Genomic DNA, 53,750 nt, shown 5'->3' with positions numbered 1-53,750 from the left:
ACGGGAGCCACCGGCGCGACGGGAGCAACTGGCGCCACGGGAGCAACTGGTGCGACGGGAGCAACGGGAGCCACGGGTGCGACCGGAGCCACGGGCGCGACGGGAGCCACGGGCGCGACGGGCGACACGGGTGCAACCGGTGCAACTGGCGCCACGGGTGCAACTGGCGCAACGGGAGCCACGGGTGCGACCGGAGCCACGGGCGCGACGGGAGCCACGGGTGCAACTGGCGCGACGGGAGCAACGGGGGCCACGGGTGCGACCGGAGCCACCGGCGCCACCGGAGCCACCGGCGCGACGGGAGCAACTGGCGCCACGGGTGCAACTGGCGCGACGGGAGCCACTGGTGCGACCGGAGCCACCGGCGCGACGGGAGCCACGGGTGCGACCGGAGCCACCGGCGCCACCGGAGCCACCGGCGCGACGGGAGCAACTGGAGCCACGGGCGCAACCGGAGCCACGGGCGCAACCGGAGCCACCGGCGCGACGGGAGCCACTGGAGCGACCGGTGCGACGGGAGCCACAGGTGCGACCGGCGGCTCAACTGGAGCAACCGGTGCCACTGGCGGGCGACACAGCAACAATGGTCTTGGCAATGGCCCGGACGGGGGCGAAACCGGAGCACCTGGCACCGATCCGAGCAACCCCGGCCACGACAAGTCAGCCAAGGTGGGCATCACCAAGGCCGACGTCGCCACCGGAGCCAGTGGGCAGATGACCTTTATCAGCGGCACACCGGGCGATATTGCCCAGGAGCCAAAGGTGAAGCCGATTCTCGCCGCCCTTGGCGGGTCTCACGGTCTGCAACCGAGTGACTTCTCGTCGGCTGGCGCGACAGCAACTGGTCCTACGGGCGCAGCCAGTCAAACGCCCGATCTACAGTCGAAGGCCAAAGGCGGACTGTCTCTCGACGATCCGCATGGGCAAAAGACGGTGGAGAGCGTGTTCAAGCCGCACGGCTAGTCGACACGCGTCACATGGGAGGAGTGCGACCGACGCGGTTCCACTCCTCCGCTGATTAGATCGCGCAGGCGAGGCGGGGGGCTGCCGGGTCAAGGTGAGCTCGTCCGGCTCCTGCTGCCGTTTCCGCTTTGCTCGATCGGAGAACGCCCTGCGCAAAGCGTTCGCAGGGCATGTCCAAGCAGGGATAATGTCCGTGCTTAAGCAAACGTGCAGGTCCAGAAGCTTCATTCGCAACTGCTCGGTTAAGAGGCAGCAAGCAGTCCAACGCGGGAAGTTGCCGCTGGCGGTCACGCAGTGGCGGCAGCAGAACCCGGAGTTTTACCAAGCATTGTGTTGCGGAGCGCCTGAGGGCGCTTAGCCAAGGCCGAGGAGGGTTCGCAGGCGAAGCGGTAGGTCGGTCGCAACGCGTAATTCCCGGCAGCTCGCCTGCCAGGCATAGAGATAATTCTCCAATGGGATGGTGCTGCGCCCTGGCCATCTGTTCAGAGCCCCAAGTGCTTCCATGGCGCTCGGAGCGCGTTCGTATTCAGTGAGTATCGAAAGAGAGGCTACTTGAGCGAAGGAACTGAGCCCCCGCCGAGCTTCTAGCGTGGCGCGATGCTGCCTGAACCACACGCTGAAATCCTTCATATTGCCCTGTTCGACGGCTAGCTTGCCGTAGCTCTCGACAATATTCTGCCGATAAAGGGCGACTGCCGCACCGAAGCCGCTGTCATCCTGAAACGGCGGGTCGCGTGACCAACTATCGGCCAGCAAGCTGAGGCCCCGCAGGGAAAACGCCTCGACCATCGCTTCCTCGAGCCACTGGCAAGGCCCACCCGGCTTAGCATTCGCTCGCCAGGAGTTCGCGGTGACGTGACCGAGCTCATGACCAAACTGATAGGCAAGTCTCGACCAATCGCGCTCGCCGATGTCGACAATGATCCAGGCGAGATCGGCTTCGTTGGAATGCAGCCAAATCGCAGGTGGGCCGCCGGACGGATGTTCGTCGACCCGCAGGCGCGCGGGTTGATCGTCCGATACAAGGCGCACGGCGTCAAAACAGGCTTCCCGCATGCGTTCAAGGACATGCAGCGCCGCGGCGGGAACCATATTGCCCCAGTCACCGGCAAGCTCAAGTGGAACCGAACGGAGGATTGGCCGGTGATCTGCGGTCGGCCGAAGCCTGCGTGCTGCCAAGTTCAACCGGGAGCCGTGCTTCGAAATGCCCATACAACGCCCACCAACGATACTGGCAGCGCCAAGTTATCATTGAAACATAACGAACTACGTCTCATTTCGATCCTGGGAGACTTGCTCTTCCTTGGCCCGAATGGGAGCCCTATTTGGTGACAGTCGGCGCAGGCGCCTTATAAGTCATCCAACGCGAACCCACGAAAGCCAGCGCTGCTAGCCGCGAGACCGAAACCGATTTCCGTGGACGGTGTCCTAACAACGTCACAGACACGACGTCCAGCGCCGTGGTTCCGGAAAGAATTTAATTGACCGAGAGGTGCATCGTGCTCTCAGTCAACCTTTACCTAACCGGACGAGTGTTGATCCAACGCGCTCAACAATGGGGTATTGCCGAACGGCCCATGAATACCACGGTTGTCTTGGATACCAGTCATGTAGCAAGATAGTCGGATTAGGCTTTCGGGATCGGTAGAGAACGTTCAAGGCACAGACGCCCCTCGCCACACCGTCGATCAAAAAGATGTCAGCATCAAAGATCGTATCGTCGGGAGCAAAATAATCGTCGAGCCCGATCGGATTTTCTTCGCGAGTTTCACCATAGCCGTGCTGCCAATATGAGCTAGGCTGGCACAGGTAATATTGCAGGCGTTCAGACAGTTGCGACGAAGCCTCCGCGATCGGCTTCACAATGGCGTGCCAGTCCAGGTTGTGCTCGATTGAAACCAAGCTTTGAGAACCACTCATTTCTTCAAGCCACCTGATGGTCGAGGCTCCCGACCCCCACTCAATCATTAGTGCATTCGCTGGAGCTGTTCGGATAGCGGATACAATGTATTCGACCTCGTCTTGCTCCATTTGAATCGTGTGCTGCCGACGAAATTCGTCTATCGCTGAGATGCTCACTGCTATTCCCCATATTGGCAATGCGCCGGCGTCAATGGTTGCAGGATGAAAAAAATGCAAAAGGCTCTCGCGTCGCGAGCATAATTACCCAATATCTGCATCGTTTAGCCTTGAAATCATGTACTTCCATTCGCTTTCGCGAATCTCCCAATCAAACGTCGCTTGACAGAAGTCTTGCTGCGCAACCGCCAAATCCGGGCGGCCCTGCCAAGGGTTGGCAATCTCATCCCGTAAGGCTCGGACAAATTCATGAACGTGGACGGATGAGTTGTCACTCCACGGATAGAGCCGCGCAAATCCCGCTGTGGTCTCCGGAAGTGCTCCGAGGTTGGGAATAATTACGCGGCATCCCGCCGCCATCGCGTCGATAACCGAAAGGCAAGACGTCTCTTCGAAAATCGATGGGTACGCCAAAAAATGGATGCCTCTAAGCGCGCGCTTGAGGTCCTCATTTGGCAGAAGCCCGTGATACGCGACGCCGGGCGTATTGAAAGCTCGTGATATCAAATCGCTGTAATCATGGTCCTCCATTGCATACAGTTTCATTGAAGACCAAACGTGCAACTCGACATCAGGCGCATTCAGTTCGTCCCACGCGTCAAGTAAGATCGACAGGCCCCGAAAGGGGGTGCTTGTAAATGCGAACTTCAATGGTAAAGCGCGTTTCCATGCTCTGCGCTGCGGATCAATTAACGTTGCATTCCTCAAAACGACGCACTTGTGCGGCGGGATATCGAAGGCGATTTTGTATCTTTCCAGCTGCCACTGCGAAACGAACACAAACGTCGCCACTCGGGAAACCAGTTCGGGATCTGAGCACCACTGAACTGCTTGTTGATCCGCATTGTGGTGCATCCAAAGGACGACGGGCCTTCCTGTCAGGCTTCCGATATCGAAGCTGTTTATTCTGAGGTCAACTTTTTCGGTCACGGGCCCGAGGCGACGCTGAAGCGCCTCGACCATGAGTTCTGTCCCGCCCAGAGGCCGGCTTGGTCTGAAGCTGGCGGCCGAATCTGCCATCACGTCCCTGCGTGGTTGCGCCGGCGTCAGTATTGCCCGATGTTTGCTGATATACTCGCGTCCCAACGAGCCGAGTTGATTTCGGTAAAAGCCCAGATTTTTTACGAGCCGCGGATCGTTGGGCTTCGCGTTCAAAGCTGCTTCGCCATGCTTGATGGCCTTTTCGGGCAAGCCAAGATGGTGGTACGCCAAGGCTATAAGATCATCAATGCGAAAGCCCCACGCGTCGGGGTCATCCAAATAGGATCCGGTCTTTCGGCAAACGTGCAAAGCCTGGCTGCAACTCCAAAGCAGATTGGTCCACTCGGACTTCGAGTGGTAAAGCTCGCTCAGGTCGAGCCATAGTTCTCGCCTGTGTCGTGCGATTGCGAGTCCCTGCTGAAGCCAAGTTTCGGCCTTGTCCTTCTCGAGTTTCGCAAGGAAGCGCATCGCCTCGGACCGCTCTTCCTGCCAATGCCAGGGAAGCGACAAATAGCGGTCAAAAAACTCGGCCGCTTCCGAGTGTTTTCCCACGTACATCAGTTCGCGCGCAAGCCAGAAACACAGCTGAGCGTCAGCGGGATCTTCCTTGTGCGCGAGCTCCATGAGTGGCAGGTACTGGGCGCGGCTCTTCGTTTCATCCTGCTGTTGTACAATTAGAATGTCGTGCGTTTCCGCCACCTTCTCGTCGGTGCCATTATATTGAAGATCCTCGTGTACGGCGCGCCGCCAGCGGTAACCTGTTCGGCTGTGAATTTTGCTCTTTCGAAAGATCTTTTGCTGTCCCTGCGCGGTGGTGCCCCTTGAGAAATTGTATGCAAGACGTGTGGTGTCGTCGTTCCACGTCTCCAATAGCTTTTGACGCCAGCCGCTGACGGGTGTTTCGTCCATATCCAGTGCTATGCAGATATCGACGTTTTCGGGAATAAGAGCCAGGCAGGCATTTCGCGCATCGTCAAATCGCCACGGCTTCACGGTGATCTGATGCACGATTGCGCCGGCGTCTTGGAGCAGCGCGACCGTGTCGTCCGTACTGCCAGTATCCGCGACGACGAGTAGATCTGCTTCGGCCACGGATTTGCACCAGCGCTCGACGTGCGCTCCTTCGTTCAATGCAATCGCGTAGACCGCAATTTTCTTGCGGGCGCGCGCAGCCAGCTTCTCTCTCGCGAACTGTTCGTTCTCTTCGACCCTAGCGCGGTCAGCCGCCGGCAGATGCGGGCCGGACAGAAGCTGCCGGCAGGCGGCCATGCTTTCCTTGTAGTGGCCGGACCAATATGCATTGACCGCCAGTTCGTCGAGCAATCCGTACCGGTAGATCCAGTTCTCGACAAACAGACCTGAAGCGGGAAGCGGGATGTCGATCCCACGTTGAGCAAGCCGATAACCTTCCTCGAAGCGGCCGGCCAAGCGGCAGAATCTACTTGCGCCATGTAACGCCTCGGCGCGGTTGGGCAGAAAATCGGCGGCGCGCTGGTAGGATTCGATGATTTCTTGCGCGGGAAATCCGAGTGCCTGCTTCAAGCTCGCGGCTTTATAGAGCGAGTAAAAGGCTTCCTCGATCCAAAAGCCGAGCTCGGCTCGCTCCAGATAACGCGAAAGAGCCTTCTGCTGTTCTCCGCAGTCTCGCCAGCTTTGCGCGAGGTAGAAAGTGTATCGAGAGCGCATGAAGGGGTCGGCTTCGGTCTGGAGCGCGGCCTCCAATATCGCGGCATCTCTCCGGTACGTGTTCGGGTCGCGGCGGCGAGCCCCATCGTGGTTGCGGCGCACGAAGATGGGGAGGTGACCCGAGGAATTCGCCGCATCGCAGGCCAGGAACTCATGCAGCACGCCGCGATAGCACCAGGGAAGGGCGTTGCGTACGAGCTGCGTGCGTTGATACTGAATTGAAGTGTCTTTGATATCAACGGAGTATGAATCGGCGGTCAGGTTCGGGAGCGCATTGTCAACCGGAGCCTCAATCGCGTCATCTGCGTCTATGATGAGCGAATAGTCCGCTTTGTTGCGCGCGAGCCAGAGTGCTTCGCTGCGATTGTGCGCGAAATCCTTCCAGGGCCGCTCATGCAACTCACCGGGCTTGCCGTGGATTGCGAAGAAGCTGCGGACGATGTCCTGCGTTCCGTCGGTCGAGCCGGTGTCGCAGATCACCCAATGGTCGATAAAGGGAAGCACCGATCGAAGACAGCGCTCGATGACCGGCGCTTCGTTCTTGACGATCATGCTCAGACAAATGGTCTGTTTGGCCATTCGGTGCCAACGAATTAGGGAGTTGCAACAGAATTAGGACCGCACTGCAAATTCGCCGTCTCGTTGTCGACGATCATGTTGGAAAAAAAACCGCCTCGCATCTGACACTGCGCGAACTCTATGATTTGTGTTATTCCCTCCGGCCGGACCGCTGAAATATGCCAATCCGATCGAGACGGACGAGCAAAAATTATCCGCCTGCCCTCGATATTCTTTAGAGTAATCCAAATTTGCCAAATAAGGAGAGCAGAGTTCCTTTTACGGTGAATCGTGCAGGTTGGCGAAGCCGCTGTGTGCCCGTTTTGGAACTCGGTCACGCGGACATAAGCCACAAATCTCGTGAAGGAGCTTAATCCGCTTGTGCAAGCTCTGGAAGCCTCGGCTTCCGCAGGCGCGCTACGAGCCACAGGCGGTAGCCATGATACTTGCCTCATGGAACTATTCGGGTCCCGACGGGACCGGTATTGCCAATCATGGGCAGGCAGAACTCGAATTAGGGCGTACCCGGCAGATGAGTTCTAGAAGCTGGTTTTGCGAACCGAGCTGACAAGCCAGGGTTGGGCTGCGCGGCAGCGGCCCAGCACTGGCTTCCACCGGCCCAGGAGTGCTGGCACCGTTTCGTATTGGGCTAAGGGTCATTGCCCGCCTGAAGCACCCGGACGAAAGTCCCGCTCTCATGGTACTCGAGCCAGCCCTTGACCGATGGCGGCTGCAAGCCAGCCTAATATTTGGCTGGCGTCGCCTTGCGCAGCCACCGGTAGAGAAAAAGTCCGTGGACGCCCGCATAATCGAAGTAGTGGGGAGCGGGCTCTCCATGGCGCCGGCGCTGCGGACGGCGGCAGCATTTATCCGTGGCGGGGAATTGATTTCTTAACTCAAACCTTGGATGCGGTGATCGAGAAGCTTGAGAACTTCCGAAGCGATCCCTTGCCGGAAATTGGGCTTCATCCGCGATAGGTCGGGCCATGGGCTTTGCCGGTCATCATGTCCCGCTGAAACGTAATCCCGCGCCCATTATGCCAGGAGTGCCGCTGCCTCTTAAGAGTGGTTGCTGACAAGAGACGGCAAGGCACCTCTGCGCACGGATATCCCAGCCTCGTTGTCCGCATCCGCAACCCCTTGAACCTGCAGCAAAGACGAATGCCCTCGGAGGGCGCACCATAAACCCACGTATTGTTCGGGAAACGCGACAACGAGAGGTCTGGCGCGATCTGGTAGGTCAAGTTGAGAAATTGGCCGGAGGTGGTCGGAAGGAAGCAGACGAGGGGCACCACGCGCCTACGGCACGATGCCGGCACCGAATACGGGCTTTCGATATTCCGCGACAGAGGTCGATTTCGCCTGACCTACAGGCGAAGGTCTTTCAACGTTCCGCTTTGTTGGGATAAATCTGTGCTCGCCACACGGGCTCATGAACTGCCCTATGCGAAGGATTGGATGATGTATCGTAGGTTTGGTTGGTGTGGGGAAAGGCGGTAACGCTCCCCTGACTCGAACCCCCGACGCCGAGCGGCTCGACCCCGACCAATTAGTAGCTTAGCGCTTGCACTGAACGTTAACGCATCGAGGCCAACCACCGATTGACCACCGAAACGCCGTGAACAAACGGCGATAAGGGTGGTCAATTGCGAACAGACTTCATTGTTTTCGTTGATGTTTTCGTTTGCTACTTACGTTCGGGACGCAGGGGTCGCAGGTTCGAATCCTGCCACTCCGACCATTCTTTCAAGCACTTATAGTTTCTGTGTTTTTCGTGCGCAACGACATGCGCATCGATTTGAAGCGCGGCTGCCATGTCGGTCGATTTCGGGACGCCGGTCCCTCCTATCGGCGATTCGGGACCATTGGAGCGCGCGAGGGTAACGGCCCCTGACGTGATGTTGCGTAGCACGTCACCAATCACCACACGGTCTCCCTTCGGACCTCTCGACTGATCCTGTCCGGCATCAAAGCACGAATAGCCCGCCGCGAGTAGTGCTCAGCTTGCCGGCGCAAATACCTGTCAGGGGTTGCCGACTTCAAAGGCCAGCAGAACATTGCCGGGCAGCCCGCTCCATTGCGCGTAGCCGGAATTGACGTACAGCATGCCGTCGACGACGACAGGGCCGGGTCCGTCCATTGCGCCGCCATGGGCCGCAACGCCGTTGACCGTGGTGTAGTCGCGGGCGGTGTCGATTTCCCAGAGCAGCCGTGCGTCATCGGTCGCGTAGGCGCGCAGGAAGCCGCTCACGCCGCCCGAGAACACGACGCCGGGAATGGCGGTGACCGCCGCGGAGAGCGCGGGGCTACACTGGGGGCGGTCGCCACAGGCCACCGGCGCCACCTGCATCGCGATCCTTCCGGTCGCAAGATCGAGCCCGAACAGGCCGCCACCTTCGCTTGAATTCAGACGTCGCGTGCCGTCCCTTAGAAATCGTACGTCCGAATTGGCGACATAGATTCGGTCCTGGTCGGCGGCGGAGCCCCACTCGGTCCCGCCCAACGCGCCCCCCTTGCCGATCCGCGTCTGCCACAGGATCTTGCCCTCATGATCGGGATCGAGCGCGTGGACCACGCCGGATTTCTGGCCGATCACCAGCACGCGCTGTCCATCACGCAGGCTCACCAGGATCGGCGATTGACCGAAGTCATGGTCGGGGCCGCGGTCTTCCGGACAATTGCTCTGATCGGTGCCGAAACACGCAACGACGAAACTGTCCTTCGGCGTGGCTTGCTGATGCCACAGCATTCGGCCGGTCGTGAGATCGAACGCGAGGATGGCATCGCTGGTGTCGGTTGCCGGATCGGCATAGCTGTTCGAGGTCGCGACATAGAGCGCCTGGCGCTGCACATCGATCGTCGGCGCGGACCAGACCGACGCGCCGGCCGGACCGAACAGCTGGGTCCCGATCGCGTTCGCCCGTGTCGGATGTGGTGCCTCAGGGATCGTGTAGGCCTTCCAGATCTGTGCGCCGGTCTCGGCCTTCAGCGCAACGACGCTGCCGCGAAACGTACAGCACTGGTAGATGGGACGAGACCCGATGGCCTCCTCGATCGATGAAACGCCGACATAAACGACGCCGGAATAGAACACCGGCGCACCGGTAATCCGGGCGGCCACATGATCGTCGACCTTGCTCTTCCAGATCAGCTTGCCGGTCGCGGCATTCAGGGCGTAGATGTTGGCACGCACATCGCCAAAGAAGATGGCAGGCTGGCCGTTGTCCAGCGGGGCAAAGCTGATGGCCGTCCGCACCGGCGCCTCGGTCGGAAACGCCCAGCGCGTGCAGCCGCTTTTGGCGTCGAGGGCGTGGAGCTTGCGGTCGCCGCCACCGACGAACAGCAAGCCGCCGACGACAGCCGGCTGCGCGTTGGCGTTGGACGTCTCGGGAAACCCGAACGCCCATTTCAGACGCAGTCGCGGGATCTGGTCTTGCGCGAGGCCGGCCATGGCCGTCGGCTGAAACCGGCTGTTGTTGATATCCGCGCCCCAACCGTTCCACCGCGGCCCGTCGATCGGCTGCGGAAAGCCGGTCTCGTTCTGCGTGCATTGGCCTGCATTCTCGGCCGCCGCATGCGAAGCGGCCTTTCCGGTGATGAGTGAGGCGATCGCGGCGCGCTCGTCGCTGCTCAGTCCCTGCGCGAAGGACGCCATCGGGCCCGTGGTGATCGCACCAAGCACCTCGTCGAACGATCTGGATTGCAGCGCGGCGCGGCTCGGCGCGCGAACACCCGTATTGCTGCTGTCGTGACATTGCGCGCAGCGTTGCGCGTAGAGGTCGGCACCGCCTTGCTGCGCTGTTGCAGGCAGGCAAGAGGAGATCAGGGCGACGGCAATCGCAGCACTCAGTTTCATCGTGGTTCACCGGCGTTGGCTTTGATGAAGAGAGTGATTGCAGCGTAACACAACCTTCCGGCTCCATCGTGCCTGGCGGAGGCCGGCAGCACGTATGGCGGTGCAGGATCCGATCGCCGCCGCCTCCAATTCGAGCGCCCGCCGGCGCGATCTCCCATTGACAGGTCGGCCGATGTGATAGAATTATAACACAATAAGTTGCAAAAATAACAACATGTCACCATCGTACCAGCGCCTCGCGCGGGCGACGGGAGGAAAATTTGGAATTGTCCGGTTCGATCGCAGCCGAGCCTCGGCCGTCGACGGCGCTGTTGATGGTCGGTGGCATCAACAAGCGCTTCGGCGGCGTGCGGGCGTTGCGCGACGTCAACCTCGAGGTCCGAGCCGGCGAGGTGCACGCGCTGCTCGGCGAGAACGGGGCCGGCAAGTCCACGCTGATCAAGATCCTCAGTGGCGTCCATGCGGCCGACAGCGGCGCGATCGAGATCGCCGGCAAACCAGCGACGTTCGACAGTCCGGCTAGATCGCGGGAGGCGGGCATCGCCGTCGTCTATCAGGACCTCAGTCTCGTCGAGTCGCTGAGCGTCGCCGACAACCTGTTGCTCGGCCGCGAGCCGCGTACGCGGTTCGGCTTTGTCCGCAAGCGCGAACTGATGGCGAGGGCCGAGGCGTTCCTGAGCGAGCTCGGCATTCCCCTCGATACCAAGGCGACGGTCGGCTCGCTGCCGTTCGCCTACCGCCAGATGACCGAGATCGCCAAGGCACTGATGGGCGAGGTGCGCCTGTTGATCCTCGATGAACCGACGTCGTCCCTGACTTCGGATGAAGTTCGTATCCTGTTCGACGCGATCGGCAAGGCGACGCGCCGCGGCGTCGGCGTGATCTATGTGACGCATCGGCTCAACGAGGTGTTCGAGATCTCGCAGCATGTCACGGTGCTCCGCGACGGCGCCAATGCCGGCACGTTCGTCACCGCCGAGACCGACATGAAGCGGCTGGTGAACGCCATCATCGGCTCCGATCGATTGGCGCCCGCGGTGTCGCGCGCCGAGCCTGCGGCCGCGCGTTCATTCGATCCGTCGCCGGTTCTGTCGCTGTCGGGCGTGTCCAACGACCGCCTGTCGGCCGTCGAATTGTCCGTGATGAAGGGTGAGATCCACGGCCTTGCCGGATTGATCGGCAGCGGGCGCACCGAGGTCCTGGAGACCATCTTCGGCCTTCGGCCGGTCGAGGGCGGCACACTGGCGATCGAGGGCCGGCCGTGGCTGCCGAACGGCGCGGCCGATGCGATCGACCATGGCGTTGCGCTGGTGCCGGAAGACCGGCACATGCAGGGCCTGGTGCTGGATCATTCGATCGAGCGCAACATCACCTTGCCGCGGATTCCGCATTTCTCGCGCTGGGGCTTCGTGCAGCAGCGCGCCGCCGCCCGGCGTGCCGACGCTGCGGTGGCGAGGCTGTCGGTGAAGGCGCAAGGCGCCTCAAGCCTGGTCAGGACATTGTCCGGCGGCAACCAGCAGAAGGTCGTGTTCGGAAAATGGAATGATCCGCGGCCGCGCCTGCTGCTGCTGGACGAGCCGACGGTCGGCGTCGACGTCGGCGCGCGCGAGGAGATCTACGGCGTGATCCGCAATGCCGCCCGCGACGGCACCGGCGTCCTGGTGGTCTCGTCGGACCTCGTCGAACTGATCGAACTCTGCGACCGCATCTCCGTGATCGTCGATGGACGCGTGGCGCGAACGCTGGTGCGCGGGGAGATCGATGATGCCGAAGAGGTCCATCATCTGCTGCAGATCTACCAGGCTTCCGAACAAGGCGTATTGCAAGCATGACCGAACTGACCGCGCCCAACGTCGTCGCCTCGTCGACCCGATCCGATCGTCGCCGCAAGCTGCTGCAGAACCTGCTGCGGGGCGAGCGGCCCTACATGCTGTACATCGCCTTCCTGGTGCTGCTGGTCGTGTTCAGCCTGTCCTCGCCCTGGTTCCTGTCGGTCGACAATTTCCTGAACATCGGACGCCAGACCACGCTGGTCTCGATCATCGCGGTCGGCATGACCTTTGTGATCATCGCGCGCCAGATCGATCTGTCGGTCGCATCGACATTGGCGCTGTCGGGCATGGCCGCGGCGCTCGCCATGAGCCAGCTCAACAACAGCTGGATGGTCGGCGCTGCCGCCGGGCTCGGCACCGGCGCGCTGGTCGGGCTGCTCAACGGCATCCTGACCACGCAGCTCTCGATCCCGTCGTTCCTGGTGACGCTCGGCTCACTGAGCATGGCGCGGGGTTTGGCGATGATGGTGACCAATACCAAGCCGGTGATCATCACCAACGAGACCTATTTCGCGATCTTTGGCGAAGGCTCGTTCCTGGGCATACCCGTTCCGATCGCCTGGACGCTGGTGGCGATGATCGTCGGCATCCTGCTGCTGCACTACAACGTGTTCGGCCGCCGCATCTATGCGGTCGGCGGCAATCCGACCGCGGCGCTGTATTCCGGCATCAACACCAAGTGGGTGACGACCGCGGCCTTCGTGCTGACCGGCGCGCTCGCCGGGCTCGCGGCGCTGGTGCTGTCCGCGCGCTCGCACGCCGCGCGGCCCGACGTCGTGCAGGGCATGGAGCTCGACGTCATCGCCGCCGTGATCCTCGGTGGTTGCAGCCTGTTCGGCGGGCGCGGCTACATCCTGGGGACGCTGTTCGGCAGTCTCATCATCGGCACACTCAACAACGGCCTCGTGCTGCTCGGCGTCAGCTCGCCGCTGCAGCTCGTCATCAAGGGAGCGATCATCGTGGCCGCGGTCGCCTTCACGAAGCGCTAGAGCACGATGGCGCAGCGCATGGCCGCACGGTCAGGCGTTGCAAGGGTAGGGGCAAGGTTGCCGGCCTCCGGTCAATCGGCGACCAAAACGGGAGGAAACAATGAAGCCAATCTTGCGACAAACCCTGCCACTGACCGCGCTGATTGCGGCGACGGCCATTTCGATCGCCCCTTCGGCCCGCGCCGAAGTGCCTGCAACCTGCGTCAAGAGCGTCGATCTCGCGACGCTTGGACCGAAATCGATCGTCGGTCAGGGACCGCATGGCGAGAAGGCCGCCTCGCCCGAGGTGCTGGCGCTGTCGGACGCCGATGCCGCCAAGATCAAGGAGAAGCATTTCAAGGTCGGCATCTCCATGCAGACCGTCAATCTCGACTGGGCGCAACTGCAGATCCAGGGCATCACCGATACGCTGAAGAAGTATGGTGTGACCGTCACCGGCGTCGCGTCCGCCGAATATCAGGTCGACAAGCAGATCGCCGATATCGAGAACACGATCCAGCAGCATCCGGACGGCATCATCTCGATCCCGGTCGATTTCACCGCGACCGCGCCGACCTACAAGAAGATCGCCAAGGCCGGCATCAAGCTCGTGCTGATGGACAGCATCCCGACCGGACTGAAGCATCCCGAGGAATATGCGTCCATGATTTCCGCGGATAGCCAGGGCAACGGCCAGATAGCGGCCCAGATCCTGGCGTCGTGCGTCGCGCAGGGCGGCACCATCGGTCTGGTCAATTTCGGCGTCGACTATTTCAGCACCAACGAGCGCACCAAGGGTGTCCGCGAGTGGATGCAGAAGAACCGTCCCGACATCAAGATGAAGCAGGTCGACTTCACCGACCCGCCGAAGGTGTCGCAGATCGCGGGCGACTTCCTCACCGGCAATCCGGATATCAAGGGCCTGTTCGCGGTCTGGGACCAGCCGGCGCTCGATACGCTGAGCTCGATGCGCGCGCAGGGCATCGACATTCCGGTCACCACCGTCGATCTCGGCCTGCAATCGGCGATCGAGATCGCCAAGGGTGGTCCCTTGAAGGCGACCGGGTCGCAGCGCCCCTATGACCAGGGTGTCGCCGAAGCGATGGCCATGATGAATGCGTTGCTCGGCAAGGAAACGCCCGGCTGGATCGGCGTGCAGTCGCTGCCGGTGACGCAGTCCAATGTGCTGGAATCCTACAAGACGGTGTTCAAGAAGGAGCCGCCACCGGAGCTGACCGACGCCTGCAACAAGGCGAAGCCTGCCTGCAACTAAGCAGGCGGGAGTTCGATGCGTGGTCCCGCGAGCCCGCGTATCGTGAGCAGCCTGATCCGGGCGTGCCAGCCCCCGCTCGGATCAGGTTGCGCTGGTCACATATTCGACGGGGAGGCTGCGGAAGTGCTTGCGCATGTCCGCTGACGCCGTGCCGCCGACGATGATCCGCGAGAATGCGCCGATATCGGAGAAGAATGCCGATTTGAGACTGCCGAGCTTGCTCGCGTCGATCACCAGGATGCTCTCCATCGCGGTCTCGATGACGGCCTGCTTGACGGCGACCTCGTGAAAATTCGAGCAGCTCGCGCCGCGGGTCCAGTGCACGCCGCCCGCGGAGATGAAGGCCTTATTGATGCCGAGCCGCCGCAGATAGGACAGGCCGTCGTCCGACGCAAAGGACTGCGACGACGGATGGTAGAGGCCGCCCATCAGCATCACCTGCGTGGCCGGCCGTCGCGTCACGATCGACGCCACGTTCATCGAATAGCAGATCACCGAAAGTGGCAGGTCCTCTGGCAGGCAGTCAGCCAGCGACTGCATCGTCGTGCCGCAATCGATGAAGATCGTATCGCCTTCCTTGATCGAGGCCGCGGCAGACCGGCAGGCGAGGCGCTTGTCCTGGGTGTGCTGATCGATCTCCTGCTCGAACGCGTACTTGATCCCGGTCGGCGACGCCGCATTGACGACGTAGCCGCCGAGCAGCGCCAGCGCGGCGTCCGGCCCGGCGAGATCGCGCCGAACCGTCATTTCGGAAACCTTGAGGAGCTCGGCGGCGTCCTTCAGATGCAGCGTGCCGCTCGATTCGACGGCGCGGCGCAGCCTCTGCAGGCGCTGCACGCGCGTCTCGCTTGGTCGTGCGTTCGATGTTTCAGCCATTTTAATCGCCGGGCTTGCTTATCCGATTGACAATGATCTTACAATGTTGTGAGTTTATCAACGTCGATTTGTTACAATAATAACATCCAGTCTGGCGGGCTGATCGAAGGTCGGGGGACGATGTCGTCCTCGGGCGGTCGGTAAACCCCGCGGCAAGGTCAGGGAGGATCACATGTTGCGATCGACACATTCAGTCTATCTGGCGATCTCGTCGATTCGCTAGGACCGCACGGCGCCTCCATGACACAGAGCGTCTTCATACAGAATTCGTCCCCATTGGCCGCGCAGCCGCCTTCCCCGGGCGGCGGGCATCAGCTCCCGCGCAACAATGGTCGCGCGCTCGAGATGGATTGGGTCGACGGGATCAGGATCAATCTGTCGGCCGCCGAACGCCGCGTTGCGAGCCTGCCGGGCCGGCGCACGGTCAAGAAGGACGCGCAGGCGGCGTGGCTTCTCAAGGCGATCACCTGCATCGACCTGACGACGCTCAATGGCGACGATACGACCGAACGGGTGAAGCGGCTCTGCGCCAAGGCCAAAGCGCCGGTGCGCGGCGACCTTCTCGAGCGGCTCGGCTTTGCCGGCCGCGAGCTGTATACCGGCGCGGTCTGTGTCTACCATCGGTTCGTGGCGACGGCCGTCGAAGCGCTCGACGGATCGGGCATCCCGGTCGCTGCGGTCTCGACCGGATTTCCCGCAGGTCTCGTGCCGCACGATCTGAAGCTGAAGGAGATCGAGGCGTCGGTCCGCGACGGCGCGGAGGAGATCGACATCGTCATCACGCGCGAGCACGTGCTGACCGGCGATTGGCAGGCGCTCTACGCCGAGGTGCGGGATTTCCGCGCCGCCTGCGGCGACGCGCATCTGAAGACGATCCTGGCCACCGGCGATCTCAAGACGCTGCGCAACGTCGCCAAGGCGTCGATGGTCTGCATGATGGCCGGCGCCGACTTCATCAAGACCTCCACCGGCAAGGAAGGCGTCAACGCGACGCTGCCGGTGACGCTCGCGATGCTGCGGATGATCCGCGTCTATCAGGAGCGCACCGGCTACCAGATCGGCTTCAAGCCGGCCGGCGGAATCTCGACGGCAAAGGATGTGCTCAACTACCAGTTCCTGATGAAGGAGGAACTGGGACGCGACTGGCTCGAGCCGGACCTGTTCCGCATCGGCGCCTCCAGCCTGCTCGCCGATATTGAGCGGCAGCTCGAGCATCACGTGACCGGCCACTATTCGGCCTTCAATCGCCACCCCGTGGGATGAGACTCCAGCGATGAGCGTCGCAAACTATTTCGAGACCATGGAGTACGGCCCCGCGCCCGAGGCGGACGGCGAGGCACGCGCCTGGCTGGCGCGGCATGGCGCCATGTTCGGGCATTTCATCGCCGGCAGGTTCACGGCGCCGCATGCCGGCAAACACCTCAACACGACCGAGCCGGCCACGGGCAAGACACTGGCGCGCATCGCGCAGGGCGCCGCCGTTGATGTCGAGGCGGCGGTCAACGCCGCGCGCACCGCGCAGACAGCGTGGGCCAAGCTCGGCGGTCACGGCCGCGCGCGTCATCTCTATGCGTTGGCGCGCATGCTGCAGCGGCACGCCCGGCTGTTCGCGGTGCTGGAGGCGATCGACAACGGCAAGCCGATCCGGGAAACCCGCGATCTCGACGTGCCGCTCGCTGCGCGCCATTTCCTCTATCACGCCGGCTGGGCGCAGCTGCAGGAGCGCGAATTCGCCGATCAGGTGCCGGTTGGCGTGATCGGGCAGATCATTCCGTGGAATTTTCCGCTGCTGATGCTGGCGTGGAAGATCGCGCCGGCGCTCGCCGCGGGCAATACGGTGGTACTGAAGCCGGCGGAGTTCACCTCGCTCACGGCGCTGCTGTTCGCCGAGCTTTCGGCCGAGGCCGGCCTGCCGCCGGGCGTGTTGAACGTCGTGACCGGCGACGGTGCCACCGGCGCGCTGCTGGTCGAATGTCCCGGCGTCGACAAGATCGCGTTCACCGGGTCGACCGAGGTCGGGCGGCTGATCCGCCAGTCGACCGCAGGCACCGGCACGTCCCTCACGCTGGAACTCGGCGGCAAGTCGCCGTTCATCGTGTTCGACGATGCCGATATCGACGGCGCGGTGGAAGGCGTAGTCGATGCGATCTGGTTCAACCAGGGTCAGGTCTGCTGCGCCGGCTCGCGACTGCTGCTGCAGGAGGGGATCGCGGACACTTTCCGCAGGCGCCTGATCCGCCGCATGGAGACGCTTCGCGTCGGCATGCCGCTCGACAAGGCGATCGACATGGGCGCGGTGGTCGCGCCGGTGCAACTCGAACGGATCAAGTTGCTGGTCGAGACCGGGGTGAAGGAAGGCGCCGAGAAATATCAGGCGTCCGGTGCGATCCCGGCGGAAGGATGTTTCTATCCGCCGACCTTGCTCTGGAACGTGCATCCGTCCTCGACGGTTGCGACCGAAGAGATCTTCGGCCCTGTCCTGGTGGCGATGACGTTCCGCACCCCCGACGAGGCCGTGATGCTCGCCAACAACACGCGCTACGGCCTTGCCGCCAGCGTGTGGAGCGAGACGATCGGTCTGGCGCTCGATATCGCGCCGAAGCTCTTGGCCGGCGTGGTCTGGGTCAACGCCACCAATCTGTTCGACGCCAGTGTCGGCTTCGGCGGCTATCGCGAGTCCGGCTTCGGCCGCGAGGGCGGCCGTGAAGGCATGTGCGAGTATCTCAAGCCGAAGGCCTGGAGCGGGCGCAAGGCGCGGGCCAAGGCACCGCCGCTGCCGTCGGCTTCCGGCGCCAGTGCCGGATTCGATGTGCCGCCGATCGATCGGACGGCAAAACTGTTCGTCGGCGGCAAGCAGGTGCGCCCGGACGGCAATTATTCGCGTCCGGTGCTGTCGCCGAAGGGCCGGCGCCTGGGCGAGGCAGGCGAGGGCAATCGCAAGGATATCCGCAATGCGGTGGCCGCGGCGCGCTCCGCCGAGTCCTGGGCGCGGGCGACGGCGCATAATCGCGCCCAGATCCTCTATTACCTTGCCGAGAATCTTTCCGCGCGCGGCGACGAGTTCGCCCGGCGCATCGCCGACATGACCGGTGTGTCGGCTGCGAAGGCGCGCACGGAAGTCGATGCGAGCATCGAGCGGTTGTTCAGCTATGGCGCCTGGGCCGACAAATTCGAAGGATCCATCCACGCGCCGCCGCTGCGCGGCGTGGCGCTCGCGATGCATGAGCCGATCGGCGTGGTCGGCGTCGCCTGTCCCGACGAGGCGCCGCTGCTTGCCTTCATCAGCTTGGTGGCGCCGCTGATTGCGATGGGCAACCGGGTCGTCGCCGTGCCCAGCGAGCGGCACCCGCTCGCCGCGACCGATTTCTATCAGGTGCTGGAGACCTCGGACGTGCCGGGCGGTGTGGTCAACATCGTCACCGGCGATCACAGCGAATTGGTCAAGGTGCTTGCCGAGCATGACGATGTCGATGCGCTCTGGGCGTTCGGATCGCAGGACGCCTCGGTGACGGCCGAGCGGCACTCGATCGGCAATCTCAAGCGCACGCTGGTCGATCATGGCCTCGCGCTCGATTGGTACGACAAGGCCGCGAGCGAGGGCCCGATCCTGCTTCGCCACGCGGTGCAGGTGAAGAACATCTGGATTCCGTACGGTGACTAGCGACGTCACCTTGCGGTGATATCGATGGGGGTTCGGACCGTCAGAGTCCGGCGAATTTGAAGACGAGGGAGGGACGCAACATGCTCAAGGGCATCAATCCACTGCTCAATGCCGACGTGCTCTATGCCCTGCGGGCGTTGGGACACGGTGATCGCCTGGTGATGTGCGACACCAATTTTCCGGCCGACTCGATCGCGCGCCAGAGCGTGCTCGGCAGGCTGCTGCGCATCGACAATGTGAGTGCCGCCCAGGCGGTCGAAGCCGTTCTTTCGGTGATGCCGCTCGATACGTTTGTCGACGATGCCGCGATCCGCATGGAGATCGTCGGCCAGCCTCAGGAAGTGCCACCGGTGCAGCGCGAGGTGCAGGCCGCGATCGATCGCGCGGAGGGACGGTCCTGGCCGCTGGTCGGCGTCGAGCGCCACGCCTTCTACGAGAAGGCCAAGACGGCCTATTGCGTGATCGCGACGGGCGAGCGGCGATTCTACGGCTGCTTCCTGTTCAGCAAGGGCGTGATCGGGCCGGACGGGGAGTGACGAGATGAGCAAGAGTGGCGTCGCCGTCCTCGGTGTCTTCGTCGTAGACCTCGCGTTCCGCGCCGGCAACATGCCGGCCATCGGCGAGACCATCGCCGGATCGGGATTCGCGATGGGCCCCGGCGGCAAGGGATCCAACCAGGCTGTCGCGGCCGCGCGGGCCGGCGCCGGCGTGAGCTTCATATCGCGGATCGGCAGCGACGCCTTCGGCGAGCTTGCGATTAAGACCTGGGAGGCCGAGGGAATCCGGCCGCGCGTGGCCAGGACGGCGGAGGCGCCGACCGGAGCGGCGTTCATCTATGTCCACGAGACGCGCGGCGACAACGCCATCATCGTGGTGCCGGGTGCAGCGGGTGGTATCGGTCCGACCGATGTCGACGCGGTGGCTGATGCGATCCGCGACTCCAGCGTGTTCGTGACGCAGCTCGAGCAGCCCGTCGATGCGGCGCGGCGCGGGCTCGAGATCGCGCGCGCCGCCGGCAGCATCACGGTGTTCAATCCGGCGCCGGCGATCCAATTCGACGATGGCCTGTTTGCGCTGTGCGATTATGTCGTTCCCAACGAGACCGAGGCCGAAGCGCTCACAGGCATCGCGGTGGGCGACCTCGCCGGTGCTCGCCGCGCCGGCGACGCCCTGTTGGCCAAAGGCGCCGGGACGGCGCTGATCACCCTCGGCGAGCGCGGCGCGTTATTCCATGCGCGGGATCGCTCGCTGCACGTGCCGCCCTTCGCGGCCGGCAAAGTCGTCGAAACCACCGGCGCGGGCGATGCCTTCGTCGGCGGCTTCGCGGCGGCACTCGCCGACGGCGTCGATCCGCTCGAGGCTGCGCGGTTCGGTTCGGCCACGGCGGGAATCTCGGTGACCCGGCCGGGCACCGCGCCCGCGATGCCGCGGCGCGCGGAGATCGAGGCGCTGCTGAGGGGATGATGCTGCGATGATGCGGAATGATCCGATCAAGCATGTTTTCATCTGGCCGGCGGTGCTCGTCGTGCTGGCGATCTCGATCTTTCCGCTGATCTATTCGCTGACCACGAGCTTCCTCAGCTACCGCCTGATTCCGCCGATCCCGCCGCGCGTGGTCTGGCTCGGCAATTATGCGACGTTGTTGCAGGAGCCGCGGTTCTGGAATGCGCTCTTCACCACGACGCTGATTGCGCTGATCGCGGTCGGGCTGCAATACGCGATCGGATTCGGCGTCGCGCTGGCGCTGAACGCGCGTGTGCCAGGCGAGCGGCTATTCCGCGTCGCCCTGCTGCTGCCGATGCTGTTGGCGCCGGTCGCGGTCGCGCTGGTGGCGCGCATGATCTTCAACCCGACGATGGGACCGCTCAACCAATTCCTGTCGAAGTTCGGCCTGGTCAACCTGCCGTTCCTGACCAATGGACATTGGGCGCTCGCCTGTATCATCGCGGTCGAGGTCTGGCAGTGGACCCCGTTCATCATCCTGATGATGCTGGCCGGGCTGCAAACGCTTCCCGAAGATGTCTACGAGGCCGCCGAGCTCGAGAATGCCAGCGCCTGGCAGCAGTTCTGGGGCATCACCTTTCCGATGATGCTGCCGATCTCGGCCGCCGTCGTCTTCATCCGCCTGATCGAGAGCTACAAGATCATGGACACAGTGTTCGTGATGACGGGCGGCGGGCCGGGCGTGGACACCGAGACGCTGACGCTGTTCGCCTATCAGGAAGGCTTCAAGAAGTTCAATCTCGGCTACACATCGGCGCTCAGCTTCCTGTTCCTGATTGCGATCACGATCATCGGCGTGACTTACCTGGCGCTGCTGCGGCCGCATCTGGAGAAGCGCCGATGAGCGGGCAGGGCTTGACGGGACTGTCGCCATGGAGCCGCCGCCTGGTCGCAGTCGGCGTTCTCGTCTGGTGCCTGATCACGGTGTTTCCGCTCTATTGGGTGATGGTGACCGCCTTCAAGACGCCGCCCGGCGTCGTCGGCGGACCGACCTATCTGCCGTTCATCGACTTCACGCCGACCTTGCAGCCCTTCATCGATCTCTATCAGGGCATCCGCGGCGAGTTCTTCCGGACCTTCCTGAACTCGACCATCGTTGGCCTGTCCGCGGCGGCCATCGCCACGGCGATCGGCGCGATGGCGGCCTATGCGCTGGTGCGGTTCGAATTCAAGGTCCGCTTCGGCGCGGGCCTCGTGTTCTTCCTGCTCGCGCTCGGCGGCTACCTGCTGTTCAACACGACGTTCGGGTTCACCCGCCCGCAAGCCCTGTTGCTGGCCTTTCCGATCGCGCTGATCGTGGCCGTCGCCGCCAACCGCCTGCCGTTGCCGGGACCGATCCTCGGCAATGAGGACATCCTGTTCTGGTTCGTCAGCCAGCGCATGTTCCCGCCTATCGTCACGGCCTTCGCGCTGTATCTGCTCTACAGCGAGATCGGCCGGCTCGGCTTCCAGCTGATCGACAGCTTCGTCGGCCTGACGCTGTGCTACGTCGCCTTCTCGCTGCCGATCGTCGTCTGGCTGATGCGCGACTTCTTCGAGGCTGTGCCGATCGAGGTCGAGGAGGCGGCGATGGTCGACAATGTGCCGAGCTGGCGCATCTTCCTCGGCATCGTGGTGCCGATGTCGATGAACGGACTGCTGGCGACGTTCATGATCACGCTGGCCTTCGTCTGGAACGAGTTTCTGTTCGCGCTGTTCCTGACCAATTCCAGATGGCAGACGCTGCCGATCCTGGTGGCCGGACAGAACAGCCAGCGCGGCGACGAATGGTGGGCGATATCGGCTGCGGCGCTCGTCGCCATCGTTCCCATGATGATCATGGCGGGCCTGCTCAGCCGGATGATGCGGTCGGGCCTGCTGCTCGGGGCCATCAAATAGCAAAAACCTTGTAGGGAGGACTAGACGATGTTGCGACGGACGTTCCTGATGCTGACCACCTCGCTCGCGATGGCTTGTGCCGCGAGCCAGGCGAATGCTGCCTGCAGTCCGGACTATACCGGCGTCACCCTGACGGTGGCGTCGCAGACCGGGCCGTATATCGCCTCCGCGCTCAAGCTCGGCGCGGACGAATGGGCCAAGAAGACCTGCGGCAAGGTCAATGTCGTCGAATTCCCGTGGTCCGAGCTCTATCCGAAGATCGCGACATCGCTGACGGCGTCGGACGCGACCTTCGACCTCGTCAGCTTCGCGCCGGCCTGGCTGCCTGATTTCGTGCCCTATCTCAGCGAGATGCCGAAGGAGATGCAGTCCGGCAAGGACTGGGACGATATCGAACCGGCCTATCGCGAACGGCTGATGGTGTGGGAAGGCAAGATCTACTCGCAGTCGATGGATGGTGACGTCCACACCTATACCTACCGCACCGACCTGTTCAGCGATCCCAAGGAGAAGGACGCGTTCAAGGCCAAATACGGCTACGACCTCGCGCCGCCGAAGACCTGGAAGCAGTATCTCGACATTGCCGAGTTCTTCCAGCGGCCCGACAAGGGGCTGTGGGGAACGGCGGAAGCCTTCCGCCGCGGCGGTCAGCAATTTTGGTTCTTCTTCAGCCATGCGGCGGCCTACACCAACAATCCGAACTATCCTGGCGCGATGTTCTTCGACCCCGAGACGATGGACGCGCAGATCAACAACCCGGGATGGGTGAAGGGGCTCGAGGAATACATCAGAGCATCGAAGCTCGGGCCGCCCAACGCGCTGAATTTCTCGTTCGGTGAGGTGAACGCGGCCGTGGCCGGCGGCCAGGTTGCGGAATCGATCGGCTGGGGCGACACCGGCGTCATCGCCGCCGACCCGAAGCAGTCGAAGATCTCGGGCAAGGTCGGTTCGGCGATGCTGCCCGGTTCGGACGAGATCTGGAACGCCAAGACCAAGAAGTGGGACAAGTTCCCGAGCGTGCTTCCGGGCCCGTTCATGGCATTCGGCGGCTGGCAGATCGCGGTGCCGAAGGCCGGCAAGAACCAGAAGGCGGCGTGGGATTTCGTCAAGACACTGACAAGTCCTGAAGTGTCGGGCCAGGCGGCGATCACCGGCGGCAGCGGCGTCAATCCCTATCGCAAATCGCACACAGCCAATCTGCAACTGTGGAGCAAGATCTTCTCGCCGGAAGAGGCCAAGGAATATCTCGGCGCGCAATCGGACTCCATCAATGCCAAGAACGTCGCGCTCGACATGCGCCTGCCCGGCTACTTCTCTTATACCGAGGTGGTGGAGATCGAGCTCGGCAAGGCGCTGGCCGGCCAGACCACGCCGCAGGCGGCGCTCGACGCGATGGCCAAGGAGTGGAATCGGCTGACCGACGAGTTCGGCCGGGCCAAGCAGCTCGCGGCCTATCGCGCGGCGATGGGCCTTCCGCCGAAGAACTAGCTTTCCAGTGAGAGGTCCCGGATGATGCGCGAGCATCGTCCGGGACTTGACTTGCCGTCGACGAAGGGGCGGAAAAGGATTCCATGGCGCACGTCGAGATCGAGAACGTCAGCAAGGCATACGGGCCCTACAAGATCATTGAAGGGCTCGACCTCAACGTGGCCGACGAGGAGTTTGTCGTGCTTGTCGGCCCGTCCGGCTGCGGCAAGACGACGACGTTGCGCATGATCGCGGGACTGGAGGCGGTGACGAGCGGAACTATCCGCATCGGCAATCGCGACGTGACGCAATTGCGTCCCGGCTTGCGCAATTGCGCGATGGTGTTCCAGAACTACGCGCTCTACCCGCATATGACGGTCGCAGAGAACATCGGCTACGGCATGAAGGTGCGGGGCGAATCGCGCGCCAGCATCGAGAAGGCCGTCAATGACGTGGCGCGCGTGCTTGACCTCGAACAATATCTGCAGCGCCGGCCCAAGCAGCTCTCGGGCGGGCAGCGCCAGCGCGTGGCGATCGGCCGTGCCATTGTGCGCAGCCCGGATGTATTTCTGTTCGACGAGCCATTGTCCAATCTCGACGCCAAGCTCCGCATCGAGATGCGGACCGAGATCAAGGCGCTGCACCGCCGTCTCGCCAAGACGATCGTCTATGTCACGCACGACCAGGTCGAAGCCATGACCATGGCCGACCGCGTCGTGGTGATGAACCGCGGCCGCATCGAACAGGCGGCCGATCCGATCACGATCTACGAGAAGCCCAGCAATCTCTTCGTCGCCGGCTTCATGGGCGCGCCCAGCATGAATTTCATCGATGGCAAGATCGTTACCCGCGACGGCGCGCTCACCTTCACCGAGTCGTCGGGCACGGCGTTGAGAGTGCCGAAGTCACGCGAGGCGGCCTATGCAGGCATCGTCGGCAAGCCCGTGGTGCTCGGCGTCAGGCCCGACCATGTGTTGCGGCAAGACGCGCCGGCGGGCTCTTCCGTCCGCATCCTTGTGAAAGACGTCGAGCCGCTCGGGCCGCACACGCTGGTGATCGGGACCGTCGGCCCATTCGCGTTCACGGCGCAAATGCCGGTCGGCGTCGCCGCGGAACCGGATCATGTCATCGACGTCGCGCTCGATCTTGAGCGAACGCACTTGTTCGACAAGGCGTCTGGGACGGCTATTTGCTGATCCACCGCAGCCTGGCTCGACAACCGCCTGCCTAGCTTAAGAAACCTCGCGCGCGCCGGACCGTATCGGACGGATACAGGCCGAATGCCGAGCGGTACACCGCAGCGAAACGGCCCATATGCGTAAAACCCCACTTCAGGGCAACTTCGCTGATCGGAAGCATGTTCTCCGGTCGCGACAGCTCATCGTGGATTGCCTCCAGCCGAATTTGCCGCAAATAGGCGACCGGCGTCGTGCCGTGGATTTTGCGAAAGCCCAATTGCAGCAACCGGCTGCTGACCCCAACCGTTGCGGCAATATCCGATATCGTCAGCGGCAGATGCGGATTGGCCCGCATATACTCGACCGCACGCCGAATGTAGCGCGGCGGCGTATCCAGCGGGTGGCGGCTCAACCGGTCGGTCAACCGATGGGGAACGTTCTCAAGGATGAGCTGTATCGCTGCTTCCGATAGCAGCGCGCTGGCCTTCGGAGAGCGTACCAGGATCCCGTCATACAAACCGGTGGTACTCGTGCGGACAAGCTGAAGAAGGGTCTGTCCAATGCCGGTCGACAAGTCGACGATCGGCGTCAGATTGAGATCTTCCAGCGCCGTGCTCCCGAACGTCGCAGACAGCACCTTTGTAACTACGCCCGTATGCAAGGTGAGCGTGACGCTTGAGTATCGTCCATCGACCGCTTCGACCCGCTGTGCCTGCATCGTCGGAAGGGGCACGATGGCGATCTCGGAGGGGGTCCGCCGGATGCTCTTTCCTGCAATGAGCATTTCGGCCTGGCCGGCATTCAGCAGGCTTATCGCGAGCTCTCCGGCAGAATTCTCGTATGAATAGCGCCAATCCCAACCGGCCGACAGATCGGCCCGTACGACGTCAATTTCCGCGCCGATGGCTATATCCGCATGCCAGCGAAACGATTCGTCAGATCGCGGCGAGGAATGCGCATTGATCCCGTGGGGGTGGAGCAATTCAAGGAGTTCTTCAAACGAAGATCCCGATCGCGCGGGAGGTGCAGCGAGTACGTCTTCGACCATCAAATCCCAACCATCGGATGATTGCTGTTTCGCGGATTGCCCGATCCATCAGACCGGCTTTCCGCTGTTCAGCGGGCGTCCGCCCGCACGCATAGACCGCATCACCACACTAGCACAGCTTTGGTGATTTCAGGTCGCGTGCCCTTTCTCACAATTTCTTCAATATCCGAATAGCGAACAGAATATCCAGATCGCGCAATCGAGCCGCGAAAGCTAGCATTTGATCTAATCCGCTCGCCTGCATCGAGCGAACGTTCCGATTCAATCCGCCGCGCCGACGTCCGAGAGCACCAGCGGATGCACAGCATTCGCGATCGACTGTCCTAGCCACAATCCGAACGCCTCCATCCGGAATGCGACGTCGTCCATGGACTCGTAGCCCATTTGGCCTAAATCGTCACGACCAACTCAAACGGGTTATGAAAGCATGCTTACAAGGATTACTTGCGTACTCGCGCTTACAGTTCTTTCGTCCCTGCCTGCGCTGGCCGATGGTTGCGCAGATCACGTCCAGAGCACCGGCGTTCCCATGGTAACGGGCATGACGCACAAGACCTGGATGATCTTCCCGTCGGTCAATCCCGGTGCCGCCCTCGACAAGGTGTCCCGCGCCGTTCTGGCGGAGGGTTTTGTCGGCGTAAACGTCGACAAGAAACTCGGCACGCTGACCACCCAGCAGGAGACCACCGGATCCGGCCGCCCACAAACGTTGCAGGTCGTCGTCCGCAAGGACGGCAAGGGTAGCCGCGTCGATGCGACCTTCAGCTTGCCGCCGGGACAGTTGGCTCCAGGTGTCGGCGATAACCTCTGCCGCGTCGTGAACGCAGCCGGCCAATGAACGCCGCCCATCGGTGAAGCAGGCTGACGCGCGAATTGTAACCGGCCGCGCGTGTCCGGGTGTCGTCCGGTCCGGGACCAGGCGAGCCCATCCATGTCGAGGGAATCAGGACGCAGGTGCCGGCCTGCGCCCACAGCAATGAAGCAGGAGATCTGATGCGTAGGGCTCGCTTTGCGAAGGTTGTTTTGATGGCCGCCACCGGTGCCATGGTGTTTTCGGCCTCCGCCATTTCGGCTCCGTTGCAACACGGTGCCGGCGTTGCGGCGGCAGTGCCGTCGTTGACCGAGAAGGTCTGGTGCCGTTACGGGCAGTGCTATGACAATGGCGGCGGCGCTGCCGTCGGTGGACTGGTCGGTGGCCTCATCGGCGGCGTCATCGCGGCCGGCGCAGCCAACGCGGCCGCGCAGCAGGAAGCTGCCGCCGCCCAGCAGCACGCGGCGTCCTGCGCCCAGCGCTATCGCTCGTACGATGCGGCGTCGAATACGTTCCAGGCAAAGGACGGCCGACGGTATCCCTGCCAGTGAGACTGCAGCAGGCTTGCGGCACCGGAACGGGGAAGTGAAACCGCCGCTCCAGGCGATAATCCTCGGCGCCGAGCTGAGCACGAATGGAGCTCCGGCCAGTGAGCCGGAGCAGGCGTTCGAGCGCCCCAGGAGCCGCAACGTGGCTTCTGGCGGCGAATTGGCCAGGACCTTTGACTGAACGGGTTCCCGCGCTGCGCCTGGATGCGCGGATCGAGGGATTTTGTCGGGAATCGCAGAGCGGGCGGCCCACGGCGGCTTCTGACGCGATCGTTTTCTATGCTATCACGCGATCCGTCGAAACTGCGCTCGTGGCAGGATCTGCCCGAACCTTACGAATCCGGATCTCGATGATGCTGTCGCTTCCCAAGACCAAAATACGCGTGCTGCTGCTGGAGGGCGTGAACGAATCCGCGGCCCGGATGTTCGAGGCGAACGGCTATACCGAGCTGCAACGCCTGCCCAAGGCGCTGGGTCCGAAAGAACTCCGGCAGGCGCTGTCGGGTATCCATATGCTGGGAATTCGCTCGCGAACCCAGTTGACCGCGGACATCCTGGAGGCCGCCGACCGATTGCTCGTTGTCGGCTGCTTTTCAGTCGGCACCAATCAGGTCGATCTCGACGCCGCGCGGAAGCTGGGGATCCCCGTATTCAACGCGCCATACTCCAACACCCGCAGTGTGGCGGAGCTGACCATCGCCGAGATCGTGATGCTGTTCCGCCGGATCTTTCCGCGTTCAGTCTCCGCACATGCCGGCGGCTGGGACAAGTCCGCCGAAGGCAGCCGCGAGGTGCGCGGCAAGACGCTCGGCATCGTCGGCTACGGCAACATCGGCTCGCAGCTGTCGAACCTCGCCGAAGCCATGGGCATGCGCGTGATCTATTTTGATCAGACCGACAAGCTCCGCCATGGCAATACCGAGCCCGCCGAATCGCTCGACGCGTTGCTCGCAGTCAGCGACGTCGTATCGCTGCATGTGCCGGAGACGCCGGCCACCGCCAACATGATCGGCGCGGCCCAGCTCCAGCTGATGAAGCCTGAGGCTTATCTGATCAACAACTCGCGCGGCACCGTGGTCGATCTCGATGCGCTGGCGAGCGCCCTGCGTGAGGGCCGGCTGGCGGGTGCCGCGGTCGACGTGTTTCCGGTTGAGCCGGTGTCGAACGAGGCGCGCTTTGTCTCGCCGCTGCAAGGTTTCCCTAACGTCATCCTCACGCCGCACGTCGGCGGTTCGACGGAAGAGGCGCAAGATCGCATCGGCGGCGAGGTCGCACGCAAGCTGATCGATTATTCCGATGTCGGGTCGACCTTCGGCGCGGTCAATTTTCCGCAGGTGCAATTGCCGGCGCGACCGACCGGCACCCGTTTCATCCATGTTCATCGCAACGTTCCCGGCGTCATGCGCCAGGTCAACGACGCGGTCTCCCGGCACGGGATCAACATCCTGGCGCAATATCTGCAGACCGATCCGGAAGTCGGCTATGTCGTGCTCGAGACCGACGTGGTCGGCGGCGAGGGCGAGGGGCTGCTGGCCGATTTGAAAGCCATTGACGGCACGATCCGCGTGCGGGTGCTGTATGACGCGAACCGGCCGCAGGGGTGATCGACTTCGTCAATCCGCCGAGAAGCCGAACGGCACGCTCGAGGTCCTGAAATCGTCCGGAAGAATCTCGCGTCCGATCGGCGGTGCCGATCGCGCTGCGCATCTTGGCCGATGACAGACCCGGCATGCGACGCCGATCGGCGTCGGCTCGTCGGCATTCGGTCCCTGTCCGTCGCGCGTGTAGATCAACTGGCCCGCATGTTCGGCGGCGCAGCCGATCGCGATCGCCCGCTCGACGCGGATGGCGCCGAACGCGCCGCCGCCGGCGGTCACGGTGCGGGCGATCGAAAAGAACCGCTGTCCATCGGGCAGTTCCAGCCATTGCGTGACGATCTGGCGCGGCGTCTTGAAGATATCGTGCACTGACCACAGCGGACATGCGCCGCCGTGCTTTGCAAACGGGAAGCCGGCGCCATCAAGCAGCTTGGAAATGTTGCCGGCCGGATCGACCCGGATCAGGAAGAACGGGACCTTCTCGAGACCCGGCCGTTGCAAGGTCGTGACGCGGTGCGCGATCTGCTCGAAGCTGGTGCCGAATTGCCGCGCCAGCGCCTCCAGATCGTAGCGGCGCGCCTCGACCGCTTTCGCGAACACGGAATACGGCATGATGAGTGCGGCGGCGGCATAGGCCGCAAGCGCACGGCGGGCCAGCAGCTCGGCGCTTTTGGTCGTGAACTTGCCGGCTTCGACGGCGGCGCCGATTTCGTTTTCCAGTTCCAGATAGGCAAGTTGCTTGGCCAGCTGAAAATTCAGGCCCGCGGTATCGAGCGAGTCCTCGAGCAGCAATTGTCTGCGATGAAGGTCCAGTCGCCTGATCGAACCCAGCATGACGTTCGGCGGCAGATAGCGGACCTGGAGTTTATGCCGCTCCCGAAGCCGCTCGATAAATCCGGCCGGCCCGGCAGGTTCGTGGACGAGCCGCTCGGCGGCATCGTCGAGGCTGGCAAAATTGTTGCGGCGCGCGGCGAGAAAGCGCCGGACTTCCGCGACGGGATCGTTGGCGTCAAAGTTCTCCTGACCCGGTGAAGCGATCGCTAGGTCCGGAGCTCGTCGCTCTGCAAGCGCCAGCTGCTCTTCGCGGTAGGCGGTGTAGAGGCGCAGGAACGCCTCGGTCATTCCGGGATAGCTGACCGCGAGGTCGCTGACCTCGAGCGCGGGGATGTCGATGTCGGCAAACATCGGCTCCTTCAGGACGGACTGCATGCGGGCGGTGTGATCGGCGCCGCCGTCACCGGCGAGGTCGGCCAGATCGATCTTGTAGGTTCGGGCGAGCCGCAGCAGCATATCGGCCGTCACCGGGCGCTGATTGCGTTCCAGCAGCGCCACATAGGGGGCCGAGATTTCGAGATCGGCGGCCATGTCGGCCTGGGTCAGCCCGAGGTCGCGCCGCAGCCGGCGCAGTCGTGGACCCATGAAAACGGAACGGGCGCTTGAGGTTACCATCGCCATATCCAAAATTTGTAAGATTCTTACAACAATACATCGGTTTCTTGTAAGTTATGACAAGTTTTCCGCGACAGGTCTAGCTCCCGATGACGCCGCGCGTCACAAACGGTGCAGTTATTTCGTCACCGAAGGGATCACGGACATGAACTTCCAACCGCGCGGGATCAGCGACCGGGCCATCCAGGGACCGGCTTCGTATCAGAGCGAGATCGAGGCGGCCGAAGCGCTGCTCAAGGGCAAGGACACCTGGAACGGCGTCACCGCCGAAGCCGTGGCGCGGATGCGCCTGCAGAACCGCTTCAAGACCGGTCTGGATGTCGCCCGTTACACGGCGGCGCTGATGCGCGCCGACATGGCCGCCTATGACGCCGACAGCACCAAGTACACCCAGTCGCTCGGCTGCTGGCACGGCTTCATCGCTCAGCAGAAGCTGATCTCGGTCAAGAAGCACTTCGGCAATACCGACCGCCGCTATCTGTATCTGTCCGGCTGGATGATCGCGGCGCTGCGCTCCGAGTTCGGCCCGCTGCCGGATCAGTCGATGCACGAGAAGACCTCGGTGCCGGCCCTGATCGAGGAGCTCTACACCTTCCTGCGTCAGGCGGATTCGCGTGAGCTCAACGACATTTTCCGTGCGCTCGATGCGGCTCGCAAGGAAGGCGACAAGGCCAAGGAAAAGGCGCTGATCGAGAAGATCGACAACTTCCAGACCCACGTCGTGCCCGTCATCGCCGACATCGACGCCGGCTTCGGCAATGCCGAGGCGACCTATCTGCTTGCCAAGAAGATGATCGAGGCGGGCGCCTGCGCCCTGCAGATCGAGAACCAGGTCTCCGACGAGAAGCAGTGCGGCCACCAGGACGGCAAGGTGACCGTGCCGCACGAGGTGTTCATCGCGAAGATCCGTGCCTGCCGCCATGCGTTCCTCGAGCTCGGCGTCGAAGACGGCATCATCGTGACCCGTACCGACTCGCTCGGTGCCGGGCTGACCCAGCAGATCGCCGTGAGCCACAAGCCCGGCGACCTCGGCGATCAGTACAACAGCTTCCTCGACTGCGAGGAAGTGACGGCGGCCAATGCGCGCAACGGCGACGTCATCATCAACCAGAACGGCAAGATGATGCGTCCGAAGCGGCTGCCCAGCAACCTCTACCAGTTCCGTCCCGGCACCGGTGCGGATCGCTGCGTGCTCGACTGCATCACCTCGCTGCAGAACGGCGCCGACCTGCTGTGGATCGAGACCGAGAAGCCGCATATCGAGCAGATCGCCTCGATGGTCGATCGCATCCGCAAGGTCATTCCGAACGCGAAGCTGGCGTACAACAACTCGCCGTCGTTCAACTGGACGATCAACTTCCGTTGGCAGGTCTATGACGCGATGAAGGAAGCCGGCAAGGATGTCAGCAAGTACAACCGTGCCGAGCTGATGAAGCCGGAATACGACGAGACGCCGCTGGCGATCGAAGCCGACGAGCGCATCCGTACCTTCCAGGCGGATTCGGCCAAGCGCGCCGGCATCTTCCACCATCTGATCACGTTGCCGACCTATCACACGGCGGCGCTGTCGACCGACAATCTCGCGAAGGAGTATTTCGGCGAGCAGGCCATGCTTGGCTACGTCAAGAACGTGCAGCGCGCGGAGATCCGCCAGGGCATCGCCTGCGCCAAGCATCAGAACATGGCGGGCTCCGACATCGGCGACGATCACAAGGAGTACTTCGCCGGTGAGGCTGCCCTCAAGGCGGGCGGCGCCCACAACACGATGAACCAGTTCGGCTAATCGATCGAACGGATCATTCGACTATCGGCTGGACGGTCTGGCGCGCGAGCAGCTTGGCCTGTCCGCCGGCGGCGGGGCGATTTTCGACCACGGTGACGCGGTCGAGATCGCCCCGTGACGTTTTTGGGCCCGCTTCCCCTCAAGCCCGTCCATTGCAGAGCTTCGCGCGTTGCACGCGCGTGTGGTAATGCGTCGCTGCGATCTCGAGGGCATGCCGCGCGATGAGTGTCGGGCACTACGCATCCGCCGTCACCAGCTCCGCCGTGATGGAACTGCTGAAGCCGTTCGATCCCCGTATCGTCGGAACGCTGCCGCTCGGCCTCGCCGTGCCCGGCAGCGACATCGACATCGTCTGCCATGCGTCCGACCCGAACGCATTCGCGGACATCGTTTGGGCTCACTATCAAGCGTGCGATGATTTCGTCCTCTTCCGGTGGACCTCGGGGACGCGGCCGGTGATTGCCCGCTTTGTGTGCGACGGCTGGCCGTTCGAACTGTTCGGTGATCAGCGTCCGGTCGAGCAGCAACGAGGCTGGATCCACTTCGAGGTCGAACGGCGGCTGCTTGCACTTGATGATGGAGGGCTGCGGCGAGCCGTCAGCGAATTGAGGGCAGGCGGTTTCAAGACCGAGCCTGCGTTCGCTACCGTGCTTGGGATATCGGGCGATCCCTATCGTGGATTGCTTGAGCTCGCGACCGAAACGGACGCCGAGTTACGTGCCCGGCTCGCGGCGTGCGATTTCGGCTGAGCGCCAAAATTGATGAAACGGCTTCATTCGCCGGGAACGAGGTGGCCGACCGGCTGCCGCGCCAGCCGCCGGTGCCTGCGACGGGAAAGATAAAGCAGCAGGCCGGTCACGGCGAATAGCGGCATCATGGCGGCGGCCAGCATGAAGGCGAGCTTGCCGGGCCATCCCAGGATGGCACCGCGGTGAATGTCGAGCACGCTGGCGAGGACGCGTTCACCAAACGTCTTCTCGGCGTAGCGATCCGACGAGATGACGCGGCCGGTGAGGGCATCGATGCGGAATTCGTCACGCACGGCCTCGCGCGACGAGTCCCGCGGCCATGACCGCACGCGCACGGCCGTGCCCGCGCCGGCCGGCAGCGTCATGAGGGCCCTTCCGTAACTGTTGTTCTCCTGCTGCAGGAACGCCGACCAGACGCGATCGAAGGCAAGCGGCTTTGCCTCGGCCTTCGTTTCAGACTTCGTTTCAGTCTTGGCTTCACCCTTGCTCTCGGCAGCCGCGCCGCCGCGCGGCGGCTTGGACTGCATCGCGTTTGCCGTGGCCTGAGGCCGCGCGAACAGCCAGTTGGCGCCGGCCTTGTACCATTCGAACGAATACCACAGGCCGGTCAGCGTCATCACCAGATAGACCGGCAGCACCCAGGTCCCGATCACGGCGTGCAGCGAGCGATGCAGGCCGCGGCCGCGCAGTCCGAGACTCGGCTTCAGCCACATTTTCACGCTGCGCGCATGACGCGGCCAGCGCAGCACGAGGCCGGTGATCAGCATCACGATCAGGCAGATCGCGGCTGACCCGGTGATCTTGCGGCCGATGCCATTGCCGTCGCCCGGCAACAGCAGCCAGCGATGCAGCTTGCGGACGGTTGCGAAAAAGTCCTCGCCGCGCGGCGAGCCGAGCACGTGTCCATCATAGGGGTCGACATAGACCGAGGACGGCCGCGTGCCGCCTTCGCTGCGAGCGAAACGGATGCGGGCCGCGGCCGATGGATCGCTGACCATCGTCACGGCCGAGACCTTGCCGAAATCGCCCGCCGCCGCCAGCCGCGCGATCAACTCGTCCGGCGTGAGCCGCCGGGCCGCACTGGTCTCGACGCGCATCATCTGACTGTTCAGGCTGGCCTCGATCTCGTCCTCAAAGGCCATCGTCGCGCCGGTGAGGCCGACCACGGCCCACAGCAGCGCCAGCACAAGACCAACCAGGGAATGGACCTGCAGCAGTGCAGCCTTGATCGGGCGCCGAACGTCACTCATCAGAATTTCACCGTCGCCGAGAGCGAGAAGCGCCGCGCGTCGCCCATCGCGACCGTCAGGATGCTGTTGGCTGAAGGGTAGTAGACCGTGTCGAACAGGTTCTTGACGTTGAACTGGTAGATGACGGGGAACGACTGGACCTTGGTCTCGTAGGTCGCAAACACGTCCGCGACCGTGTAGGCCGGCAGCACGAAGCTGTTCGCGGCATCGCCGGGCCGGTCGCCGACATAGCGCGCGCCGCCGCCGAGGCGAAGCCGGCCGGGCAGGGTGGTGCCGAAATCATAGACGAGGTAGAGCGATGCGGTGTTCAGCGCGACGTTCTGCAGGGCGTTGCCGGCGAGCGTCGGATCCTCGGTCACCCGCGCATCGGTATAGCCATAGCTGCCGATCATGCTCCAGTTGTCAGTCAGCCTGCCGGTGACGTCGAGTTCGACGCCGCGCGAGCGAACCTTGCCGGCGGTGCGGTACTCGACGATACCGGTCGAGGGGTTGAGCTGCGAAACCAGAACGTTCTTCTTGTCGATGTCGTAGAGCGCAAGCGTGCCGGAGATCCGCTTGTTGAAGTCGAACTTGACGCCGGTCTCCCACTGGGTGCCCTCTTCGGGCGCGATGTTGGAGCCGATCACGACGCCGCCGGTAAGCGGCGCGATGGTCGAGGTGGGCTTCAGCGATTGCGTGTAGCTCGCATAGAGCGAGACCTGGTCGGTGAGCTTGAAGATGGCGCCGCCGAGCGGCAGCACCTTGTTGGCCGAGACATTGGTATTGGTGACGAACGGCCGGCCCTTGCCGGCGAGCTGGTCGTAATCCATGTAGCGCACGCCGCCGACCAGTGCGAAACGCTCGGTCAGATGCAGCGTGTCCTGGAAGAACAGCGACCACTGGCCGAGCTTGTCGGTCTGGGCGCTGTCGGCCGCGGACACCGTCGTCCCGGGCGTGATCAGTCCATAGACCGGATTGTAGAAGTTGAAGCTCGGGGTCGCCTGCCGGATCAGGTTGTCGCGATAGATCGTGCGGTACTGGCCGTCGCCGCCGAACAGCACTTCGTTGCGCATATCGCCGAGCCAGACATTGCCCTGCAAATAGGAGGTGCCGTAGCTGGCATTGCTGAGCGAGCCCTGGGTACCGTCATTGCTGCGGGTCTCGACGCCGGTCTTGGCGTTGACGCCGGTGATGCGGAGCTGGTTGGCGCTGAAGGTTTCGGTGTTGTAGCTGTAGGCCGCGAACAGCTTCCAGTCTTGGTTCAATCGGTGCTCGACCGACGCCTGCATCAGGTCGGAGGTGCCCCACATGTTGTTGAAGGGCTCGTCGAGCCGCCGCGTCGCGGGGATCGCCAGCGGCGCCTTGGTCGCGGAATCGAATGCGGTGCCGCGGTCGAACGGCGTGATGAATTCGCGGTGCTCATAGTTGAGCTGGACGGTGGTGTTTTCGCCGTACCAGGCCAGCGACGGTGCGACCAGCATTTCGCGATGGCGCCCGAAATTGCGCCAGTAGTCCTCGCTCACGCCATAACCGATGAAGCGATAGGCGAGTCCGCGATCGCCGATCGGGCCGGTGATGTCGATGGTGCCGTCGGCTCCGGTCCTGGAGTTGGCGTAAGTCGAGCCGAGCAGGGTCACCGAACCATGCTGATAGAGCTCGGGGCGCTTGCTGATCGTGTTGACGATACCGCCGGGATCCATGATGCCATAAAGCAGCGACGCCGGGCCCTTCAGCACCTCGACGCTTTCGACCGCGGCGTTGAGGCTGCGGCCCTGCACCAGCGGCATGCCGTTGCGCATGATCGAGCCGTCGCGGTTGTCGCCGAAGCCACGGCGCATCACCGCATCCTGGGTGCCGGCCAGCGTATTGGCCTGGGTGACGCCGCTGACATTGGCCAGCGCGTCATCGAGGTTGCGCGGCAGCTGATCCTTCAGCACTTGCTCGGGCACGACGTTGACCGTCTGCGAGGTGTCGAGCGGCGAGGCGCCGCTGCGCAGCGTGGTTGAGCTTGGCATCGCGCGATAGTGGAGCTTGGCTTCGTTGAGCACCGCGGCGGCAGCTGCCGCGCGCTCCGACGGTGTCGGCGGCGCCGGTTGGGCATTCCGGCTGCGCTGCCGTGCCGCGGCGGCCGCCTGCGTCCGCTGCGCCGGCTTTGCCGCGGCGGCCGCCGGCTTGCGCTTCTGCGTCGGCTGGTCGACCGAAACAGGCGGCAACGGGACGCTTGATTGGGCGTTTGCCGGCGTTGCCGCGGAGGCGACATCGGTGAGCAGGAATGCTGCGCCGATCAGCAGATGGGTGCGGCCCTTGTCGGCGGCATTTCGACGGTCGCCGACAACCCGGCCACCAGCATTCACAGGCACTCTTGGACTTCCGATTCACGCGCACTTGGTCACGCCGCGCCTCTAGCAGTCGGCGCGCGCGAAAAGAACCGGAGCAAACTTGAATCTCTCTAACCGGAATGGATTTGAATCGTTCTAAGACGCGACAGGGCCCGCGCGTGTGCGCGAGCCCTGAACCCCGTAACTTGCTTGTCGCGTCTGCGCGTCAAATGGCCGTGCCATCGTTGCCCGAGGCTGCAGCCGTCGTCCTGTCACATCTCAGGTGTATGGTTCGCCGTATGCCGCGCGATGTACTCACGACATCGCTAGGCTGACCGGTGCAGAGCCGACCATTCCCGTGCTGACGCCGTCGCGGGCCATCGATTCGATCGTGCCCCAGTTCTCGCGAAAGATCCGCGCCGCCTCGTTGGCGCTTTCCGCCTGGATCGTCAGACTGCACGCGCGTCTCGTGCCGTTGCTGGCGAGCTGGAAGTAGAGAACATATCCAGACGATTCCGCACTCCGTGCGGCCAGCGGTGCCTGCTGCATGTAGGTTTTCCCCAAAGTGTTTTTGTTGCGCCACCCGCAGGCAGGATTTGACAGGGATGCGGCACAGTCGTGGTCGCGATCGAGCTAAGCTGAACGTTTGTTCATTTTGTTGGCCGGTGTTGCCAGGATTCAACACCGGTGGAACTTGCTGTAGCGCGTCATTGCAACTAAGCCGCGATCGCGGCATCAGCTCAACCGTCGTGGCGTCTACGCGTCGCCCTCTGGATGGACCATCAGCGTCTCTTGGATCGCGGTGGCGAGCATCGCGCCGTCACGGTCGTGGACGCGCGCGATCGACAGCCCGCGGCCGCCATCGGCGCAGGGGCTCTCGGTTTCGACATGCATCCAGGCGTCCGGCGAAAATACGCGATGAAACCAGATGCAATGGTTGAGGCTCGATAGATAGAGCGGCGCGCGCGCCTGCAAGGCGTCGAGATGGCCGCCGATGCTGGAGAAGTTGAGCCACCAGTCCGAGAGATAGGCGAACACCGCGGCCTGTGCGCGGGAACCGGCGGTGAGCGGCTGCCTGGATCTGATCCAGAAGCGCAGACATGGCCCTGCCGTCGTGGCCGAGAGCTGGCGTTCGATCTCCGGAATACGGAAATCCATGCTGGGCTTGATGTGCTGGGAATATGGGCCGAGCGGCCGCAACTGCGCCATCAGTGCGTCGGGGATCATGCTCAGATCGGGCAGGCTTTCGGGATCCTCCGGTCGTGCGAACGGCACCGCGTGCCGCGGGCCCGGCTGCGGCGCGCAGAATGTGGCCTGCGCGCTGAGCACGGTACGCCCGTCGCCTTGCGTGCCGACGATATGGCGGGAGGAAAATCGCTTGCCGTCCTGCAGAACCTCCACGTCAAACGTGATGCGCCTGACAGGATCGGCGCCGCGCAGGAACAGGAGCTGCAGCATCGCGGCGGGACGATCTTCGGGCGCGCTGAGGGTCGCGGCCATCATCGCCTGGCCAAGGATCTGGCCGCCATAGGACCGGCCATTGAGATTGCCGTCGCCGAAGCGGCTGCGATAGCGGAGCGGGGCGATCGTCTCGAGCGAGACCAGCGCCTCGGCTGCTCGGTTGTCCCATTGATCGCACGTGGATTCGCTGGCTTCCGCGACGCGCTTGCCTTGCCCGTCCATTCCGATCACATCGCCGGGAATTTCTGCGGGCCCGGATAGAGCGGATAGCCGGCGGCGACACCGTATTCGCTGATGCCAAATCCGGTCTCGTTGCCGCTCTCGAGCCGGACGACATGATCCGACAGCGTCCGTGCGATGGCGCGCGTCGCCGCATCGTCGAGGTTCCAGATGTCGTGCCCGGCATGGCTCTCGCCGCGGTCGTCGCCATGGGTCCAGCCTTGCAGGCCGCCATACATGCCGGCCTTCAGATAGAATCGCGTCGGCAGTCCATGCATCCTGACGCGGCGCGGCTCGCCGCGCTCGAACGCGAAGGTGAAGTCGGCCACAGCGATGGTCTGGCCGAGCGGATCGTCGGCCCATTCGATCGCGTGCTCGACCGAGGTGACTTCGCGATGCGACACCGATCCGTCGGTCTCGCGGCGGAACTCGGTGCCCGAGAGGTAATGCGGCTTACCCGGCGTGCGCTCCTTGATGAAGATCGACAGCGCCGACTGTTCGAACTGGAACATCGACCAGGTCCAGAAGAAATTGCGATGGGTCGCGACCGGCGGCCTGGTCTCGTCGGTGCGCATCTCGGAGCGCAGGCCCCAGGAGCGGTCGCGCTGCCCCCACCACAGCTCGGGCTCGATGTCGTAACGCTTGCCGTCGGCGACGATCCAGCCGCGCCAGCGGCCGAATTGCGAGACGCGCGCGAGGTCTTCCTCGACGACCCCGTTGCGCTCGCGAAAATTCTGCTTCTCCTGCGCCGCCGGAAAGCTCGCCTTGAATTCGAGCGCGAAGCTGATGCCGGACGGATTGTCGGCGAGCGAGATCCTATGCAGGCTGTTACCATCGACGATCTCGATCCTGAGCCCGCCGACTTCCGTCTCTAGCGGACGGGTCCCGAGCCGGCGCGAGGCACGGAAATTGTGCTGACGCCGGCCGATGGTGATGCCGGCAAAGCCGTCCATCACGTTACGGTTCGGGTAATAGCCGAGCCCGATGTCGATCAGCAGTTCGCTGCCGTCGATCGGATGCGCGGTGTACCAGTAGCGTTCGGTGAACCTGGCATCGCCGCCGCCTGCCTTGGCAAACGGCTGCGGCGTCTGGTGGCCGATGAGGTCGTCCTGGGCTGTCAGCATTGTTCTTGTCCTTGTGTTTGAGCCGGTTCGGTCGGATGGGTGGCGCGGGATCAGTCCTTGGCCGTGCCGGCGCCCACGATGTCGCCGAACAGCACCCAGGTCTTGCCGTCGAAGCGGGCGAAACGGCGCTCGGTGATCGCTGCGTAGTCCTGCGGCGTGGTCTGGATCGTGATGCCCGGGAGCAGCATCGGCAGCTCGATGCCGCTGAGGTTGGTGGCCTGCTTCAGCACGTTCTCGCGCGTGAGATTGTCGCCGCAGCGCTGCAGGATGATGGCGCCGAGCTGGGCCGTGGTGTAGCCGGTCACCGCGATCACGTCGTTCGGGTCCATCCCCGGCATATATTTCGCGGCGAAGGCGAGATAGTCGGTCATGCCCTGGTCATTGGCCCAGGCCGGATCGTTCGGTGTCTTGTAGGAGGTCGTGGTCAGGATACCGGTCGAGGCCTCGATGCCCGCCGGCACCAGCACGCCGGCGATCGAATTCGCGGTCGAGCCGAGGAAGATCAGCGGCTTCCAGCCGAGCTCGTGGATCTTGCGGATCGCCATCGAGGCGAATTTGTTTTGCGCGGCGATCAGGATGGTATCGGCGCCCGAGGCCTTCAGGTTCACGATCTGCGAGTCGATCGTGGGCTCTGTCGACTGATACATCGCCTCCTTGACGATCATCGTGTCGGCCCTGGCGCCGAGCCCTTCCTTCAGGCCAAGGACAAAGTCCTTGCCGATGTCGTCGGCCTGCAGCAGCACGCCGATCCTGGCATCCGGCTTCTCGCGCAGCACGTAGCGCGCGATGATCCGGGACTCGTTGACGTAGGTCGGCGAGTAGGGCGTCGTCCAGGGGAACTGCTTGGGATCGTTCCAGCGCGTGCCGCCGCTCTGCACCAGCAGATGCGGAACGCCATTGCTGTTGAGATATTTCTGGATCGCGGCGTTGGTCGGCGTGCCGAACGGCGCCATGATCGCGAGCACCTTGTCGTTCTCGACCAGCGCGCGCGTCACCTCGACGGTCTTGGGCGGGCTATAGGCGTCGTCACGGGTCAGGAAGTTGATGCGGCGGCCATTGATGCCGCCTTTCTCGTTCAGCATCGTGAAATAGGCGAGCATGGTCTTCGGGAAGCTCGCATAGATCGACGCCGGGCCGCTGTAGGGCGCATTGGCGCCGAGGATGATCTCGGTGTCGCTGACGCCGGGACCGTAGGCCTTCTGAGCATTCGCTGTTCCGAGCGCGCCGGTGAGCGCGAACGCCCACACCGCAAGCGTGACGATTGGCTTCCGCATCTTCCCCTCCCATGACGCCCTCTTTTGCGGGGCTGGTTGATCCCGGCGGCGGTGCCTACAGAGGCTTTACCCGTCGCGTCGGTTGTGCAATAATAGACCGTCTGTCCGGATTATCAACTGGAATCTCCGGGCGGCGTATCGGCTTCACGCGCGACGGAAACATCCGCGCGCGTGCGCGGCCGCATGGCGGTTGAGGAGGAAACATGAAGCTGACGCAGGCGCTGATCGCGGCGGTGCAATTGCGCAAGGACGCACCCGGCACCATCCATGCCGGACGGTCACGGAGTTGGAAGGAGATCGGCCGGCGCGTTGCCTGCGCCGCGGGCGGGTTGCGGCGGCTCGGCGTCGAGGCCGGCGACCGTGTCGCCATCCTCGCGCACAACAGCGACCTCTATATCGAGGCGCTCTATGCCATCGCCTGGGTGGGCGCGGTCGCGGTGCCGCTTAACACGCGCTGGGCAGTTGCCGAGAACGCCTATGCGATCGACGATTCCACGCCAAAGCTGCTGCTGGTCGACAAGACCTTCGCCGAAATCGCGTCGGCGCTGCGTGGTGCAAAATCGCTCACCGCGATGGTCTATCTGAACGAGGGACCGGTCCCCGACGGCATGCAGGGTTATGATGAGCTTGTTGCGAACGCGCCGATCGCGGATGCATCCGGCGCCTACAACGATCTCGCCGGTATCTTCTACACCGGCGGCACCACCGGATTTCCCAAGGGCGTGATGCTGTCGCACGCCAACATCATCTATGAATCGCTGGTCTGGATCTATGCGCTCCGTTTCCGCGAAGACACGCGGTATCTGCACTCGGCCGGCATGTTCCACCTGGCGGGCACCTCGCCGATGATCGCGCTGACCCTGGTCGGTGGCACGCACGTGACCATCGCGAAATTCGAGCCCGAGCTCGCGATGAAGACCATCGCCGAGCACAAGGTGGATTACTGCCTGTTCGTGCCGACCATGCTCAACATGATGCTTAATCATCCGTCCTTCGGCACGTATGATCTGAGCAGCGTGAGGGATTGCGAATATGGCGCGTCGCCGATGCCGGATGCGCTGCTGGTCAAGCTGATGCGCGTGCTGCCGAGCTGGCGTTTCCATCAGGGCTACGGCATGACCGAGAGCGCGGCGCTGGCGACAATCCTGCCTTGGGAGTACCACGCGCTGGAAGGGCCGCTGGCGGGCAAGCGCAAATCGGCGGGACGGGCGGCGCCCGGCGTCGAAATCCGCATCATCGATCCCGCAGGCAACGAAGTACCGCGCGGCACCGTCGGCGAGATCGCGATCCGCGGCGCCGGCGTGATGCTCGGATACTGGCGCAAGCCAGAGGAAAGCGCGCGCGTGCTGCGCAACGGATGGCTGCACACCGGCGACGGCGCCTGGATGGACGAGGACGGGTTTGTCTATATCGTCGACCGACTGAAGGACATGATCGTCTCGGGCGGCGAGAACGTCTATTCCGGCGAGGTGGAGAACGCCATCTTCCAGCACGAGCACGTCAAGGAATGCGCCGTTATCGCGGTGCCCGATCCGCAATGGGGCGAGGCGGTACATGCGATCGTCGTGCCGAAGGACGGCAGGAGTCTCGATTCTGAAATGGTGATCGCGCACTGCCGCACCTTGATCGCCGGTTACAAGTGCCCGCGTTCCGTCGATATCCGCCTCGAGCCATTGCCGCTGACCGGCTCCGGCAAGATCATGAAGTCGGCGCTGCGCGAGGAGAAGTGGCAAGGCTATACGAGGTCGGTCAATTGATGCCGGAGGCTGCGAAACGATCCGATCAAGATGTGCCGGAGCCCGTTCGCCCGGTCGTGGTCAATGACGACGCGGTGCGGCCAGCACTCGCGCGGCATCTGTCGCGGATATCCGGGAGCCGGACGGAGATTGTCGGCTTCGGCCGCAAATCATCGGGTTTCTCCTGGATCACCTATGCGTTCGTGGCCCGCACTGCGGCTGAAGGCGACCGCAAACTGATCCTGCGCGTCGGTCCACCGAGCGGGCTGTTTGCGCCTTACTCGGTGCTGCCCCAGGTTTGTGCGCTGCAGTCGCTGGCCGGCAGCGGCGTACCGGTGCCGGCGTTGGTGTCATCAGAACAGGATGGCGCCGAGGTCGGCTTTCCTTTCTTCATCTGCGCGCATGTCGAGGGTGATGTTCCTGCGCCCTGGGCGGCGAGCGGGCTTGATGTCGACCACAAGCGCGAAATCGCCCGGCAATTCGTCGAGATCCTCGCCGCGCTGCACCGGATCGACCCAGGCGCGACCCCATTTGCTTCGCTGCAGCTGGGCGGGGAACGCGCCGAGCTGCGTGCGATCGCCGGCTGGCGCGCCTCTCTCGCGCGTCCCACTGCGCGCTATTATCCGCTGCTTGATTGGGGCGGGCGCTGGCTGCGCGACAATTGTCCGCAGCCGCCGCGCCGTACCATTGTGCATGGCGACTATCGGATCGGAAACTTCATCGAGCACCAGGGGCGGATCGCCGCCATTCTGGATTGGGAGCTGACTCATCTCGGCGATCCCCACGAGGATCTGGCCTGGGCGATGATGCCGACCTTCAACGCCAGGAGCCGCAAGCTCTATGGCGTGCTCGAGCGCGCGGAGGTGATCGATCTCTATCAGAGTGCCTCCGGCATTGCCGTCTCGGACAAGAGTCTCGCCTTTTATGAGGCCTATGCGCTGTATCAGGCGGCCGCGATCCAGATGTGCGCGGTGCGCGCCTTCGAGGTCGATCGTTTCAACGACATGCGGCTTGCGGTGATGGCAAGCCAGATGCCCTCGATCGTGCGGGCCTTCGAGCGCGCATTGGAGGCCGCGGCATGAGTGCATCCTTCGAGCGGTTGATCGACGGCATCATCGATGCGCTGCAAAGCCATGTCGTGCCGAACAGCAGCGATGATTTCGTCCGCGGTCAGGTGTTCTCCGCGATCTACGCGCTAAACAGCATGAAGCTCGCCGCCGACTGGAAGACCGCGCCGCTGCTCGAGCAGGTGCGCCTGCAGGACGATGCATTCGTGGCAGTCAAGCGATTGGCTGACGGCATGCCGCATCCGGAGATTCCAGCGACGCCCCGCGTCCGGGGCGACATGTCCGACGCTGCCGCGATCGAGGCGCTGCGCGACGATGGCGACCGCCGGCTCGGCCAGCTTCTGCTCTGGGCGACCGGCGAGGGCGCGCGTGTGGCCAATCGCAATGCCGCGACCGAGATCGAACGCCTGCTGCGGCGGGCGACCTGCGACCAGCTGAAGATCGAGCTCGCGACAACGCCGAAGTCGATGCTGCAGCAGATCGCAGGCGGCGAACGCGACGGTGGCGCGGCGCAGGACTGAGTCCGTCGCATCGTCGGCTACCCGGAATTGCATCTTTGCGCAGTGTTCCGGGAATCATTGGTGGCGCCGGGAAAGAAGCTTGCCGGCCCGCGGTGCCCGTGCTATTAATTCACCGAACGGTCGTTCGGATTATTATTGACCGTCGACGAAAACGTCGGCGGCAGGCGATCGGTGAGGGAGACGGAACGATGAACATGATGACCGGCGCCTCGCCATGGGAACGGTTGATCCGGCCCGACCGGGTGCACGGATCGCTTTATACCGATCCCGAGATCTTCGAGGCCGAGCTGAAGAACATCTGGTACCGGACCTGGGTCTATGTCGGGCACGAGAGCGAGGTGCCGAACGCCAACGACTACGTCGTCAAGTCGATCGGCCCGCAATCCGTGATCATGACGCGCGACGAGCAGGGCAAGGTCAATCTGCTGCTCAATCGCTGCTCGCATCGCGGCAACCAGGTCTGCTCCTATGAGCGCGGCAATGCGCGCTCATTCACCTGTCCGTTCCATTCCTGGACCTTCGCCAATGACGGCCGCCTGGTCGGCTATGCCTTCCCGGACGGATATGAAGGGCAGGACAAGTCGCAGCTCGCGCTCGGTCGGGTGACGCGCGTCGCCTCCTATCGCGGCTTCGTGTTCGGCTCGTTCGCAGCCGACGGCCCGACGCTGAAGGAGCATCTCGGCGGCGCGGCCGAGACCATCGATCGCCTGGTGCGCACCTCGCCGGAGGGCGAGGTCGAGATCACGGCGGGCTTTCTCAAGCATCGCGTCAAGGCGAACTGGAAGTTCATCCTGGAGAACGAGTGCGACGGCTATCACCCGGCGTTCGTGCACACCTCGATCTTCGGCGTCGCCGACAGCATGATCGGCAAGCTCTATGGCGGCGCCTCGACCGCGCTGACGCGCGACTACGGCAACGGCCATACCGAGATCGACCTGCGGCCGGAGTTTCGCAAGCGCGATGCGCCGATGAGCTGGTTCGGCACCAGCGAGGAACGGCTGCCGGACTACACGGCGCGCATGAAGGCCGCCCATGGCGACACCGCGGCGCGTGAGATCATGATCGACGGCACGCCGCATGTGATGATCTTCCCGAACCTGTTCATCGCCGAGATCCAGATGTTCGTGATCCAGCCGCTCGGCGTCGACGACAGCGTGCAGCACGTCACCGCGTTGCAGTTCAAGGGCGCGCCCGATCTGAACCGTAGGCTGCGCCAGCAGACCATGGGCTCGGTCGGCCCGGCCGGCTTCCTGCTGGCGGACGATTCCGAAATGTACGAGCGCTGCCATCGCGGCGTGCTGGCGCGCAATCCGGAATGGATCTTCCTCGGCCGCGGCGAGAAGCGCCAGCGGCAGGACGAGCTCGGCTTCACGGTCGGGCACGTCACCGATGAGGTGCCGTCGCGCGGCATCTGGACCCATTATCGCAAGCTGATGGAGCCGAACTGATGCTGTCGCGCGAGAGCAGCGCCACGTTGATGAGTGCCATCACCGCCTTCCTCTATCGCGAGGCGCGGTTGCAGGACGAGCATCAATACGAGGCCTGGGAAAAGCTCTGGACCGACGACGGTGTCTATTGGGTGCCGGCCAACGGCGCCGACATCGATCCGGAACGGCAGATGTCGATCATCTACGACAACCGCTCGCGGATCGCGCTGCGGGTCCGGCAGCTGATGACCGGCAAGCACTTCACCCAGACGCCGCAGTCGAACCTGCGCCGGCTGATCTCCAACATCGAATTGATGGACGAGCAGCCTGACGACGGCGACATGGCGGTCGCCAGCAACAGTCTCATTTTCGAGTCGAGCCTGCGCGACGACACGCTGTGGGCGGCGCGCAATGAATACCGGCTGCGCCATGTCGATGGCGAATTGCGGATGGCCGCCAAGAAGGTCATCCTCGTCAACAACGACAAGGCGATCTACACGCTGTCATTCCTGGTCTAGGAAAGGTCTCGCCATGATCGACAAGGGCCCCGTCCTGCTCGACATCACCGACGGCATCGCGCGGCTGCGGCTCAACCGCCCTGATGCGGCCAACGGCATGAGCGCCGAGCTGCTCCGCGCCCTGTGCGACGCCATCATGGTCTGTCATGGTCATCCGGATCTGCGCGTCGTGCTGCTGAGCGGCGAGGGTACGAATTTCTGCGCCGGCGGCGATGTCCGCGCCTTTGCCTCCAAGGGCGAGAAGTTGCCGGACTATATCCGGCAGGCCACCGCCTATCTGCAGAATGCGGTGACTGGGCTGCTGCGGCTGGAGGCGCCGGTCATATCATCGGTGCAGGGCTTTGCGGCCGGCGGCGGCGGCTTCGGTCTGGTCTGCGCCTCCGACATCGTGATCGCGGCGGAATCGGCAAAATTCCTCGCCGGTGCGACGCGGGTGGCGATGGCGCCGGATGCCGGCGTCTCCGTCACGCTGTCGCGGCTGGTCGGCCTGCGGCGGGCGATGTCGATCCTGCTGACCAATCCGGTAATCCCGGCGGCCGAAGCGTTGCAGATGGGCATCGTCACCAAGGTCGTGCCCGATGCCGAGCTTGCCGAGGCATCGCTCGCGCTGGCGCGCGAGCTTGCGGCCGGCGCGCCAAAGGCGCTGGCGGCGACCAAGCGTCTGGTCTGGGCCGGCACCGGGACCAGCATCGAGCAGTGCCTGTCGGAAGAGGCGCGCACTGTCGCCGAACTCTCGGGGATGGCCGATGCACGCGAAGGACTCGCCGCGGTGATCGAGCGGCGCCAGCCTGTATTCACGGGGCGCTGAGGTGGCGACCTTGCCATTCGGACGTCTCGATGGCCGCCGCGCCTTCGTTTCCGGCGGCGCGCGGGGCATCGGCGCCGCGATTGTTCGCAGTTTTGCCGGCGCAGGCGCCAGGGTCGTGATCGCCGATCTCGACGTCGCCGCGGCCTCGGAGCTGGCGCGCGAGACGGGTGCAGCGGTCGCAGGTCTCGACGTCAGCGATGCCACGGCCGTGCAAGCCGTGATGGCGCAGGATGGCCCATTCGACATTGTCGTCAACAATGCCGGCGTCGATCAGCACGCTTTCTTCACCGATACCACGGCGGAGGATTGGGCGCGGCTGATCGCGGTCAATCTCACCTCGGTCTTGGCTTGCACCCACGCCGCGCTGCCGGCGATGCAGGCGGCGCGCTTTGGCCGCATCATCAACGTCACCTCGGAAGCGGCGCGGCTCGGCTCAAAAGGCGGTGCGGTCTACTCCGCGGCCAAGGGCGGCGTGATCTCGTTCACCCGGAGCATCGCGCGGGAAAATGCACGCTATGGCATTACCGCGAACGCGATCGCGCCGGGACCGATACGCACGCCGATGCTGGAGCAGGCGGTGGCAAAAGGCGGCGACAGGATCCTGCAGGCAATGACCGGTGCAACGCTGCTCGGCCGCCTCGGCGAGCCGGAGGAGGTCGCGGCTGCCGCGCTGTTCCTGGCTTCCGACCAGGCCGCCTATATCACCGGCGAGACGCTCGGCGTTTCCGGCGGCATGGGCATCGGCGGCTGAAATGGGCAGCGCGGACGACGATATCGCAATCACGCCGGTCGATCGCGCGATCGAGCGTTTGCGCGCGATCTATCGCGGCTGGACCCGTGATACGACCGTGGCGCAGATGCGCAGCGATTGGGACTTGGCTTTTGCCGGCTGCTCGGTGCCGGTGGCGCGCGAGCCCGTTTCCGCCGGCGGGGTCGACGGCGAATGGCTCGTGCCGTCGGATGCTCCGCGCAACAAAGCGGTCCTCTATTTTCACGGCGGCGGCTTCCGCATCGGCTCGATCGCCTCGCATCGCGACCTGGCCGCGCGGATCGCGGATGCATCCGGCTGCCAAGTGCTTTCGATCAACTATCGCCTGGCGCCGGAGCACCGGTTTCCGGCGGCGCTCGAGGATGCGCTGATTGCCTATCAGTATCTGCGCGACCAGGGGCTGGATCCGGCGGATATCGCCTTCGCCGGGGATTCGGCCGGCGGCAATGTTGTGCTGTGCACGATGCTGGCGGCGCGCGATCGCGGCCTGCCGCTGCCCGCCGCCGGCGCGCTGATGTCACCCTGGACCGATCTCACCGCGAGCGGCGCGAGCTATCAGAGCCGGGCCGAGGCCGATCCGATCCACCAGCGCGCGATGATCCTGGCGCTGGCGAAGAACTATCTCGGCAAAGACGGCGATGTCAGCGATCCCTTCGCCTCGCCGCTTTTTGCCGATCTCACCGGTCTGCCGCCGCTGCTGGTGCAGGTCGGCGACCGTGAGACCGTGCGCGACGATGCGACGAAACTGGCCGCACGGGCGAAGGCTGCCGGAGTCGACGTCGCGCTGCAGGTGTGGGACGGCATGATCCACGTCTTCCAGATGTTCCCGGAGATTCCGCAGGCGCGAGAGGCGATCGCATCGCTGGCAGCTTTTTTGCGCAACCATCTTCACATAGGCCATGAGAGAGCGCCACAATGAACGTCATGACGTCGGATCCGCGCCAGCTCACTGAGACCGAGTTCCACTTTTCGGAGCAGCCCAATCTGCCCGAGGAGCTGCGCATGCTGCGCGAGCAGGTGCGCCGCTTTGTCGAGAAGGAAGTGGTGCCGCATGCCGAGGCGTGGGAGCGCGACGGCAAGATCCCGCGCGAGATCTATCGCCGCATGGGCGCGCTCGGCTTCCTCGGCATGCGCCATGCGGCCGAATATGGCGGCACCGACATGGGGCCGCTGGCCTCGATGGTGTTCGCCGAGGAGCTGGGGCGCTCCAGCTTCGGCGGCTTCACCTCGTCGATCCTCGTGCATACCGACATGTCGGCGGTGCACATCTCCTTGCGCGGCACGCCGGAACAGAAGCAGAAATATTTGCCGGCGATCATCCGCGGCGAGACGGTCTGCTCGATCGCGGTGACCGAGCCCGATGCGGGCTCCGACGTTGCAGGCCTGAAGACGCGGGCGCGGCGCGACGGCGATTTTTGGGTGATCAACGGCGCAAAGATGTTCATCACCAACGCGGTCTATGGCGACATCCTGATCGTCGCCGCGCGGACCGATCCGCATGCCAAGGGCAGCCGCGGCATCTCGCTGTTCATCGTCGAGCGCAACACGCCGGGCATTTCGGCAACCAAACTCGACAAGCATGGCTGGCTCTGCTCGGACACCGCCGAACTCGCGTTCCAGGACGTGCGCGTGCCGGCGGAGAACCTGCTCGGCGAGGAGAACAAGGGCTTCTATGGCATCATGGAGACCTTCCAGAACGAGCGCATCTGCATCGGCGGCATCTGCGCGGGGGAATCCGCCAAGGCGATCGAGCTGACGACGAATTATGTGAAGACGCGGCAGGCGTTCGGCGGCCCGCTCTGGAACCAGCAGGGCGTGCGGCTGAAGCTCGCCCAGCTTGCCGCGAAGGCGGCGGCGGCGCGGGCGCTGGCCTATCAGGCCGCCGAGCTCGCGGCGGCCGGACAGGATTGCCTGCGTGAGGTCTCGATGGTGAAGGCGCTGTCGCCCGAGGTGCTGCATGAGGTCGTGCATGGCTGTCTGCAATTGCACGGCGGCTCAGGCTTCATGCGCGGCACCCCGATCGAGCGCATGGTGCGCGACGCCCGCGTGCTGACGATCGGCGGCGGTGCCACCGAGGTGATGCTGGAAGAAGTGGCGAAGCGGATGTGAACGCCTCGCCTGGAGCGGAAGCTGTCGGCGCAGCCTTGTCCGCTCTTGCGATCGGTATCCTAGAGAGTGCGCGCGTGCGCAACCGGGCTTGAATTCTTGTGATCTCCGGCTATGTGATTGCGGCAGGGACTGGAGACGGCAATGACATGCAGCCGGATACGGCCAGCGCGCGTCGACGAAGCCGAGGAACTGACCCAGATCGCGGTGCGCGCGACGATGCGCAGTGGTTATGACGACGCGGCCGTCGCTCGGTTCATGCCGGGACTGAAGGTCAATCCTGCGCTGATCGCGGCCGGACTGGTCTTTGTGGCCGAGGACGAGCAGGGCAGTCAGCGAGGCTACACGGCCTTGAGACCTACGGGCATGGGCGGCCTCATTCTGCTCGAAGGCATTTTTGTCGATCCGACATGCGCGCGGAGCGGCTTGGTACGCGGCTTTTCGAGACCGCAGTACAACTGTCGAGAAAGATGGCAGGAAGTGTCATCCTGATTTATTCGAGCCCACGCGCAGTGGAATTCTACGACCGTCTCGGCGCCATCAAGATCGGCATGACGCCCTTCGTATTTTCGCCCGAGATTCAATTGTCCATGTTCGCGTTTACGATACCTGCCTCTTAGCCTGAAGGCCGGACCTGGCCGACCGTTTGCGATATGATCCCCGGCTTCAGCCGCCAATCCTCGCCGAAATCCGCGAGCGGATGGAAGAATAGCGGCTCGGTGGTCTCGAGCTGCCGCAGCCGCTCGGCGTAGTCGTCGAGATAGCGGTGCCGTGTGGCCTCGTCGACGAAATTCACCGAATACGACACAAACGGCGGCAGCACCCTGCAGCCGGCATAGGCCAGCATGCCGTTCTGGATCGGCCACAGCACCACATCGAGCGCGCCGACCAGCCCGTCGGGTGCGCACATGCCGGGATAGGCGGCGGTCGAGGTCACGACCATAGCGCGGCGGCCGTTGAGGCCGCCGGTGTCGTAGCGGCGGCCGCTGCCGTAAATTGCACCGTTGACGAACACGCGGTCGATCCAGCCTTTCATGATGGCGGGGACGGAGAACCACCACAGCGGAAACTGCAGGATCAAGAGGTCGCACCACAGCAGCTTCTCGATCTCGGCGGCGATATCGCCGCTGAGCGCCCCGTGCTGCAGATTGTATTTCTGCTCGCGGTCATATTGCAGGCGGTCGGGAAACCGCCGCGCGCCAAAGTCTTCGGCGGTCGCCACCGGGTTGAACCGCATGGCGTAGAGATCGGAGATCCTGACCGTATGCCCGAGCGCGGTCAGTTCCGCCACCGACCGCGCCAGCAGTGCAGCGTTGAACGACTGCGCCTCCTGATGGGCAAAGACGATCAGGACCTTCATCTTCTCACCGATTTGAAGCTCGACGTTGCCGCGACGGCGCTCTGCTCCCTCTCCCGCTTGCGGGGGAGGGCGGGGGTGGGGGTATCGCCACAAAGGACACTCTTTGTGTGGAGAGAGCCCCCACCCATATCGCATCTTCGATGCGTTCCACCTCCCCCGCGAGCGGGAGAGGTGGAACGAGTTTGCGGAAGCTGCTCACTGCACCGGCTTGAAGCTGAGCGTCGCGGCGTCGGCCTGCATGATCTGCAGCTTCTGGTTGGAGAAGCGCACGCCGGGGCCGAAGCTGATCGGCGCCATCACGCCGGTCTCGACGTTCCTGGTCTTCTCCAGCTCCGAGATGGTGCAGGCCCAGGTCGGCTGCTTACCGCAGCGCTCGATCGCCGCGATCAAGACCTTCGCGGCGGCATAGCCGGTCATGGTGTAGCGGTTGATGCCCTTGAACTCGGCCTCCGACACCAGCGGCTTGGCCTTCTCCAGGAACGCCTTGCCCGCCTCGCCGGCAAACGGCTCGACATAGTCGACCGCGTAGATGCCGTCGCCGGCCGGACCCATCAGCTTCAGCACCGGCTCGATGCGGCCGGGCCAGAAGATGCCGGTCACCGGCTTGATGTTCAATTTCTCGAGCTCCTTTGTCATCGCGATGTTCTCGGCGATGATACCGCCGGCCAGGAACACCTCGGCGCCGGAATCCTTCAGCTGCAGCATGTCGGACGAGAAGTCCTGCTGGCCCTTCTTGTAGTTGCCGCTGTAGACGACGTTCAGCTTCTTGGCCTTGACCACGGAATCGAAGCCGTCGCGCACGGTGATGCCGTAATCGTCGTCCTGGGTGATCAGGCCCCATTTCTTGCCGGGGTTCTTGTCGGCGAGGAAGTTGACGAGGTGGATGATGCCTTCCTCGTAGGATTGGCCGACCACGAACACGTTCTTGCGCGGCGGCTCCCACAGGAATTTGACCGGCGCGACGTCGATCACGGTCGGGATACCGGACTTCTCCAGCACCGGCATCACCGCGATCGACTGGCCCGAGCCGGAGATGCCGAGCACCGCAAAGACCTTGTCGACGTCGATCACCTTCTTGACGCCCTGGATGGTGCGCGCGGTGACGTAGCCGTCGTCCTCCAGCACATATTTGATCTTGCGGCCGTTGATGCCGCCGGCGGCATTGGCTTCGGCGATCGCGATCTTGTGGCCAATCGAGGCCGCGACACCGAGCAGCGCCGGCGGGCCGGTCAGCGGCTCGACGTCGCCGATCAGGATCTCGCTGTCGGTGATCCCGGGATCGGCGGCAGCAGCGGGCCCGACCGCAAGGCAGGCCGTGGAAAGCAGCAGCGAGACCACTGCCAGGTTTTTGATCATTGTCTCCTCCCCATGGTGTTGCGTCTTTTTTGTTAGTAGCGCAGCGGCCAGTGCACCCAGGCCCGCCTGATGTCGTGCCAGGCGCCGACCAGCCCCCTCGGCTGGAAGCGCAGGAACAGGATGATGACGAGGCCGTAGAGCATGCTCTTCAGCTCCTGCGCGCCGGTCGTGAAGGTCGCGTCCATCTGTGCGCTGAACACGCTGAAGACGATCCGTGTCGCCTCCGGCAGCAGCACGATCAGGATGGTGCCGAGCACCGCGCCGAGCGCCGAGCCGAGCCCACCGACGATCAGGATCGCCAGCGCCTCGATCGAGAGCAGGAACGGAAAGCCCTCGACGCTGACGAAGGAGAGGTAGATGCCGTACAGCGCGCCGGCGATGCCGGTGATGAACGCCGAGGTAATGAAGGCGAACAGCTTGTAGGCATGCAGGTTGATGCCCATGACGCGGGCCGCGGTGTCGTTGTCCCTGATCGCGACGAAGGCGCGGCCGACCCGGCTGCGGCGGATGTTGAGGGTGGCGAACAGCGTCAGCCCCGCGATGCCGAGGCAGAGATAGGTGAAGGCGGCATCGCTGTCGAAGCTGATGCCGAAGATCTCGGGCCGCTGCACCTGAATGCCGCGCGCGCCATTGGTGAGCCAACGCATCTCCAGGATTACGGTGTTGATGATGAAGGAGAAGGCGAGCGTGGTGATTGCGAGGTAAAGTCCCTTGAGCCGCAGCGACGGCGCGCCGACGATCAGGCTCGCCAGCGCCGGCACCACGCCGGCGCCGAGGAAACCGACCAGCGGCGGCATGTGGTATTTCGAGACCAGCACCGCATAGGCATAGGCGCCGGTGACGAGGAAACCGACATGGCCGAGCGAGATCAGACCAGTGTAGCCGGTCAGGATGTTGAGCCCGAGCGCGCCGGTGACCGTGATCAGGATGATCATCAGGAACGACAGCGCGTAGGAGTTCAGAACATAAGGCGCTGCGAGCAGCGCCAGCAGCAGCACGGCCGACCATAGCCACACCGGCGGGGAATCGATCAGCGCAACCAGTTCGCCGTAGCCCTGCTTGTAATCGCCGGTGCGCATCACACCCTCTCGATGTCGCGTTCGCCGAAGATGCCGAACGGGCGGATCATCAGCACGATGATGATCATGGCAAAGCCCGCGACCTCCTTCATGCCGGAGCCGATATAGCGGCCGGCCAGGTTTTCGGTGATCCCGATCAGCAGGCCGCCGAGGCCGGAGCCGAGCACGGCGTCGAGGCCGCCCAGGATGGTGGCCGGAAACGCCTTCAGCCCGAGCTGAAACATCGCCGGCGATAGATCATAAGACAGCGCGAAGAACACGCCGCCGATGCCGGCGATCACGGAGGAGGCGGCCCAGGCCAGCGCATGAACTCTTGTTGCGCTGATGCCCATCAGCAGCGCGGTGCGGTCGTCGGCTGCGACCGCCCGCATCGCGACCCCGACCTTGCTGTAGCGGAAGAACGCCCAGATCGCGGCAAGCAGCAGAAGCAGCGTCGCGATCACGGCAATCTGCCCGGTGCGCACGCCGATGCCGCCGAGATGCACGATGCCGCGGCCCATGCCGATATCGAGGCCGTGCGGGTAGGCGTCCCAGATGAAGTTGATGGCGGAGCGCAGGATCACGGCGAGCCCGATCGTCACCATCACGGTCGCGAATACCGGCTCGCCCAGCATCGGCCGCATCACGAGCCGC

General features: G+C 63.7%; 45 protein-coding genes. 27 read left to right on the top strand and 18 right to left on the bottom strand.

Translation table 11 applies throughout. From position 1 onward, the window contains the following. The first annotated feature begins 669 nt into the window (after nt 1-669). On the top strand, nt 670-963 hold the full coding sequence (locus IF803_RS32020) for a hypothetical protein (protein ID WP_259245226.1): 294 nt from the start codon (nt 670-672) through the stop codon (nt 961-963). 354 nt (nt 964-1,317) lie between these two features. Here the strand turns inward: IF803_RS32020 and IF803_RS32015 are convergent, their stop codons facing one another. From IF803_RS32015 to IF803_RS32000, 4 genes are all read right to left on the bottom strand, one after another. Then, nucleotides 1,318-2,175, bottom strand: coding sequence for a hypothetical protein (locus tag IF803_RS32015; protein ID WP_461194822.1), 858 nt, complete (start codon nt 2,173-2,175; stop codon nt 1,318-1,320). A gap of 297 nt (nt 2,176-2,472) precedes the next feature. Further along, nucleotides 2,473-3,102 carry a hypothetical protein gene (locus IF803_RS32010; RefSeq protein ID WP_155258818.1) on the bottom strand — a complete coding sequence of 210 codons (630 nt, stop codon included), beginning with the start codon at nt 3,100-3,102 and terminating at the stop codon, nt 2,473-2,475. A 24-nt stretch (nt 3,103-3,126) separates the two neighbouring features. Then, entirely contained in the window at nt 3,127-6,288 is a 3,162-nt protein-coding gene (locus IF803_RS32005) for a glycosyltransferase (protein WP_461194821.1), read from the bottom strand. Nucleotides 6,289-8,290: 2,002 nt separating this feature from the next. Next, entirely contained in the window at nt 8,291-10,123 is a 1,833-nt protein-coding gene (locus IF803_RS32000) for an outer membrane protein assembly factor BamB family protein (protein WP_461194820.1), read from the bottom strand. Between the two features lie 260 nt (nt 10,124-10,383). Between IF803_RS32000 and IF803_RS31995 the strand changes: the two genes are divergently transcribed. The 3 genes from IF803_RS31995 to IF803_RS31985 all read left to right on the top strand — a co-directional run bounded on the left by IF803_RS31995 (nt 10,384) and on the right by IF803_RS31985 (nt 14,196). Then, nucleotides 10,384-11,955, top strand: a complete 1,572-nt coding sequence (locus IF803_RS31995; RefSeq protein WP_461194819.1) for a sugar ABC transporter ATP-binding protein — start codon at nt 10,384-10,386, stop codon at nt 11,953-11,955. Beyond that, on the top strand, nt 11,952-12,944 hold the full coding sequence (locus tag IF803_RS31990; RefSeq protein WP_461194818.1) for an ABC transporter permease: 993 nt from the start codon (nt 11,952-11,954) through the stop codon (nt 12,942-12,944). The genes IF803_RS31995 and IF803_RS31990 overlap by 4 nt, the downstream gene beginning before the upstream one ends. A 100-nt stretch (nt 12,945-13,044) precedes the next feature. Further along, nucleotides 13,045-14,196, top strand: coding sequence for a substrate-binding domain-containing protein (locus tag IF803_RS31985; RefSeq protein WP_461194817.1), 1,152 nt, complete (start codon nt 13,045-13,047; stop codon nt 14,194-14,196). 81 nt (nt 14,197-14,277) lie between these two features. On the opposite strand, the gene IF803_RS31980 is transcribed toward IF803_RS31985, so the two are convergent. Continuing rightward, nucleotides 14,278-15,072, bottom strand: a complete 795-nt coding sequence (locus tag IF803_RS31980) for a DeoR/GlpR family DNA-binding transcription regulator (protein ID WP_028339628.1) — start codon at nt 15,070-15,072, stop codon at nt 14,278-14,280. A 240-nt stretch (nt 15,073-15,312) separates the two neighbouring features. On the opposite strand from IF803_RS31980, the gene deoC reads away from it, so the two are divergent. From deoC to IF803_RS31940, 8 genes are all read left to right on the top strand, one after another. Then, complete coding sequence (gene deoC / locus IF803_RS31975) at nt 15,313-16,335, top strand: deoxyribose-phosphate aldolase (RefSeq protein WP_461194815.1); 1,023 nt, start codon at nt 15,313-15,315, stop codon at nt 16,333-16,335. Between the two features lie 10 nt (nt 16,336-16,345). Then, the gene (locus IF803_RS31970) at nt 16,346-18,733 is read left to right on the top strand and encodes an aldehyde dehydrogenase family protein (RefSeq protein WP_461194813.1); all 2,388 of its coding nucleotides are present in this window, start codon (nt 16,346-16,348) and stop codon (nt 18,731-18,733) included. 80 nt (nt 18,734-18,813) lie between these two features. Then, nucleotides 18,814-19,269, top strand: coding sequence for an RbsD/FucU family protein (locus tag IF803_RS31965; RefSeq protein WP_461194812.1), 456 nt, complete (start codon nt 18,814-18,816; stop codon nt 19,267-19,269). 4 nt (nt 19,270-19,273) lie between these two features. After that, on the top strand, nt 19,274-20,197 hold the full coding sequence (locus IF803_RS31960; RefSeq protein ID WP_461194811.1) for a ribokinase: 924 nt from the start codon (nt 19,274-19,276) through the stop codon (nt 20,195-20,197). A 7-nt stretch (nt 20,198-20,204) separates the two neighbouring features. Next, complete coding sequence (locus IF803_RS31955) at nt 20,205-21,080, top strand: carbohydrate ABC transporter permease (RefSeq protein WP_028337040.1); 876 nt, start codon at nt 20,205-20,207, stop codon at nt 21,078-21,080. Then, nucleotides 21,077-22,114 (top strand): carbohydrate ABC transporter permease, encoded by a 1,038-nt coding sequence (locus IF803_RS31950; protein WP_461194809.1) that lies wholly within the window; start codon nt 21,077-21,079, stop codon nt 22,112-22,114. Before IF803_RS31955 ends, IF803_RS31950 begins: the two co-directional genes overlap by 4 nt. Nucleotides 22,115-22,162: 48 nt before the next feature. Next, complete coding sequence (locus tag IF803_RS31945; protein ID WP_233475792.1) at nt 22,163-23,602, top strand: extracellular solute-binding protein; 1,440 nt, start codon at nt 22,163-22,165, stop codon at nt 23,600-23,602. An 83-nt stretch (nt 23,603-23,685) separates the two neighbouring features. Further along, a complete protein-coding gene (locus IF803_RS31940) occupies nt 23,686-24,777 on the top strand; it encodes an ABC transporter ATP-binding protein (RefSeq protein WP_461194808.1) in 1,092 nt (363 codons plus the stop codon). A 31-nt stretch (nt 24,778-24,808) separates the two neighbouring features. On the opposite strand, the gene IF803_RS31935 is transcribed toward IF803_RS31940, so the two are convergent. Continuing rightward, nucleotides 24,809-25,807 carry a helix-turn-helix transcriptional regulator gene (locus IF803_RS31935; RefSeq protein ID WP_461194806.1) on the bottom strand — a complete coding sequence of 333 codons (999 nt, stop codon included), beginning with the start codon at nt 25,805-25,807 and terminating at the stop codon, nt 24,809-24,811. A 261-nt stretch (nt 25,808-26,068) separates the two neighbouring features. Beyond that, nucleotides 26,069-26,191, bottom strand: a complete 123-nt coding sequence (locus IF803_RS31930) for a hypothetical protein (protein WP_461194805.1) — start codon at nt 26,189-26,191, stop codon at nt 26,069-26,071. 157 nt (nt 26,192-26,348) lie between these two features. On the opposite strand from IF803_RS31930, the gene IF803_RS31925 reads away from it, so the two are divergent. From IF803_RS31925 to serA, 3 genes are all read left to right on the top strand, one after another. Beyond that, nucleotides 26,349-26,645: a hypothetical protein gene (locus tag IF803_RS31925; RefSeq protein ID WP_244435956.1), complete on the top strand. Its 297-nt coding sequence runs from the start codon at nt 26,349-26,351 to the stop codon at nt 26,643-26,645. Between the two features lie 155 nt (nt 26,646-26,800). Continuing rightward, nucleotides 26,801-27,169: a BA14K family protein gene (locus IF803_RS31920; RefSeq protein WP_028339617.1), complete on the top strand. Its 369-nt coding sequence runs from the start codon at nt 26,801-26,803 to the stop codon at nt 27,167-27,169. Nucleotides 27,170-27,516: 347 nt separating this feature from the next. Continuing rightward, entirely contained in the window at nt 27,517-28,770 is a 1,254-nt protein-coding gene (serA, locus tag IF803_RS31915) for a phosphoglycerate dehydrogenase (RefSeq protein ID WP_461194804.1), read from the top strand. 9 nt (nt 28,771-28,779) lie between these two features. Here serA and IF803_RS31910 read toward each other — a convergent pair whose 3' ends face one another. After that, a complete protein-coding gene (locus IF803_RS31910) occupies nt 28,780-30,213 on the bottom strand; it encodes a helix-turn-helix domain-containing protein (protein WP_038387438.1) in 1,434 nt (477 codons plus the stop codon). A gap of 145 nt (nt 30,214-30,358) precedes the next feature. Between IF803_RS31910 and IF803_RS31905 the strand changes: the two genes are divergently transcribed. Next, nucleotides 30,359-31,996: an isocitrate lyase gene (locus IF803_RS31905; RefSeq protein WP_461194803.1), complete on the top strand. Its 1,638-nt coding sequence runs from the start codon at nt 30,359-30,361 to the stop codon at nt 31,994-31,996. A gap of 221 nt (nt 31,997-32,217) precedes the next feature. Then, nucleotides 32,218-32,745 (top strand): DUF4269 domain-containing protein, encoded by a 528-nt coding sequence (locus IF803_RS31900; RefSeq protein ID WP_461194802.1) that lies wholly within the window; start codon nt 32,218-32,220, stop codon nt 32,743-32,745. 23 nt (nt 32,746-32,768) lie between these two features. Here the strand turns inward: IF803_RS31900 and IF803_RS31895 are convergent, their stop codons facing one another. The 6 genes from IF803_RS31895 to IF803_RS31870 all read right to left on the bottom strand — a co-directional run bounded on the left by IF803_RS31895 (nt 32,769) and on the right by IF803_RS31870 (nt 40,370). After that, nucleotides 32,769-33,995, bottom strand: coding sequence for a PepSY-associated TM helix domain-containing protein (locus IF803_RS31895; protein ID WP_461194801.1), 1,227 nt, complete (start codon nt 33,993-33,995; stop codon nt 32,769-32,771). Then, nucleotides 33,995-36,328, bottom strand: a complete 2,334-nt coding sequence (locus tag IF803_RS31890; RefSeq protein ID WP_461194823.1) for a TonB-dependent siderophore receptor — start codon at nt 36,326-36,328, stop codon at nt 33,995-33,997. Before IF803_RS31890 ends, IF803_RS31895 begins: the two co-directional genes overlap by 1 nt. Before the next feature lie 279 nt (nt 36,329-36,607). After that, nucleotides 36,608-36,841, bottom strand: coding sequence for a hypothetical protein (locus IF803_RS31885; protein WP_028339610.1), 234 nt, complete (start codon nt 36,839-36,841; stop codon nt 36,608-36,610). Between the two features lie 207 nt (nt 36,842-37,048). After that, entirely contained in the window at nt 37,049-37,975 is a 927-nt protein-coding gene (locus tag IF803_RS31880) for an acyl-CoA thioesterase (RefSeq protein WP_051447766.1), read from the bottom strand. A gap of 5 nt (nt 37,976-37,980) precedes the next feature. Then, the gene (locus tag IF803_RS31875; RefSeq protein WP_028339609.1) at nt 37,981-39,096 is read right to left on the bottom strand and encodes a hypothetical protein; all 1,116 of its coding nucleotides are present in this window, start codon (nt 39,094-39,096) and stop codon (nt 37,981-37,983) included. 50 nt (nt 39,097-39,146) lie between these two features. After that, nucleotides 39,147-40,370, bottom strand: a complete 1,224-nt coding sequence (locus tag IF803_RS31870) for an ABC transporter substrate-binding protein (RefSeq protein ID WP_461194800.1) — start codon at nt 40,368-40,370, stop codon at nt 39,147-39,149. A gap of 203 nt (nt 40,371-40,573) precedes the next feature. Here IF803_RS31870 and IF803_RS31865 point away from each other — a divergent pair, with 203 nt between their 5' ends. The 10 genes from IF803_RS31865 (at nt 40,574) to IF803_RS31820 (ending at nt 49,814) form a co-directional block, all read left to right on the top strand. Further along, entirely contained in the window at nt 40,574-42,127 is a 1,554-nt protein-coding gene (locus IF803_RS31865) for an acyl-CoA synthetase (protein ID WP_461194799.1), read from the top strand. Nucleotides 42,128-42,159: 32 nt separating this feature from the next. Then, nucleotides 42,160-43,188 carry a phosphotransferase family protein gene (locus IF803_RS31860; RefSeq protein WP_461194798.1) on the top strand — a complete coding sequence of 343 codons (1,029 nt, stop codon included), beginning with the start codon at nt 42,160-42,162 and terminating at the stop codon, nt 43,186-43,188. After that, the gene (locus IF803_RS31855; RefSeq protein WP_461194797.1) at nt 43,185-43,694 is read left to right on the top strand and encodes a hypothetical protein; all 510 of its coding nucleotides are present in this window, start codon (nt 43,185-43,187) and stop codon (nt 43,692-43,694) included. The genes IF803_RS31860 and IF803_RS31855 overlap by 4 nt, the downstream gene beginning before the upstream one ends. 188 nt (nt 43,695-43,882) lie before the next feature. Continuing rightward, the gene (locus tag IF803_RS31850) at nt 43,883-45,142 is read left to right on the top strand and encodes an aromatic ring-hydroxylating oxygenase subunit alpha (protein ID WP_461194796.1); all 1,260 of its coding nucleotides are present in this window, start codon (nt 43,883-43,885) and stop codon (nt 45,140-45,142) included. Beyond that, nucleotides 45,142-45,639 (top strand): aromatic-ring-hydroxylating dioxygenase subunit beta, encoded by a 498-nt coding sequence (locus IF803_RS31845; protein WP_429028968.1) that lies wholly within the window; start codon nt 45,142-45,144, stop codon nt 45,637-45,639. Before IF803_RS31850 ends, IF803_RS31845 begins: the two co-directional genes overlap by 1 nt. A 13-nt stretch (nt 45,640-45,652) precedes the next feature. Beyond that, nucleotides 45,653-46,447, top strand: a complete 795-nt coding sequence (locus tag IF803_RS31840; protein ID WP_028339602.1) for an enoyl-CoA hydratase/isomerase family protein — start codon at nt 45,653-45,655, stop codon at nt 46,445-46,447. 1 nt (nt 46,448) lies between these two features. Then, nucleotides 46,449-47,198, top strand: a complete 750-nt coding sequence (locus IF803_RS31835) for an SDR family NAD(P)-dependent oxidoreductase (protein WP_461194795.1) — start codon at nt 46,449-46,451, stop codon at nt 47,196-47,198. Between the two features lies 1 nt (nt 47,199). Continuing rightward, nucleotides 47,200-48,135: an alpha/beta hydrolase gene (locus IF803_RS31830; RefSeq protein WP_461194793.1), complete on the top strand. Its 936-nt coding sequence runs from the start codon at nt 47,200-47,202 to the stop codon at nt 48,133-48,135. Next, on the top strand, nt 48,132-49,325 hold the full coding sequence (locus IF803_RS31825; RefSeq protein ID WP_461194792.1) for an acyl-CoA dehydrogenase family protein: 1,194 nt from the start codon (nt 48,132-48,134) through the stop codon (nt 49,323-49,325). Before IF803_RS31830 ends, IF803_RS31825 begins: the two co-directional genes overlap by 4 nt. A gap of 141 nt (nt 49,326-49,466) precedes the next feature. Next, the gene (locus IF803_RS31820) at nt 49,467-49,814 is read left to right on the top strand and encodes a hypothetical protein (RefSeq protein WP_461194791.1); all 348 of its coding nucleotides are present in this window, start codon (nt 49,467-49,469) and stop codon (nt 49,812-49,814) included. A 124-nt stretch (nt 49,815-49,938) separates the two neighbouring features. On the opposite strand, the gene IF803_RS31815 is transcribed toward IF803_RS31820, so the two are convergent. The 4 genes from IF803_RS31815 to IF803_RS31800 all read right to left on the bottom strand — a co-directional run. Then, nucleotides 49,939-50,682 (bottom strand): NAD(P)H-dependent oxidoreductase, encoded by a 744-nt coding sequence (locus tag IF803_RS31815; protein ID WP_461194789.1) that lies wholly within the window; start codon nt 50,680-50,682, stop codon nt 49,939-49,941. 195 nt (nt 50,683-50,877) lie between these two features. Continuing rightward, entirely contained in the window at nt 50,878-52,038 is a 1,161-nt protein-coding gene (locus IF803_RS31810) for an ABC transporter substrate-binding protein (RefSeq protein WP_461194788.1), read from the bottom strand. A 32-nt stretch (nt 52,039-52,070) separates the two neighbouring features. Next, nucleotides 52,071-53,117, bottom strand: coding sequence for a branched-chain amino acid ABC transporter permease (locus tag IF803_RS31805; RefSeq protein WP_461194786.1), 1,047 nt, complete (start codon nt 53,115-53,117; stop codon nt 52,071-52,073). Continuing rightward, nucleotides 53,117-53,750: branched-chain amino acid ABC transporter permease (locus IF803_RS31800; RefSeq protein WP_461194784.1), on the bottom strand; the 634-nt coding region annotated here is incomplete at its 5' end. The genes IF803_RS31805 and IF803_RS31800, both read right to left, overlap by 1 nt.

The sequence above is a fragment of the Bradyrhizobium sp. UFLA06-06 genome (assembly GCF_054820065.1).
Note: the sequence above shows the minus strand (reverse complement) of the source record. Positions and strands in the feature narration are given on the sequence as shown.

Coding starts and splice junctions, on each gene's coding strand:
- IF803_RS32015 (WP_461194822.1), bottom strand. CDS start 2,175: ATGGGCATTTCGAAGCACGGCTCCCGGTTGAACTTGGCAGCACGCAGG.
- IF803_RS32005 (WP_461194821.1), bottom strand. CDS start 6,288: ATGGCCAAACAGACCATTTGTCTGAGCATGATCGTCAAGAACGAAGCG.
- IF803_RS32000 (WP_461194820.1), bottom strand. CDS start 10,123: ATGAAACTGAGTGCTGCGATTGCCGTCGCCCTGATCTCCTCTTGCCTG.
- IF803_RS31990 (WP_461194818.1), top strand. CDS start 11,952: ATGACCGAACTGACCGCGCCCAACGTCGTCGCCTCGTCGACCCGATCC.
- IF803_RS31985 (WP_461194817.1), top strand. CDS start 13,045: ATGAAGCCAATCTTGCGACAAACCCTGCCACTGACCGCGCTGATTGCG.
- IF803_RS31980 (WP_028339628.1), bottom strand. CDS start 15,072: ATGGCTGAAACATCGAACGCACGACCAAGCGAGACGCGCGTGCAGCGC.
- deoC (WP_461194815.1), top strand. CDS start 15,313: ATGACACAGAGCGTCTTCATACAGAATTCGTCCCCATTGGCCGCGCAG.
- IF803_RS31970 (WP_461194813.1), top strand. CDS start 16,346: ATGAGCGTCGCAAACTATTTCGAGACCATGGAGTACGGCCCCGCGCCC.
- IF803_RS31965 (WP_461194812.1), top strand. CDS start 18,814: ATGCTCAAGGGCATCAATCCACTGCTCAATGCCGACGTGCTCTATGCC.
- IF803_RS31960 (WP_461194811.1), top strand. CDS start 19,274: ATGAGCAAGAGTGGCGTCGCCGTCCTCGGTGTCTTCGTCGTAGACCTC.
- IF803_RS31955 (WP_028337040.1), top strand. CDS start 20,205: ATGATGCGGAATGATCCGATCAAGCATGTTTTCATCTGGCCGGCGGTG.
- IF803_RS31950 (WP_461194809.1), top strand. CDS start 21,077: ATGAGCGGGCAGGGCTTGACGGGACTGTCGCCATGGAGCCGCCGCCTG.
- IF803_RS31945 (WP_233475792.1), top strand. CDS start 22,163: ATGCTGACCACCTCGCTCGCGATGGCTTGTGCCGCGAGCCAGGCGAAT.
- IF803_RS31940 (WP_461194808.1), top strand. CDS start 23,686: ATGGCGCACGTCGAGATCGAGAACGTCAGCAAGGCATACGGGCCCTAC.
- IF803_RS31935 (WP_461194806.1), bottom strand. CDS start 25,807: ATGGTCGAAGACGTACTCGCTGCACCTCCCGCGCGATCGGGATCTTCG.
- IF803_RS31930 (WP_461194805.1), bottom strand. CDS start 26,191: ATGGGCTACGAGTCCATGGACGACGTCGCATTCCGGATGGAGGCGTTC.
- IF803_RS31925 (WP_244435956.1), top strand. CDS start 26,349: ATGACGCACAAGACCTGGATGATCTTCCCGTCGGTCAATCCCGGTGCC.
- IF803_RS31920 (WP_028339617.1), top strand. CDS start 26,801: ATGCGTAGGGCTCGCTTTGCGAAGGTTGTTTTGATGGCCGCCACCGGT.
- serA (WP_461194804.1), top strand. CDS start 27,517: ATGATGCTGTCGCTTCCCAAGACCAAAATACGCGTGCTGCTGCTGGAG.
- IF803_RS31910 (WP_038387438.1), bottom strand. CDS start 30,213: ATGGTAACCTCAAGCGCCCGTTCCGTTTTCATGGGTCCACGACTGCGC.
- IF803_RS31905 (WP_461194803.1), top strand. CDS start 30,359: ATGAACTTCCAACCGCGCGGGATCAGCGACCGGGCCATCCAGGGACCG.
- IF803_RS31900 (WP_461194802.1), top strand. CDS start 32,218: ATGAGTGTCGGGCACTACGCATCCGCCGTCACCAGCTCCGCCGTGATG.
- IF803_RS31895 (WP_461194801.1), bottom strand. CDS start 33,995: ATGAGTGACGTTCGGCGCCCGATCAAGGCTGCACTGCTGCAGGTCCAT.
- IF803_RS31885 (WP_028339610.1), bottom strand. CDS start 36,841: ATGCAGCAGGCACCGCTGGCCGCACGGAGTGCGGAATCGTCTGGATAT.
- IF803_RS31880 (WP_051447766.1), bottom strand. CDS start 37,975: ATGGACGGGCAAGGCAAGCGCGTCGCGGAAGCCAGCGAATCCACGTGC.
- IF803_RS31875 (WP_028339609.1), bottom strand. CDS start 39,096: ATGCTGACAGCCCAGGACGACCTCATCGGCCACCAGACGCCGCAGCCG.
- IF803_RS31870 (WP_461194800.1), bottom strand. CDS start 40,370: ATGCGGAAGCCAATCGTCACGCTTGCGGTGTGGGCGTTCGCGCTCACC.
- IF803_RS31865 (WP_461194799.1), top strand. CDS start 40,574: ATGAAGCTGACGCAGGCGCTGATCGCGGCGGTGCAATTGCGCAAGGAC.
- IF803_RS31855 (WP_461194797.1), top strand. CDS start 43,185: ATGAGTGCATCCTTCGAGCGGTTGATCGACGGCATCATCGATGCGCTG.
- IF803_RS31850 (WP_461194796.1), top strand. CDS start 43,883: ATGAACATGATGACCGGCGCCTCGCCATGGGAACGGTTGATCCGGCCC.
- IF803_RS31845 (WP_429028968.1), top strand. CDS start 45,142: ATGCTGTCGCGCGAGAGCAGCGCCACGTTGATGAGTGCCATCACCGCC.
- IF803_RS31840 (WP_028339602.1), top strand. CDS start 45,653: ATGATCGACAAGGGCCCCGTCCTGCTCGACATCACCGACGGCATCGCG.
- IF803_RS31830 (WP_461194793.1), top strand. CDS start 47,200: ATGGGCAGCGCGGACGACGATATCGCAATCACGCCGGTCGATCGCGCG.
- IF803_RS31825 (WP_461194792.1), top strand. CDS start 48,132: ATGAACGTCATGACGTCGGATCCGCGCCAGCTCACTGAGACCGAGTTC.
- IF803_RS31820 (WP_461194791.1), top strand. CDS start 49,467: ATGACATGCAGCCGGATACGGCCAGCGCGCGTCGACGAAGCCGAGGAA.
- IF803_RS31815 (WP_461194789.1), bottom strand. CDS start 50,682: ATGAAGGTCCTGATCGTCTTTGCCCATCAGGAGGCGCAGTCGTTCAAC.
- IF803_RS31810 (WP_461194788.1), bottom strand. CDS start 52,038: ATGATCAAAAACCTGGCAGTGGTCTCGCTGCTGCTTTCCACGGCCTGC.
- IF803_RS31805 (WP_461194786.1), bottom strand. CDS start 53,117: ATGCGCACCGGCGATTACAAGCAGGGCTACGGCGAACTGGTTGCGCTG.